Source organism: Rhodococcus sp. 66b (assembly GCF_002076325.1).
In the GTDB taxonomy this organism is placed as follows: Bacteria; Actinomycetota; Actinomycetes; order Mycobacteriales; family Mycobacteriaceae; genus Rhodococcus_F; species Rhodococcus_F erythropolis.
In genome coordinates, this window is the sequence record NZ_MUZB01000013.1 from 171806 (window position 1) to 229476 (window position 57671).

At 62.9% G+C, this 57671-nt stretch carries 55 protein-coding genes, 1 tRNA gene and 1 pseudogene (2 of these 57 running past the window's edge); 30 read left to right on the forward strand and 27 right to left on the reverse strand.

Annotated elements, in window-relative coordinates; all coding sequences use genetic code 11:
• Both B0E55_RS23840 and B0E55_RS23845 read right to left on the reverse strand, forming a co-directional pair.
• On the reverse strand, nt 1-528 hold the 5' portion of the coding sequence (locus B0E55_RS23840) for a sensor histidine kinase (protein WP_080910585.1). The gene continues 852 nt to the left of window position 1, outside the view; 528 of the gene's 1380 nt are visible here — the first part of the coding sequence; its start codon is at nt 526-528; its stop codon lies beyond the left edge, outside the window.
• Nucleotides 525-1229 (reverse strand): response regulator transcription factor, encoded by a 705-nt coding sequence (locus B0E55_RS23845; protein ID WP_003943475.1) that lies wholly within the window; start codon nt 1227-1229, stop codon nt 525-527. Before B0E55_RS23845 ends, B0E55_RS23840 begins: the two co-directional genes overlap by 4 nt.
• Before the next feature lie 167 nt (nt 1230-1396).
• Between B0E55_RS23845 and B0E55_RS23850 the strand changes: the two genes are divergently transcribed.
• The 3 genes from B0E55_RS23850 (at nt 1397) to B0E55_RS23860 (ending at nt 4748) form a co-directional block, all read left to right on the forward strand.
• On the forward strand, nt 1397-1861 hold the full coding sequence (locus B0E55_RS23850) for a hypothetical protein (protein ID WP_029254320.1): 465 nt from the start codon (nt 1397-1399) through the stop codon (nt 1859-1861).
• A 220-nt stretch (nt 1862-2081) separates the two neighbouring features.
• Nucleotides 2082-2885, forward strand: a complete 804-nt coding sequence (locus B0E55_RS23855; protein WP_007732353.1) for a metal-dependent hydrolase — start codon at nt 2082-2084, stop codon at nt 2883-2885.
• A 96-nt stretch (nt 2886-2981) separates the two neighbouring features.
• A complete protein-coding gene (locus B0E55_RS23860; protein WP_019746596.1) occupies nt 2982-4748 on the forward strand; it encodes a cholesterol oxidase substrate-binding domain-containing protein in 1767 nt (588 codons plus the stop codon).
• A 5-nt stretch (nt 4749-4753) separates the two neighbouring features.
• Here the strand turns inward: B0E55_RS23860 and B0E55_RS23865 are convergent, their stop codons facing one another.
• Together B0E55_RS23865 and B0E55_RS23870 are read right to left on the reverse strand one after the other, a co-directional pair.
• On the reverse strand, nt 4754-5422 hold the full coding sequence (locus B0E55_RS23865) for a DUF6891 domain-containing protein (RefSeq protein ID WP_060939230.1): 669 nt from the start codon (nt 5420-5422) through the stop codon (nt 4754-4756).
• 113 nt (nt 5423-5535) lie between these two features.
• Complete coding sequence (locus tag B0E55_RS23870) at nt 5536-7149, reverse strand: DHA2 family efflux MFS transporter permease subunit (RefSeq protein WP_029254323.1); 1614 nt, start codon at nt 7147-7149, stop codon at nt 5536-5538.
• 119 nt (nt 7150-7268) lie between these two features.
• Between B0E55_RS23870 and B0E55_RS23875 the strand changes: the two genes are divergently transcribed.
• Entirely contained in the window at nt 7269-7745 is a 477-nt protein-coding gene (locus tag B0E55_RS23875; RefSeq protein ID WP_020968249.1) for a MarR family winged helix-turn-helix transcriptional regulator, read from the forward strand.
• A 55-nt stretch (nt 7746-7800) separates the two neighbouring features.
• Here B0E55_RS23875 and B0E55_RS23880 read toward each other — a convergent pair whose 3' ends face one another.
• The gene (locus B0E55_RS23880; protein WP_080910586.1) at nt 7801-8832 is read right to left on the reverse strand and encodes an ABC transporter substrate-binding protein; all 1032 of its coding nucleotides are present in this window, start codon (nt 8830-8832) and stop codon (nt 7801-7803) included.
• Nucleotides 8833-9021: 189 nt separating this feature from the next.
• Here B0E55_RS23880 and B0E55_RS23885 point away from each other — a divergent pair, with 189 nt between their 5' ends.
• The gene (locus tag B0E55_RS23885; protein WP_080910606.1) at nt 9022-10578 is read left to right on the forward strand and encodes an acyl-CoA synthetase; all 1557 of its coding nucleotides are present in this window, start codon (nt 9022-9024) and stop codon (nt 10576-10578) included.
• A 417-nt stretch (nt 10579-10995) separates the two neighbouring features.
• Nucleotides 10996-11838, forward strand: a pseudogene (locus tag B0E55_RS32250) (SIR2 family protein); the annotation flags it as partial.
• Nucleotides 11839-12225: 387 nt separating this feature from the next.
• Here the strand turns inward: B0E55_RS32250 and B0E55_RS32255 are convergent.
• From B0E55_RS32255 to B0E55_RS23900, 3 genes are all read right to left on the reverse strand, one after another.
• Nucleotides 12226-12549, reverse strand: a complete 324-nt coding sequence (locus tag B0E55_RS32255) for a hypothetical protein (RefSeq protein ID WP_019746603.1) — start codon at nt 12547-12549, stop codon at nt 12226-12228.
• 74 nt (nt 12550-12623) lie between these two features.
• Nucleotides 12624-12697: transfer RNA gene (locus B0E55_RS23895), tRNA-Pro, on the reverse strand.
• Between the two features lie 54 nt (nt 12698-12751).
• Nucleotides 12752-13720, reverse strand: coding sequence for a metallophosphoesterase (locus tag B0E55_RS23900; RefSeq protein WP_003943461.1), 969 nt, complete (start codon nt 13718-13720; stop codon nt 12752-12754).
• Nucleotides 13721-13852: 132 nt separating this feature from the next.
• Here B0E55_RS23900 and B0E55_RS23905 point away from each other — a divergent pair, with 132 nt between their 5' ends.
• The gene (locus B0E55_RS23905) at nt 13853-14329 is read left to right on the forward strand and encodes a GatB/YqeY domain-containing protein (protein ID WP_003943491.1); all 477 of its coding nucleotides are present in this window, start codon (nt 13853-13855) and stop codon (nt 14327-14329) included.
• Between the two features lie 94 nt (nt 14330-14423).
• Here the strand turns inward: B0E55_RS23905 and B0E55_RS23910 are convergent, their stop codons facing one another.
• On the reverse strand, nt 14424-16793 hold the full coding sequence (locus B0E55_RS23910) for a penicillin-binding protein (protein WP_003943525.1): 2370 nt from the start codon (nt 16791-16793) through the stop codon (nt 14424-14426).
• Between the two features lie 293 nt (nt 16794-17086).
• Between B0E55_RS23910 and B0E55_RS23915 the strand changes: the two genes are divergently transcribed.
• Nucleotides 17087-17410, forward strand: a complete 324-nt coding sequence (locus B0E55_RS23915) for a WhiB family transcriptional regulator (protein ID WP_019746605.1) — start codon at nt 17087-17089, stop codon at nt 17408-17410.
• 19 nt (nt 17411-17429) lie between these two features.
• Here B0E55_RS23915 and B0E55_RS23920 read toward each other — a convergent pair whose 3' ends face one another.
• Nucleotides 17430-18608, reverse strand: a complete 1179-nt coding sequence (locus B0E55_RS23920) for an ArsA family ATPase (RefSeq protein ID WP_029254327.1) — start codon at nt 18606-18608, stop codon at nt 17430-17432.
• Nucleotides 18608-19621 (reverse strand): ArsA family ATPase, encoded by a 1014-nt coding sequence (locus tag B0E55_RS23925; protein ID WP_019746607.1) that lies wholly within the window; start codon nt 19619-19621, stop codon nt 18608-18610. Before B0E55_RS23925 ends, B0E55_RS23920 begins: the two co-directional genes overlap by 1 nt.
• A 53-nt stretch (nt 19622-19674) precedes the next feature.
• On the opposite strand from B0E55_RS23925, the gene B0E55_RS31955 reads away from it, so the two are divergent.
• The 9 genes from B0E55_RS31955 (at nt 19675) to B0E55_RS23965 (ending at nt 27027) form a co-directional block, all read left to right on the forward strand.
• Nucleotides 19675-19839, forward strand: coding sequence for a hypothetical protein (locus B0E55_RS31955; RefSeq protein ID WP_003943454.1), 165 nt, complete (start codon nt 19675-19677; stop codon nt 19837-19839).
• 5 nt (nt 19840-19844) lie between these two features.
• On the forward strand, nt 19845-20315 hold the full coding sequence (locus B0E55_RS23930) for a RidA family protein (protein WP_019746608.1): 471 nt from the start codon (nt 19845-19847) through the stop codon (nt 20313-20315).
• The gene (locus B0E55_RS23935) at nt 20315-21100 is read left to right on the forward strand and encodes an MBL fold metallo-hydrolase (RefSeq protein ID WP_046377838.1); all 786 of its coding nucleotides are present in this window, start codon (nt 20315-20317) and stop codon (nt 21098-21100) included. Before B0E55_RS23930 ends, B0E55_RS23935 begins: the two co-directional genes overlap by 1 nt.
• Before the next feature lie 126 nt (nt 21101-21226).
• Nucleotides 21227-22702 carry a 2-hydroxymuconic semialdehyde dehydrogenase gene (locus tag B0E55_RS23940; RefSeq protein ID WP_080910588.1) on the forward strand — a complete coding sequence of 492 codons (1476 nt, stop codon included), beginning with the start codon at nt 21227-21229 and terminating at the stop codon, nt 22700-22702.
• Between the two features lie 42 nt (nt 22703-22744).
• Entirely contained in the window at nt 22745-23518 is a 774-nt protein-coding gene (locus tag B0E55_RS23945) for a 2-keto-4-pentenoate hydratase (protein WP_019746611.1), read from the forward strand.
• Nucleotides 23515-23967, forward strand: a complete 453-nt coding sequence (locus B0E55_RS23950) for a RidA family protein (protein WP_019746612.1) — start codon at nt 23515-23517, stop codon at nt 23965-23967. Before B0E55_RS23945 ends, B0E55_RS23950 begins: the two co-directional genes overlap by 4 nt.
• Entirely contained in the window at nt 23964-24485 is a 522-nt protein-coding gene (locus B0E55_RS23955; protein WP_003943511.1) for a 3-hydroxyanthranilate 3,4-dioxygenase, read from the forward strand. Before B0E55_RS23950 ends, B0E55_RS23955 begins: the two co-directional genes overlap by 4 nt.
• Nucleotides 24486-24488: 3 nt before the next feature.
• A complete protein-coding gene (locus B0E55_RS23960) occupies nt 24489-25484 on the forward strand; it encodes an amidohydrolase family protein (RefSeq protein WP_020968257.1) in 996 nt (331 codons plus the stop codon).
• A gap of 184 nt (nt 25485-25668) precedes the next feature.
• Nucleotides 25669-27027 (forward strand): MFS transporter, encoded by a 1359-nt coding sequence (locus tag B0E55_RS23965; protein ID WP_019746615.1) that lies wholly within the window; start codon nt 25669-25671, stop codon nt 27025-27027.
• A gap of 61 nt (nt 27028-27088) precedes the next feature.
• Here B0E55_RS23965 and B0E55_RS23970 read toward each other — a convergent pair whose 3' ends face one another.
• The 6 genes from B0E55_RS23970 to B0E55_RS23995 form a co-directional block, all read right to left on the reverse strand.
• A complete protein-coding gene (locus B0E55_RS23970; protein WP_042950497.1) occupies nt 27089-28015 on the reverse strand; it encodes a LysR substrate-binding domain-containing protein in 927 nt (308 codons plus the stop codon).
• A gap of 50 nt (nt 28016-28065) precedes the next feature.
• Entirely contained in the window at nt 28066-29358 is a 1293-nt protein-coding gene (locus tag B0E55_RS23975; RefSeq protein WP_080910589.1) for a carboxylesterase family protein, read from the reverse strand.
• 85 nt (nt 29359-29443) lie between these two features.
• A complete protein-coding gene (locus tag B0E55_RS23980) occupies nt 29444-30004 on the reverse strand; it encodes a TetR/AcrR family transcriptional regulator (protein WP_080910590.1) in 561 nt (186 codons plus the stop codon).
• Nucleotides 30005-30019: 15 nt separating this feature from the next.
• Nucleotides 30020-30490, reverse strand: a complete 471-nt coding sequence (locus tag B0E55_RS23985; RefSeq protein ID WP_080910591.1) for a nuclear transport factor 2 family protein — start codon at nt 30488-30490, stop codon at nt 30020-30022.
• Between the two features lie 130 nt (nt 30491-30620).
• Entirely contained in the window at nt 30621-31295 is a 675-nt protein-coding gene (locus B0E55_RS23990; protein WP_003943506.1) for a Crp/Fnr family transcriptional regulator, read from the reverse strand.
• A gap of 255 nt (nt 31296-31550) precedes the next feature.
• A complete protein-coding gene (locus tag B0E55_RS23995) occupies nt 31551-31823 on the reverse strand; it encodes a hypothetical protein (protein ID WP_019746620.1) in 273 nt (90 codons plus the stop codon).
• An 80-nt stretch (nt 31824-31903) separates the two neighbouring features.
• Here B0E55_RS23995 and nth point away from each other — a divergent pair, with 80 nt between their 5' ends.
• The 4 genes from nth to B0E55_RS24015 are packed head-to-tail and all read left to right on the forward strand — an operon-like array spanning nt 31904 to nt 35252.
• Complete coding sequence (gene nth, locus B0E55_RS24000; RefSeq protein ID WP_003943471.1) at nt 31904-32689, forward strand: endonuclease III; 786 nt, start codon at nt 31904-31906, stop codon at nt 32687-32689.
• A gap of 6 nt (nt 32690-32695) precedes the next feature.
• Nucleotides 32696-33349 (forward strand): TlpA family protein disulfide reductase, encoded by a 654-nt coding sequence (locus B0E55_RS24005; protein WP_020905971.1) that lies wholly within the window; start codon nt 32696-32698, stop codon nt 33347-33349.
• Nucleotides 33346-34065 (forward strand): NUDIX hydrolase, encoded by a 720-nt coding sequence (locus B0E55_RS24010; RefSeq protein WP_019746622.1) that lies wholly within the window; start codon nt 33346-33348, stop codon nt 34063-34065. The genes B0E55_RS24005 and B0E55_RS24010 overlap by 4 nt, the downstream gene beginning before the upstream one ends.
• Nucleotides 34062-35252 carry a MarP family serine protease gene (locus B0E55_RS24015; RefSeq protein WP_019746623.1) on the forward strand — a complete coding sequence of 397 codons (1191 nt, stop codon included), beginning with the start codon at nt 34062-34064 and terminating at the stop codon, nt 35250-35252. The genes B0E55_RS24010 and B0E55_RS24015 overlap by 4 nt, the downstream gene beginning before the upstream one ends.
• A gap of 3 nt (nt 35253-35255) precedes the next feature.
• On the opposite strand, the gene B0E55_RS24020 is transcribed toward B0E55_RS24015, so the two are convergent.
• Genes B0E55_RS24020 through nhaA form a run of 3 tightly spaced genes read right to left on the reverse strand, consistent with a single transcriptional unit; the run spans nt 35256 to nt 38047 of the window.
• Nucleotides 35256-36191 carry an alpha/beta fold hydrolase gene (locus tag B0E55_RS24020; protein ID WP_019746624.1) on the reverse strand — a complete coding sequence of 312 codons (936 nt, stop codon included), beginning with the start codon at nt 36189-36191 and terminating at the stop codon, nt 35256-35258.
• A 15-nt stretch (nt 36192-36206) separates the two neighbouring features.
• Nucleotides 36207-36716, reverse strand: coding sequence for a phage holin family protein (locus tag B0E55_RS24025; protein WP_019746625.1), 510 nt, complete (start codon nt 36714-36716; stop codon nt 36207-36209).
• On the reverse strand, nt 36713-38047 hold the full coding sequence (gene nhaA, locus B0E55_RS24030) for a Na+/H+ antiporter NhaA (protein ID WP_019746626.1): 1335 nt from the start codon (nt 38045-38047) through the stop codon (nt 36713-36715). Before nhaA ends, B0E55_RS24025 begins: the two co-directional genes overlap by 4 nt.
• A 173-nt stretch (nt 38048-38220) precedes the next feature.
• Here nhaA and B0E55_RS24035 point away from each other — a divergent pair, with 173 nt between their 5' ends.
• Complete coding sequence (locus B0E55_RS24035) at nt 38221-39612, forward strand: MFS transporter (RefSeq protein ID WP_080910592.1); 1392 nt, start codon at nt 38221-38223, stop codon at nt 39610-39612.
• A gap of 55 nt (nt 39613-39667) precedes the next feature.
• Here the strand turns inward: B0E55_RS24035 and B0E55_RS24040 are convergent, their stop codons facing one another.
• The 5 genes from B0E55_RS24040 to B0E55_RS24060 form a co-directional block, all read right to left on the reverse strand.
• A complete protein-coding gene (locus tag B0E55_RS24040) occupies nt 39668-41353 on the reverse strand; it encodes a purine-cytosine permease family protein (RefSeq protein ID WP_019746628.1) in 1686 nt (561 codons plus the stop codon).
• A gap of 135 nt (nt 41354-41488) precedes the next feature.
• Nucleotides 41489-42544, reverse strand: a complete 1056-nt coding sequence (locus B0E55_RS24045) for an AAA family ATPase (RefSeq protein WP_080910593.1) — start codon at nt 42542-42544, stop codon at nt 41489-41491.
• Between the two features lie 10 nt (nt 42545-42554).
• Entirely contained in the window at nt 42555-43592 is a 1038-nt protein-coding gene (locus B0E55_RS24050; RefSeq protein WP_019746630.1) for an aliphatic amidase, read from the reverse strand.
• A 26-nt stretch (nt 43593-43618) separates the two neighbouring features.
• Nucleotides 43619-44239, reverse strand: coding sequence for an AmiS/UreI family transporter (locus B0E55_RS24055; protein ID WP_019746631.1), 621 nt, complete (start codon nt 44237-44239; stop codon nt 43619-43621).
• A gap of 110 nt (nt 44240-44349) precedes the next feature.
• Nucleotides 44350-45429, reverse strand: coding sequence for a substrate-binding domain-containing protein (locus tag B0E55_RS24060; RefSeq protein WP_080910594.1), 1080 nt, complete (start codon nt 45427-45429; stop codon nt 44350-44352).
• 107 nt (nt 45430-45536) lie between these two features.
• Between B0E55_RS24060 and B0E55_RS24065 the strand changes: the two genes are divergently transcribed.
• Nucleotides 45537-45962 (forward strand): MarR family transcriptional regulator, encoded by a 426-nt coding sequence (locus B0E55_RS24065; protein ID WP_060939272.1) that lies wholly within the window; start codon nt 45537-45539, stop codon nt 45960-45962.
• A gap of 37 nt (nt 45963-45999) precedes the next feature.
• Here B0E55_RS24065 and acs read toward each other — a convergent pair whose 3' ends face one another.
• Entirely contained in the window at nt 46000-47931 is a 1932-nt protein-coding gene (acs, locus tag B0E55_RS24070) for an acetate--CoA ligase (RefSeq protein ID WP_019746634.1), read from the reverse strand.
• Nucleotides 47932-48295: 364 nt separating this feature from the next.
• Here acs and B0E55_RS24075 point away from each other — a divergent pair, with 364 nt between their 5' ends.
• From B0E55_RS24075 to B0E55_RS24095, 5 genes are all read left to right on the forward strand, one after another.
• Complete coding sequence (locus tag B0E55_RS24075) at nt 48296-49912, forward strand: peptide ABC transporter substrate-binding protein (protein ID WP_020968269.1); 1617 nt, start codon at nt 48296-48298, stop codon at nt 49910-49912.
• A gap of 125 nt (nt 49913-50037) precedes the next feature.
• On the forward strand, nt 50038-50964 hold the full coding sequence (locus B0E55_RS24080; protein WP_019746637.1) for an ABC transporter permease: 927 nt from the start codon (nt 50038-50040) through the stop codon (nt 50962-50964).
• Entirely contained in the window at nt 50957-51913 is a 957-nt protein-coding gene (locus B0E55_RS24085; protein WP_019746638.1) for an ABC transporter permease, read from the forward strand. The genes B0E55_RS24080 and B0E55_RS24085 overlap by 8 nt, the downstream gene beginning before the upstream one ends.
• A 5-nt stretch (nt 51914-51918) precedes the next feature.
• Nucleotides 51919-53643, forward strand: a complete 1725-nt coding sequence (locus tag B0E55_RS24090) for a dipeptide ABC transporter ATP-binding protein (protein WP_108912731.1) — start codon at nt 51919-51921, stop codon at nt 53641-53643.
• 56 nt (nt 53644-53699) lie between these two features.
• Nucleotides 53700-54449 (forward strand): hypothetical protein, encoded by a 750-nt coding sequence (locus B0E55_RS24095; RefSeq protein WP_020905979.1) that lies wholly within the window; start codon nt 53700-53702, stop codon nt 54447-54449.
• Nucleotides 54450-54839: 390 nt separating this feature from the next.
• On the opposite strand, the gene B0E55_RS24100 is transcribed toward B0E55_RS24095, so the two are convergent.
• Complete coding sequence (locus B0E55_RS24100; protein ID WP_080910596.1) at nt 54840-55658, reverse strand: HAD-IB family hydrolase; 819 nt, start codon at nt 55656-55658, stop codon at nt 54840-54842.
• Between the two features lie 312 nt (nt 55659-55970).
• Between B0E55_RS24100 and ssd the strand changes: the two genes are divergently transcribed.
• On the forward strand, nt 55971-57065 hold the full coding sequence (ssd, locus tag B0E55_RS24105; protein ID WP_020905980.1) for a septum site-determining protein Ssd: 1095 nt from the start codon (nt 55971-55973) through the stop codon (nt 57063-57065).
• On the forward strand, nt 57062-57671 hold the 5' portion of the coding sequence (locus B0E55_RS24110; protein ID WP_080910597.1) for a TadA family conjugal transfer-associated ATPase. The gene runs 572 nt beyond the window's last position; the window shows 610 of its 1182 coding nt (coding positions 1-610); the start codon lies at nt 57062-57064; its stop codon lies beyond the right edge, outside the window. Before ssd ends, B0E55_RS24110 begins: the two co-directional genes overlap by 4 nt.

The window sequence follows — 57671 nt, forward strand, 5'->3', positions numbered from 1 at the left end:
TGCCCGGCGCGAGAGTCCTTCGACGTCGAGGTTGTTGCCGATCGAACTGGTGGTCTCGGTCAATTGCTGCAGAGGCCGGACGGCTCGGCCTGTGAGGAACCAGCCGAGCCCGGCCGCGGCAAGGATGGCGACCACTGCCGCAGCGGCCACCTGGAACTGCTGCTCACGGATTGCCTGGGTCAGTGGGTCTTCGGGGATGCTGACGGCCAGTGCGGCGCCGCTGTCGCCGGGCACGAGAACATCCCGACTGCGAACATCGGTGGTAGCCAAGGCACTCACGGTTGTGGCATTGAATCCAGGGCTGACCACGAATGGTTCTGTGGTTGCAGTTGGTGTTTCGATGAATAGCGGGCTCGGCGCACTCGCTGCGACGCCCAGGGTGACGGAATCGAGAGTGCGTTCGAGTTGTTCGGATCCGTTGACGCGCAAGAAGACCGCGAACGCAATTCCGATCGCGGCAATCACGATTCCGGCGGCCAGGCCCGACGCGATGGCTACCCGGCTCTGAAGTGACAGCGGCCGCTTCATCGTTCGGCCCTCAGGACGAAGCCCACTCCGCGCACTGTGTGGATCACGCGGGGCGCGCCGTCGACTTCGAGTTTCTTGCGTAGGTAGGTGACGAAGACGTCGACGACATTGGTGTCGGCAGCGAAGTCGTAACCCCAGACGAGTCGCAGGAGTTGTGCGCGACTGAGTACGACACCGGCATGCTCGGCGAGTACCGACAACAGGTCGAATTCTCTTTTGGTGAGTTCGATTCGCCTACCGTCGATGTGCGCTCGATGGCCACGGAGATCGACCGTCAGCGGTCCCACCGTGATCGGATGGTCGACCGACGGAGTGGCTCGCGTCGTGCGTCGTAGCAATGCGCGCAGTCTGGCGACGAGCTCGGCCAATTCGAAGGGCTTGGTGAGGTAGTCGTCGGCGCCCGCCTCCAGCCCCGCGATGCGGTCACCCACGGAACTTCGGGCGCTGAGTACGCAGATCGGCACTTCGTTGCCGATTGCGCGCAGGGCGGTTACCACCCCGACGCCGTCGAGGCCGGGCATGTTGACGTCGAGAACGAGTGCGGCCGGGCATTGCTTGTTCACCGATGACAAGGCCGATCGTCCGTCGACGGCAGTTGCCGTGTCGAAGCCCGACAATCGGAGTCCACGTTCGAGCGAATTCAGAACCTTCGCGTCGTCGTCAACGATCAGGATGCGCTCGCGTGTACTCACTCCAGCCATGGTGCCACCGGATTGCGACCTGGGGCCTCGCTCGGAGCGAGGGCCGCCGCATTCTCATCAACTCCTAAGAAACCGACAACAGATCTGCAGTGTTGGCTTCATAACCTCGGGTTTCTCGGATGCGACCGCGCCGAGAATTCGAGAACGTTCGATCAAGGAGAACAACGATGACGCGATTGAAAGTGAACGGCAAGCGGGCCAGCCGGACCGGTGTGGTGGTGGCGTCGGTGGCGGTCCTCGGTATGGCCGTGGCGCCGGGAATCGCCTGGGCTTCCAACCCGATTTCCGAAGGGTCGCCGGTGGCGGTGCGATCGATCGCGACCGCTCCGTCAGAGGCGGGTGTGGCACCGGAAGTAGCGTGTGGTGCCGCGACGCCGATTTCCGACGAGGAACTGCAGAAGCTCATCGACGAGGGCAAGGTTGTGCGCGCCGAGGAGGCGGGTACAGCCGCAATCACGATCGAAGTCCCTGGCGACGCCGCGACATTCATTGCGCGTGAAGGGGTGCCGGCGTTGCCGACCGTCGAATGGGCTCCGGCGATCGAGGGTGTTCCGGCAGAGGTGCTCAACATGGCAGGCGTCGCTCCGCTGGAGGAAGGCGTTGCCCTGTCATGCGCGGTTGCTGCGGGCTGACGAGCGAAAAAAGCTCCGCATGAACCGCTTTGACCTGGAACGGTACGGCCGTACTCAACTGGGGCCGGAGGTTGGTCAACCCTGTCGGTAGCACTTGCTACGTTCGGGGCGGTCTCGGCGAGCATGCCGAGACCGTCGCCGACGGCGTCATGTGTGTGGTGTCTTGCAGAGGGTGCGGTACGGCCTGATGCGGGGCGCGTTTCGAAAGGTGTTGTGTTTCATGGTCATGGGCCCCACCCACGCGATGTCCGGTGCTGCTGTGGGGTTGGTGGTTGCAGAGTTGTTGCCTCTCGATTGGGGAGGGCCCACATCCACCGCTGAAACCTTGACCTTTGCCGGTGTGTGCGCGGGAGCCGCCTTGCTTCCCGACCTCGATACCGGTCAGTCGACGGTTTCCCGATCATTCGGTCCGCTCAGCAAAGCGCTGGCCAAAGGTATCGACGCAATTTCGGTGACCTTCTACCGCATCACCAAAGGCAAGAAGGACGGCAAGCGTCGTGGTGGGCATCGGACGCTCACGCACACCGCACTGTTTGCCGCCGGTCTTGGTGCCGGGGTCTCGGCGCTGGTTGTTCAGTTCGGGAAGCCCGCCATCATCATCACGCTGTTCTTCTGCCTCGGGTTGGCGATCCGAGGATTGGCGGGTGAATTGGCCAAGGAGAAGGGTTGGCTCGCCGTCTCCGCCGTTGCGTTGGTGCTCTCGGCCCTCACCTGGCAGTGGTATCCGAGTGAGGCCGGATCCACCGGGCTAGGTGTTGCAGTGGCACTGGGCTGCGCCACACACTGTCTCGGCGATGCGATCACCAAGGAAGGGGTGCCGTTTCTCGCGCCCCTGATTCCGCTCGGCGGCAAGCGGTGGTGGGAACAACGGCTGCCGTCATTTCTGTCCATCCGCGCAGGTGGGAACCTCGAGAAGATTCTAATCGGGCCGGCGCTGACGGTCCTGACTGCCTGGTTGATCATCAGTGCTTTCGACGGCGCCCCGGAAGCGATCTACGCCGTCTTCGCTCCGATGGTGCAGTGAGCATCTAAATCTTTTATTACGGAACCACTGGCATCGTAATCATATTTGTTCTACGTTCGTCCCTGACATGAACCGAGTCGGCTGACGGAGTGAGCAGTGGTGCATCAAGCAGAGCGCAAGGCGGAGCACAGCTCGAGAGAAGACGGTGTGAGCCGGCGCGGATTTCTCGCAGCGAGTGTCGGCGCAGCTGCTCTCGCGGGTATTTCCTGGGCACCGGCGGGAGCTGTTCCCTGGGGCTCGGCATCGACCATCGCGCCACCGCCCGGATTTCCGTCGGACATTCCGTTGTCGCAGCAGGCATACGCGAACTGGTCGCGAGAAATCATGCTCGAGAGTGTGTGGACGGCGACGGCACGTCATAGCGACGACGTCGTCACCCTCGCCAACTGGGCGTTCGACAACGGGTACACAGTGCGTGCGAAGGGAACGATGCACGGGTGGAGTCCGTTGACGGTGGTGCCCGGCGCGCCTTCGGATCGAGTTCTGCTGGTCGATACGATGGCGAACTTGAATTCGGTTGTGGTGCAGCACGGCACGCCCGCAACAGTCACGGCGGGCGCCGGCGCCAGTATCGAAGCGATTCTGACAGCGCTCGAGCGCGAGGGGCTCGGCTGGGCCAACGCTCCGGCGATCGGTGAGCTGTCCATCGCCGGCGCGCTGGCGATCGGAGCTCACGGGGCAACCTATCCGGCGGTGGGGGAGACGATCACCCCTGGTCAATCGTATGGTTCGCTGAGCAATCTGATCACCGAGATCACGGTGGTGGCGTGGGACGAAGGCCGCAATCGATACGGGCTGAAGACTTTTCACCGATCAGATGACGAGATCACGGCTTTCCTGACTCACCTGGGCCGAACCTTCGTCACCTCCGTGACGCTGCAAGCCGGGGAGAATTATCGGCTGCGGTGCCGGAGTTTCACCGACATTCCGTGGCAAGAACTCTTTGCTGCTCCCGGTTCGCCAGGGCGTACCTACGAGAGTTTTGTCGAGAAATCCGGACGGGTGGAGGCGATCTGGTTCCCGTTCACGCAAACACCGTGGCTCAAGATATGGACGCCGACCCCGGTCAAACCACCGGAGTCCCGAGAGGTGAGCGGGCCGTACAACTACTTCTTCTCCGACGCGATTCCCGAAGAAGTCACCACCCCGTTGGGGATGGTGGCGCAGGGCCTTCAAGCTGCGACACCGCTGTTCGGCGCCTCTCAGTTCGGAGCTGTAGCAGCAGGATTGGCGCTGACCGACACCGACGATCTGTGGGGCTGGTCAAAAGATGTTCTGTTCTACCTGCGGCACACGACGTTGCGCGTAGTAGCGGGCGGCGGCGCGGTGATCACCAAGCGGTCCAACATCGGCCGAGTCGTCCACGAGATGACGAGTTGGTTGAACGAGCGAATGACGCACTACGCGTCGCTGGGGCAGTATCCCGTCAACATGCCGTTCGAAGTGCGTCTCTGTGGTGTCGATGACAGTGGCGAAGTCCTTGTCGACAGCGCCGGCGTGCCGGATCTGTCAGCGGTGCGGCCCCGGGCGGATCGTCAGGACTGGGATACGGCGATCTGGATGAACGTGGTCTCGATTCCCGGCACCGCGGGATTGCCCGCGTTCCTTCGCGAGATGGAACGGTGGATGGTCGCGAACTACTCCGGCGATTACGCGACTTTCCGTCCGGAGTGGTCCAAGGGATGGGCATTCACCGAGCAGGCGGCGTACCAGGACGACGAATTCCTCACCAGCACAGTGCCTGCCACCTTCCGTGCCGGTGGCGACGGGAACTGGGACTTCGCTCTCGCCACTCTGGACGAACACGACCCGCACCGCGTCTTCAGCAATACGTTCATCGACCGCGTCTTGCCACCCAGCTGAATCTCCTACTGCGGTAGTGGTTTGCGCCAGCGCACGTCGGAGATGCGGATGCGCTGATTGTTGTCACCGTTCCAGTCGACGCTCAGTCCCTGGGCTCGGAGTGCGTCGGCTACCTGGCGCCCGACGGTCTGATCGGTGTGCGCGATCATCTGTGCCTTGGCGGTTTCGTCGCCGCCGAACGCGGCGGAGACCAGCGCGGGATCGAGATCGTGGGCCGGACGAAACGCACTGTAGGACAGGTAGAGATCGGACGGCTCGTCGCCGAGACGCTCCGCATCTTGCATGTGGAAGAACGTGTACGCCCACTGAGCAAAGGGATACCCGTTCTCGTCCGGTTCGGACGGCGTGCGTTCGTCGTCGATTTCGGTAGTGCCGCACTGCATGCAGCAGGTGAAGTTCATGCGGGCCACGATGCCGCTGCGCTCGAGTTCTGCGAAGGCGGCGGATACGCGCTCGAAGTCGCCGGGACCCGTCCACTGGGTCTGCTCCCCGAGCCTTCGGTCCCAGACCTCACGCACTACTGCGTCGATCTGTCTGCCGAGTTCATCGTTCTCGAAACCGCCCTCGACACAGTCTCGGGCGGCTTCGCAGATTGCGTCGAACGTCGCGAACCCGGGGACTACCAATTCGCGTGCTTGCTCACGGACGGCCACGATGTCGGCCGCGCTGAGCACCGTTGCAGGCTGACGTGACCGTGCTGACCGACGTGACCGTGCTGACCGACGTGACTGTGCTGACCGTGACCAGGGCAATCGCATACCGGCACCGTACTGCACCGATCCGGCCGTCAGGCGTCGGCTGCTGCCTTTGTTTCCTCCTCGGTCGACGGGGCAGGCTTGTTCGGGATGAGCGCGGTGGCGATCAGGCCGACCACGACAAATCCGGCCGCAAGGTATCCGCCGAGTGTGATCCCGTGAGTCATTGCAGACTGTGCAGCGTCGGCGACGAAAGCGGTGCTCGGTGACCCGGCCAGCGAGTCGATGGCGGCGCCCGCGCTGTCGGTGACAGCACGCGTCAACTGATCAGCCTGAGCTTGGTCGACACCGGATTCGGTGAGGTCGTTGTTCAGCGTGGAATTGAGAGTGCTGAAGAAGACCGTGGTGAGGACAGCGATGCCCAGTGCGGATCCGAGTTGGCGGAACGCACTCTGAATGCCGGAGCCTTGACCGGCGCTCTGCTCGGGAATCTCCTCGAGCACGACGTTGGTCACCTGCGCAGTCGCAAAACCGACACCGATGCCGTAGAAGAAGAGCACTGCGGCGATAGTCCACCAGGGGCTGTCTGTCGCCGCGATGAATCCGAGACCGGCGAGACCGAGCGCTTCGAGGGCCAAACCGATACGGACCAAGCCCAACGGCGAGACCTTCGACGCCATTCCGAAGCTCGCACCACTGGCGACGAAGCTGCCGATGGCAATGGGAACCAGCGCGAGCCCTGCCTGGAGTGCGCTGTACCCGAGCGTGAACTGAAGCCAGAGAGGAAGCACCGCAACGATTCCGAACTCACCGAGTCCGATGATCAGCGTCGCGATGTTGCCGTTGCGGAACGACGAGATGGAGAACAGTCGTACGTCCATCAGCGCCCGCGACGGATCGTCGCTGCGGGTGAGCATGGTTTGGCGGTAGGCGAACGCACCGAGCGACAGAACGGCGAGAACCAATGCCACCAGAACCGGCGACGGTCCGCTGGACCATGACAGGCCGAACAGATCGAAGGGTTCCTTCGTCGTCAGCCACCCATACGTACGTCCCTCGACGAGGCCGAAGGCGAGCAGGCCCAGGCCGGCGATGGACAGTGCCGCTCCGGTGGCGTCGATGCGTCCAGCGGTGCGGGGTGAGGGCGCGATGAACAGCACTGCGCCGATCAGAATGAGCGCAGCAAGCGGAATATTGATGCCGAATGCCCAACGCCATGAGGCATGTTCGGCAAGCCAGCCGCCGAGCAATGGGCCGAGAGCGGAGGCTGCACCGATGGTGGAACCCCAGACTGCGAAGGCCTGGCCGCGGGCTTTGCCGGTGAACATCGCGTTCAGAAGTGACAGTGAGGTGGGCAGGATCATGGCCGCGCCGGCGCCCTGCAGGAATCGCGCCAGGATGAGCAGGCCGCCGTTCGGTGCCAGTCCGGCCAGTAGGCTCGTTGCGCCGAACACGACGACACCGGCGATGAAGATGCGACGGGCGCCGACCAGGTCCGCAACTCTGCCGACCAATAGCAGGAGCGCCGCGAACACGATTGCGTAGGACTCTTGGATCCATTGAGCCTGAACGGAGTTGATCCCGAGATCTTCGATGATCGAGGGAACTATGACGTTGACGATAGTGGTGTCGACGACGATCAGTGCCACGCCGAGTGCGATGGCGATCAGGCCCAACCACTTGCGAGTGGTGGGTGAGATGTTCACGAATAAACCTCCATTGTGAAGTAACTTCACAGTGAAGGTATATTTGAGGCGGTAAGTTGTCAACGTGCGCGCTGGGCTCGACCGGCCGCCGTCTGGCACAGGAAAGGTGGGATCACGGGGTGGAAGCACCGCGCGACATCTCCGTGGAGCGGGAGCGGCTGATGGACGAATTCCGCGCGTACGGTGGGACGTTCACCGAATTCAGTCATCGATTCGCGTCGTGGCTCGGCCTGCATTCCACCGACGCGACTGCCTTGATGGAAATCACAGCTGCCGAGGAGAAGGGGACGCCGCTCTCGCCCGCCCGCCTCGGAGAGCGGATCTCGCTGACGTCGGGCGCAACCACCGCGTTGCTCAACCGCCTGGAGAAGGCGGGACATATCGTCCGGACCCGTGAGAATGCAGACCGTCGCGTGGTCACGCTGCACAGCAGTGCGCATGTGCAGGACCTCGCGGACGAGTTCTTCGGTCCACTTGCCGTGCGACTCGACGCCATGATGGAGAAATACCCGCCCGAACTGCTCAGTCGATTCGAGGAATTTCTCGTCGACCTGCACTCGACGATGAACGAACACCTCGAGCAAGACAACCGCTGAACAAAAAAGCCGCCCGACTCCGGAGAGTCGGGCGGCTTTTTTGTGTCGGTGACGGCTACTTGCCGAGCTTGGCCTGCAGGTCGTCGAGAACCAGGCCTGCGCCTGTCGGGCCGAGGCCCAGGAACCAGGTCTCGTCACTCACCTCGGTGGCGCGGCCTTCCTTGACTGCGTCCATGCTTGCCCACAGCGGACCGGCGACAACGGTGGTCTGACCGGTGTCTGCGGGATTTCCGTAGCTGGAGTAGAAGATTCGGTCACCCTCTGCCTCGGTGATCGTTTCCGGGCTGACCTCGACGGCCAACTCGTTGATGCCCTGGATCGCCGGGCGTGGCAGGCCGACATCCTTCAAGATGACGCCGATGAACGACAGGTTGCCGTACAGGCGCAGCTTCCCGGACATGAAGCGAACCAGCGAGATAGTCGGCGAACCGTCGATCGACTCACGGACCTGATCCGCGTGCGCCTGGTAGTCGTTGAGAACCTGCTCGGCCTTGGTCTCCTCGCCGAGTGCGTCACCGGCAAGGAGGAAGTTCTCCTTCCACGGGAAGCCGGGGCGGATGCTGAAGACCGTCGGCGCGATTGCCGCGAGCTGCGGGTAAAGCTTGTCCTGGCGCAACTTGCTGCCGAGGATCAGATCTGGCTGCAGTGCGGTGATCGCCTCGAGGTTGAGGTTGTTGGTCGTGCCGACATCGGGGACGCCGACCAATTTGTCAGCCAGGTACGACGGCTGACCGGCGGCACTTTCCGGGCTGGCGATGCCGACCGGGGTGATCCCGAGCGAGAGGACCTCGTCGAGTTCGCCGCTGTCGAGGACGACGACACGGGTCGGCTTGGCCTCGAGGGTGGTCTCGCCCAGAGCATGAGTGATGGTGCGTGGGAACTCGCCGGGCGCAGCATCGCTGCCGAGCTTCGCGGTTTCCGTGTCGGCGGTGCTGAACAGCTTGCCGCCGGTTGCGACATCGGTGTTGCCGTTTGCGTTGCCGCCGGCGTCGGAAGAACCGCAGGCCGTAGCGGCAAAAACAGTCGCCAGGGCAACCATGGCGACCCGGACCGACGTGCGGCTCCGGAGAGTGGTGCGTGAATGCATTAGGCTACCCTACCTTCCGGCTATCGGGCTTGGTCAGAGAGGTATCCGCACCGTTGATGTCAGGTGAGCAGCGCGTCAGGTCTCGCTCAGCGGGACCGCTACGCAATTCGGACTACAGGGTGCGACCAACGTGTTAGCTTCGCGAAAGACCTGTACTGGTAAGAGAAGACGCGTGTAGTGAGGATTTCGATGACCCTGAACATTGCCGATCTGTTCGAGGCCGTTGCCGATGCGATCCCCGATCGAGTTCCCTTGATTCTGGAAGATTCGCGGTTGAGCTATGCCGAACTCGAACTGCGATCGAACCGACTCGCACATCATCTGCAGTCGGTGGGCGTCGAGCCTGGGCAGCACGTCGGTATTCACATGCGGAACTGCGTCGAGTATGTCGAAGCGCTCCTGGCTTGCTTGAAGATCAGAGCGGTACCGATCAACGTCAACTTCCGCTATACCGATGCAGAACTCCTGTACATCTACACCAACTCTCAAATGGTGGCACTACTCGTCGAAGAGGAATTCGCGCCGACGGCATTGGCCGTGGTTCCGCAGTGTCCGGAGATCTCCCACGTGCTGATCGTCGGCGACGACTATGAGAACGCCCTTGCCGCGCAGACTGCTACTCGCGACTTCGGCCCGCGAAGCAACGACGACCATTTCATCATTTACACCGGCGGCACGACCGGAATGCCCAAGGGCGTGGTGTGGCGGCACGAGGACTTCTTCTTCGCCGCGCTGTCCGGAGCGAACCTCAGCGGGCCGCCGCGTCGGAGCCTCGAAGAGGTTGTGGATGCGGCCGTGACGAACACCAATCCAACTGTGCTGCTACTCATCCCGCCGCTCATGCATGGAGCCGCGATCTATTCACTGCTCACGGCTTTCCTCATGGGAGCGCCCCGAGTACTGACCCGCAGCTTCGATCCGATGGAAGTGTTGAGACTGGTCGAGGCCGAGAAGATCACCGGAATCACGGTCGTCGGCGATGCGATTGCTCGGCCGATCGCCGACGCCATCGCCGCAAGCGAAGGCCGCTACGACCTTTCGACTCTCAAGCTGATCGGGTCGGGTGGCGCATTGTTCTCCCCGAACCTGAAGGCAGAACTGACAACCCGATTACCGGGACTGGTGATCAAGGATGCCTTCGGTGCTTCGGAATCCGGCAACGACGGCGTCGTCGAATTCGGTGAGGACGGTTCAAAGCGAATTCGATCCAACCCCAACATGATTCTTGTCGACGACGAATTTCGTCGCATCGAACCAGGCTCGGGCACAACCGGGTTCATCGCCAGGGCCGGCCATGTCCCCGTGGCCTACTTCGACGACCCCGCCAAGACTGCTGCAACTTTTCCTGTCGTCGACGGGGTGCGGCTGGCGGTACTCGGGGACATGGGCACGATGGAAGCCGACGGAACCATCGTGCTGCTCGGGCGCGGTTCGATGTGCATCAACTCCGGCGGCGAGAAGGTCTACCCCGAAGAAGTGGAGCAGGCGCTCAAAACTCACCCGGCAGTTTTCGACGCTTTGGTAGCGGGCGCGCCCGACGCACGATTCGGTGAGAAGGTTGCCGCTGTCGTGCAGGTTCGACCGGGGTTCGAAGATGTTGCGACGGAATCATTGTCGGAGCACTGCCGCACCCACGTGGCTGGGTACAAGATCCCGCGGTCGATCGTGCTGGTGCCCAGCATCCTCCGCTCACCCAGTGGGAAGGCCGACTACCGTTGGGCTCGCGAAACCGTAGCGGGAGTGTGAGCTGTATTGTCCCGGAACCTGTATTGGCACTAGTGGGGAGTATGTGTGACTGGGAATGACGCAGGTGCTGGTCATGTTTTTGTCGTCCGTGGACGTCTCGAATCAGTGGACTGGGATGCGGCGGTCGTGTCGACGAGCGGCAACTTCGTGCCTCGTGAGCACTGGTGGCCGGTGCTCGGCCTCACGAGTCCAGTGGAAAGCGCACCGGCAGGGGGCAACAGGGTGCGCTCATTTCCGAAGGAAGGGCGGCCGGTATGGCTGCTGAACGTCGCTTCGCGGGGATCGGTGCACCGGCTGGTGGACGGCGTTCGCGAGGTCCTCGACACGATTGCATCTGCTGATATCGAGCCTGGAGGTCGTCGAGTAAAACCACTCATTGCATTGCCGACCTTTGGGGTGGGACTGGGTGGGCAGGGGATGGTTCGTGGCCTTGTTATCAAGGCGTTGATCGAGGCCGCAGTGGAATGTGCTGACAAATACGACTTCGACATCGCATTTGTAGTTGCCAATGCTGCCGATTATGCCGCGTATCAATCGATTCGGCGGGGGCATCTGTTGAGTGCTGGCATCCCTCCGCAGGTCCAGCAATTGGCAGATAGGCTCCAAGCTGGTGAAGCCTCCTTGTTGTTGGGTGCGGGAGTAAGCATTCCCGCCGGATTGCCGTCGTGGGACAGTCTGCTTGAGGCAATTCGGCAGAAGGAACTTCCGGGTGTGAGCAGCGCGGAATTCGCTGAGCTCAATGTCCTCGACCGTGCGCAACTTCTGTCGAAGGAGTTGAAAACGGAGGACGACGGATCGAACGAACTCGGCGAACGCGTTGTTCAGCTGACTGGTCTCGATATCAAACCAACGCTGTCGCATTGTCTTCTGGCGTCTCTGCGAGTCACAAAAGTGGTTACGACCAACTACGATGCGTTGTACGAAAGCGCATTTGAATCAGCGCACGGCGAAAACTCGGTCGCTGTACTTCCGAGAGAAGAAGCCCGCGCGGGAGTTCCGTGGGTACTGAAATTGCACGGCGATGTGGCTGACGCGGCCAGCATCGTCTTGAGTCGCCGAGACTTCGTCAGATACGACGCAGAACGACGTCCGTTGGGCTCGATCGTTCAGTCGCTCATGGCAACCGGACATCTCATAGTTGTCGGAGCATCGATGACCGATGACAATGTGCTCCGGCTTGCACATGAAGTATTGGCGCTCGATGCACGGAACAAGCGCCCACGAACTTTGGGCACCGTAATCACACTGCAGCGGGACGAGATTCGAACTGCCTTGTGGAAGAACGACTTCGACTACGTTGCCGTTTCGGATTCCCTGGATCAGCAAGTGGCTGCACGTGACCTCGAGATATTCCTGGACAAGCTCGCGATCTTGACGAGCGTCGACGCTCCATACTTGTTGGATACAAGATACAAGGGGTTGCTCGAAGGAGGAGAAATCGATTTGGCAGAAAATTTGCGGGCGGCCGCCGAAGTCATCAGATCCTTGCCGCACGAGCACCGAGAGCGATGGAGCAGCCTGGAAGCAGTGTTCGACGAACTGGGCGCCACTCCGCGGCCGCCATCTACAGAGGAGGATCAGCGGGTTTCCCGATCGCGGTCTCAACGACGTCGAATTCGGCTGTCACAGCTGCGCTCAATTCGGCTGTCACAGCCAGGGCTCGATCGGCTTCTTCACCCACATGATCTTCTCGTCCGGATGCTCACGCCGAGCTTCGGGACGGTCAGGGTTAGCGGCTGCCCACACGGCTTTCTCGTCGAGCAGTCCGGCCGCGATGGTCCAGGTCTCCCGCGTGCTCGGCGGATTGGCGCCGGCCGCACGTGCGAGTTTGCGCAGTCGATCGTCGGGCATCTCGAGCAACTCTGCGCTACTGATATCGCGATCCCAGGCGAACTTGGCCAGGCCGACGGCTTTCTCGCGTCGGCTACGGCTCGCCATGTCGTTGTGCGCAAAGTCTGGTTGGGATGCCACGGCTTCACCTTATCGTCAACGCAATCGAGGCCCTCCCGCGTGAGCGGAAGGGCCTCGATTGCTGTTCTTCACTGTCGGGGTGGCGGGATTTGAACCCACGACCTCTTCGTCCCGAACGAAGCGCGCTACCAAGCTGCGCCACACCCCGTGTCGAACCTCGGTTAGCTTACATTACCGAGTCGACTGACATTAAATCCGCAGGTCAGTTGCGTAGAACTGACGCTGGAGACTCTGCGGAACTGTGTGCGGAGACGTGCTCCGGTTCGCGCCTGGTGGCCGGAACCAGAGTCAACAGAGTTGCCTCGGGGCGGCAGCAGAAGCGTGCCGGAGCCCACGGCGAAGTGCCGATGCCCGCGGAGACGTGCAGCTGGGTGTGCGCGCCCCACTTCGACGGCCCCTTGACCCGGGATCGATCGATCTGGCAGTTGGTGACCAACGCGCCGTAGAACGGAAGGCACAGCTGACCACCGTGCGTGTGGCCGGCGAGCACAAGGTCGTAACCGTCGTCGGCGAACCGATCGAGAACTCGAGGTTCGGGCGAGTGCGTCAGACCGAGCTTGAGCTGGGCGACGGGATTGGGTGTTCCGGCGACGGTGTCGTAGCGATCACGCTTCAGGTGCGGATCGTCGACGCCGGCGGCTGCGATGCGAATACCGGCCACTTCGAGCTCGCGGCGCACGTGGGTCATGTCCAGCCATCCACGTTCGGTGAACGCGGCCCGCAGATCGCCCCAGGGGAGGGGATCCCCGGTGATGCGCTTGTCCTTGTTGAAGATGTAGCTCAGTGGGTTCTTCGGTTTCGGAGCGAAGTAGTCGTTGCTGCCGAAGACGAACAGACCCGGCCGAGCCAACAGATCACCGAGCGCCTGGACCACTGCCGGGACGCTGCGCTGATGCGACAAGTTGTCGCCGGTGTTGACCACGAGGTCGGGGTCGAGGCCTTCGAGCTCACGCAACCAATTCTGTTTCAACCGTTGGTTCGGCATCATGTGCAGGTCGCTGAGATGGAGGACCCGCAGCGACGACGAACCGGGCGCCAGGACTGGCATCGTCACCTCACGCAGTGCAAATGCATTGCGTTCGATGCCGGATGCGTACCCGATCCCTAGTGCAGCGGCGCCCGCGGCACCAAGTGCGGTGCGGGTCAGATTGGTGCGGAACTGGGAAGACACCTCTCAAGGATACGGGTGTGGCGTTCTTCTGCGTCGCTCTCGCCGCCTTTTACAGCTATTCCACAGAGAATTGTGTCCGGGCGGAGGTAACTATCGGCACGCTCGAAACGCCGAGCGCGTAACGTTTCCACCATGTCCGACACGACACCATCGCTCAAAGCCACCCTCCGAACCGACATGGTTGCATCCATGAAGGCGAAGGATCCGCTACGTACAGCCACCCTTCGGATGCTCATGGCAGCCATCCAGACCGAAGAGGTAGCCGGTAAGGAAGCGCGCGTCCTCACCGACGAAGAAATCATCAAAGTCCTTGCAAAGGAATCGAAGAAGCGCGGCGAATCGGCCGAGATCTACACCGAGAACGGCCGCGGTGAGCTTGCCGCGAAAGAGCGCGCCGAAGCTCAGATCATCGACGAGTACCTGCCGACGCCGTTGACCGACGCCGAGCTTGTCGACGTCGTCGACACCGCCCTCGCTCAGGTGTCCGAGGAGCTCGGTGAGCGTCCGGGGATGCGCCAGATGGGCCAGGTCATCAAGGCCGCCAGCGCGCTGGCCAAGGGCAAGGCCGATGGCGCCCGTATCTCTGCAGCAGTGAAGTCCCGCCTGTAGAAGCGCGCCACCAGAATCGAAAACGGCCGCGATCTCCGAGTCACTCGGAGATCGCGGCCGTTCTTGTTTTCAGAGCCGTCAGTTTTCAGGGCCGTCAGTTCGGCGGGGTCCCCGCAGGCGGTGCGGGTTCACCTCCGGGCGGAGTCGCATCCGGGGGAGTCGCGCCCGGTGCCGGAGCTGCTGGAGCTGCCGGGGATGCGGGTGCTGCCGGAGCCCTCACGGAACCGTCACTGATGTAGATCGTGACGGTCGAACCCGGGATCGCGGACCCGGACGGCGAAACTCCGGTGACCGTTCCCGCGCGTGCTCCGGACGCCGTGGTCACGGAATTGACCGTGAAGCCGGACGCCTGCAACCTCGACGTCGCCGCCGACTGGCTCAGGCCGACAACCTCGGGAACCTGGCCGTTCTGCGATCCCCGTGCGTACTTCTCGTCGATCGGAGGCAGCGAGGTGGGCCCGAAGTTGTTGGCGACCGGGTTCATTGCCGCGAACCAGGATCTCGCCGGTTCGGTACCGCCGTACAGGTTGCCGCTGTAGCAGGGGCGCAGCGGGCTAGAGCAGATCTCTCCCGGCGTCGGGGAGTCGCCGAAGATGTAGACAGCGGCAGCGAGGTTGTTGGTGAAGCCGAGGAACGCCGAGGACTTGTGGGTCTCGGTGGTACCCGTCTTGCCCGACATCGGCAGGCTCCATCCGGCGCTGCTTGCAGCTCCGGCAGACGTACCGGCGCCGACGTCGTCACGGCTCATGGCGTTGGCGAGTGTGTCTGCCAAGCCGGGCTCGACAACCTGCTCACAGCCCTGCTCGGTGACGGCCACAGGCTTGCCGTAGCGGTCGAAGACCGAATCGATGGGACTCGGCGGGCACCACTTGCCGTGCGAGGCGAGAGTGGCCGCGACGTTGGAGAGTTCGAGTGGGTTGATCCAGGTGGGACCGAGGGTGAACGAACCGAGGTTCTGTTCCTTCTGGAAGTCGGCCATGCTGCGCTCGTCGAAGCCCGAGGTGTTGGGATCAGCGTACGAGCGCATGCCGAGACGGACGGCCATGTCGACGGTCGGCGTGACGCCGGTTGCCTCGATGAGCTTGACGAAAGCGGTGTTGGGGGACTGTGCCAGCGCGTCGGTCACGGACAGCGTCGGCGGGTAGTTGCCGGCGTTCTCCACGCAGTAAGTCGACACCGGGCAACCGGCCGCACCACCGCTACCCATGCCCTTGGCTTCGAATCGCTTGGGCACGTCGAGCGTCGCGTTGATACCGAGGCCCTTCTCCATCGCCGCAGCCGTCGTGAAGATCTTGAAGACGGAACCCGCACCGTCACCGGCAAGGGAGTACGGCTGTGCCTGGACGGTTTCGTCGGCGTCGGCATTGAGACCGTACGTGCGACTGCTGGCCATCGCGATGACCTTGTGTGAATCCTGGCCCGGCCTGATCACGTTCATCACGTTCGCGATGCCGTCGAGGTTGGCGCTCGCGTTCGCGTTCAGTCCGGCCTTGGTGGACGCCTGGACCTGCGGATCGAGAGTGGTCTTGATGAGATAACCACCCTCGTTGATCTGGTCGCGCGTGATTCCGGCGTCCGAGAGGTACTTCAGTGCGTAGTCACAGAAGAATCCGCGATCGCCTGCAGCGATGCAGCCGCGCGGCAAGTTGTTGGGGGTTTCCAGGACGCCGAGGGGCTCTTCCTTGGCGGCGCGGAACTCGTCGGCACGATCCGGAATGTTCGTGATCATGGTGTCGAGCACGGTGTTACGACGCTCGGTCACGCCCTCGACGTTCGTGTACGGGTTCAGTGCGGAGCTGGACTGAACCATGCCGGCAAGCATCGCCGACTGGGGAACGGTCAGATCTGCGGCATCGACGCCGAAGTAGGTCTGAGCGGCGTCCTGGATGCCGAAGGATCCGTTGCCGAACGGTACGAGGTTGAGGTACCGGGTGAGGATCTCGTCTTTCGTGAGTTCCTTGTCCAGCGTCAGGGCCATCCGGATCTCGCGGATCTTTCGGGCCGGGGTGGTCTCGATGGCAGCGCGGCGCTCGGCATCCGTCTTGGCCACGACCAACAGTTGGTAGTTCTTCACATACTGCTGATCGAGTGTCGACGCGCCCTGCTGCACTTCACCGGTCGTCGTGTTGGTGAGGAAGGCACGCAGCGTTCCCTGCCAGTCGACGCCCTTGTGGTCGGGGAACCGGCGGTCCTCGATGGAGACGATCGCCAACTTCATGTTGTTGGAGATCTTCTCGCTCGGGACTTCGAAGCGTCGTTGGTCGTAGAGCCAGGCAATGGGATTGCCTGCCGCATCGACCATGGTGGACACCGCGGGGACCGTGCCTTCGACCAGTTCGGCCGAGACGTTGTCGACGGTATCGGCGGCGCGGTTGGACGCGAATCCGAATCCGCCCGCCACTGGGAACATCACCCCTGCGACCAGGACACCCGCCAATGCGGAGCTTCCGGCGAGCTTCGCCACTGTTTTTGCAATCGACACGATCTACAGAGTACGTGTGCCCACCCATTGGAACCGGTTTCAGTGTTTTGGGGGTGTTCAAAACCTTCTGAACACGCGCTTTGTACTGCCGTACCAAAAAATGCTCCCGAGCGTCTTGCGTTAGGGCCGTTCTTTACCTAAATTGTGATCAGTGTGATCGACGTAACACTCGATCACGAATGTGTCTCAGCTTTCACCGTGCTACCGCGGGGACGGCTGAGATGGTGCGCTGCTCGCCCTATGGCGACGGTCAGACTTTGTAGAGGGGACCCAGAATGTACACAGCCACCCCGAGTAGCCGTTTGGACATCGAGCAGGCCGAGGCACGAATTGCCTGGGTAACTAAGGCACGATGCCGCGAGGTCGACCCCGACCAACTTTTTGTTCGTGGCGCCGCGCAGCGCAAGGCGGCCACCATCTGCCGTCACTGCCCGGTCCTCATGCAGTGCGGAGCAGATGCTCTCGACAATCGTGTCGAGTTCGGTGTGTGGGGCGGAATGACCGAGCGTCAGCGCCGTGCACTGCTCAAGCAGCACCCCGACGTCGACTCCTGGTCCGAGTTCTTCGAAGACCAGCGCCAGCATCACTCAGCAGTCTGATCCAGGCCGATCGGGGGGATCAGCCCTTACGAGTGAGCTGATCTCCCACCGCGCGCAGCGCCTCGAGGTCCGAGACCTCGAACGGTAGCGACGGAACACCGATCAGCGGCACCCTCGGGTGAGCTGCGGTGAATCGACTCAGCAAGGCGATCTCCCGCTTCGCGATCACTGCCCGATGGGCATGGATGCGGAGAACGGCTGCGGTGAGGGCTTCGGCCTCGGTCGCACTTTCCTTCGCTTCCAGTTTGTCGGCGGCGGTCACCGCATGATCGGCAGGCAGAGCCGTCAATGTCGGGTGCGTGCGGTTGAGAACCAGACCGGCCAACGGCATCGAGTCGCCCGCAAGGCGATCGACGAAGAACGCCGCCTCGCGAAGAGCGTCGGGTTCGGCCGCTGCGATCACCAGGAAATGAGTCCCCGGCTGACGTAGCAACTCGTAGGTCTTCGTTGCGCGTTCACGGAAACCGCCGAACATCGAGTCGAGCGATTGCACGAATGCCGATGCATCCGAAAGCATTTGGCTTCCCACGATGGTCGAGACACCCTTCAGTGCCAAGCCCATCGCGCCGGCCACGAGCCTGGTCAGGCCACGGCCGGGTGCAGAGAGCAGCCGGATCATCCGTCCGTCGAGGAATGTGCCGAGCCTCTGCGGGGCGTCGAGGAAGTCGAGCGCATTGCGCGACGGCGGGGTATCGACGATCACCAGATCCCACGCGTCGTTCGACGCAAGCTGCCCCAACTTCTCCATCGCCATGTACTCCTGCGTTCCGGAGAACGATGTGGCAACGGTTTGATAGAAGGGATTCGCCAGGATCTGCTCGGCCTTCTCAGGGCTCGAATGCTCGATGACCATCTCGTCGAAAGTCCGACGCATGTTCAGCATCATTGCGTGCAGTTCGCCCGTGGCCTCGGGACCCAGCTTCACCGGCTGCGGAGTGTTGTCGAGTTCGGCCACACCCAGGGCCTGTGCGAGGCGGCGGGCCGGATCGATGGTGAGGACGACTACGCGTCGGCCCTCTTCGGCTGCACGCAACGCCAGGGACGCGGCCGTCGTGGTCTTGCCGACGCCACCTGCGCCGCAACACACCACGATCCGGGCCGTCGGGTCCTTGATGATCGCCGAAATATCGAGGGCAGGAGCTGCGCGTCGGCCGGTCCTGGAACTGCCGACCGTCACGTTCTCGGTGGTCTCGGTCATCACACGCCCTGTTCCGTGAGGTATTCGGCAAGCTCGTACAGCCCACCGAGATCGACGCCGTCGGCGAGTGCGGGAAGTTGCACCCGAGCCCCGTCGATCTCGCGGAGCTTCTCGGCGCTGGATTCTTGAGCTTCGAGCACCGAGGCATGCTCGATCGTCTCGGTGAGCAGGCCTGCGAAGTCGTCGTCGGACAGATCGATGCCGACGTCCGAGAGTGTCGACCGGATCGAAGCCGCGTCGATATCGCCGGCAGCGGCACCGGAGAGTTGGTCTTCGGGCAAGAACCTCGGGCTGGCGCGGTTGACGATGATGGCACCGAGGTTGAGGTCGTCGCGCGCCAGTTCTGCGGCGGCGTCGGCAGTTTCCTGAACGGGCAGCGCTTCGAGAAGTGCAACAAGATGTACGACGGTCTCCGGCGAGTGCAGCAGCCGAACGACGCCTTCACTCTGGGAGTGCACCGGGCCGCCCTTGGCGAGATCGGCCATCGCCTTGGTGACGTCGAGGAAGCTGCCGATTCGTCCGGTCGGGGGAGCGTCGACGACAACGGCGTCGTACACGCGTTTGCCGGTTCGATCGGTGCGGATGACGCACTCCTTGATCTTGCCGGTGAGCAGAACGTCGCGAAGGCCGGGAGCGATGGTGGTGGCGAATTCGATGGCGCCGAACTTACGCATCGCCCGGCCGGCGAAGCCGAGGTTGTAGAACATTTCGAGGTATTCGAGGAACGCGGTCTCGATGTCGACGGCCAGAGCCATCACTTCACCGCCACCTTCGGCGGCCGCGACCTTGGTCTCCTGCGGTGGAAGCGGCGGTACGTCGAAGAGCTGCGCGATTCCCTGGCGGCCCTCGACTTCCACGAGGAGAACGCGCTTGCCGCCTTCGGCCAACGCGAGCGCCAACGCGGCGGCAACCGTGGACTTACCGGTTCCGCCTTTACCCGACACAAAGTGCAGGCGGGCCTTCGTCGCAGACTCGGGCCAGGTCCTGCTCAGCTCATCTTGGGATGCAACCACACCGCGAGCCTATAAGTCTGGGGCCGAAGATGTACGCGGGATAGGCTCACCGCATGAGCGAAATAACTTCCTGGGAATACACCGTGACTCCGTTGCTGGTCCACAATCCGAAGGCAATTCTCGACAACTGGGGTGTCGACGGCTGGGAACTCGTGGCAGTCCTGCCGAGCGCGTCGGGCGAGCAGCACGTCGCGTACATGAAGCGTCCGAAGGGCTGAATCACATGGCAGAGGCAACACAGACCTGGTCGGAGCGTCTCGCCGAACTGGGCATTGCACTTCCCGCCGTCGCGGCACCCGTTGCTGCGTACGTTCCCGCGGTTCGCAGCGGCAACCACGTGTACACGTCGGGTCAGCTCCCGTTCGTCGACGGAAAACTGGCGCTGACCGGCAAGCTCGGTGCGGGCGTGTCGGATGACGACGCCAAGGCTGCGGCTCGCACCTGCGCGCTCAACGCTCTCGCTGCCATCGACGCCCTGGTCGGCATCGACAACGTCGTTCGCGTTGTCAAGGTTGTCGGCTTCGTGGCATCCGCCGAAGGATTCACCGGTCAGCCCGGCGTGATCAACGGCGCTTCCGAATTCCTCGGTGAGGTGCTCGGCGACGCCGGTATCCATGCTCGTTCGGCAGTCGGCGTGGCAGAGCTTCCCCTCGGCTCTCCGGTCGAGGTGGAACTGATCGTCGAAGTTCGCTGATGTCGACGGTCCATCCCGCCTACGCGCAGCTTCGCCGCGTCACCGACATCGCTTCGGTCTTGCTCGAAAACAATCCGGGCATGATGACGCTGGACGGTACGAACACCTGGATTCTGCATGCTCCCGGCAGCGTCGAGTGTGTTGTCGTCGATCCGGGCGACAACGACGAGGAACACCTGCAACGTGTCGCTGGTATCGGTCCGGTTGCGCTGACCTTGATCACGCACCGGCACTACGACCACACCGGCGGGGTGGACCGTTTCCATGAATTGACCTCGGCTCCGGTGCGTTCCGTCGACCCCACTTTTCTACGCGGGGGTGCTTCGGCGCTTGTCGACGGTGAAGTGATCGAGGTGGCGGGTCTGAAGCTGCGGATCCTCGCGACTCCGGGACACACCGCTGACTCGGTGTCGATAGTCATCGAGAACGATGCGAGCGTGCTGACGGGCGACACCATTCTCGGCCGCGGCACCGCAGTTCTGGACGACTCCGACGGCGATCTGGGGGATTACCTCACATCACTGCGGTCGTTGGCCGCACTCGGCGAAGGACTGACGGTTCTTCCCGGGCACGGTCCGGACCTGCCCGATCTGCAGGCGATTTCGCAGCAGTACCTTGCTCACCGCGAGGAGCGTCTAGCCCAGGTGCGGGACGCTCTGACGACGTTGGGGGAGTCGGCATCGGTGCGCGAGGTTGTCGAGCACGTCTACTCCGACGTGGACCCGAAGCTGTGGCCGGTGGCGGAGAAATCCGTCAACGTGCAGTTGGCGTATCTGCGCCGCTGAGGCGCTCGGCGCCGACATGATGAGCTGAGTTGTGTAGCCGAACTGCCGCCATCTATGCCGATCGAGGTATAGCTGGCGGCAGTTTTTGCATTTGTTTGATATGGGTCACGGGCCAATAGTTAGTCCATGACCTCACAATGCGACGGATGGATCCGCAATTACGTGGACGGCTCCTATGTCGAACCCGACGAGTCGTCGAGCTTCGATCAGGTCGACCCAGCAACGGGCCGTGTTCTCGCCCGGGTCCACGAGGCCGACAAGGCCCTGGTCGATCGGGCCGTGACCTCTGCCAGACGTGCTCTGGACAACGGTTGGGCCGATACGCCGGTCCGTGAGCGGACGGCTCTGCTGCGACGCGCCGCCGACCGGATCGAGGAGCGATTCGAAGAGTTCGTCGCCGCAGAAATGGCGGACACCGGCAAGCCGATCACACAGGCACGCGAACTCGACGTCGCGCGCGCCCTGACGAACTTCCGCACTTTCGCCGACATCGTCGCCGCGGCCGGACAGGAATCGTTTGTCACGGATCTCGCGGGTGGCAAGCAGGCGTTGAACTACGCGATCCGCAAGCCGCTCGGCGTCGTCGCCGTCATCGTTCCCTGGAACCTGCCGCTGCTTCTCCTGACCTGGAAGGTAGCGCCCGCGCTCGCGTGCGGGAACTCCGTGGTGGTCAAGCCCTCCGAGGAAACCCCAGCGACGGCGTCGTTGCTTGCCGAGGTACTCGAAGAAGTCGGCCTGCCTGCCGGTGTCTACAACGTCGTCCACGGGTTCGGAGCGAACTCCGCCGGCGAGTTCCTCACCACGCACCCCGGCATCGACGGTGTCACCTTCACCGGATCTTCGGCAACCGGTTCCCATGTCATGAAAACCGTTGCGCCGCGAGTCCGTCCGGTCTCGTTCGAACTCGGTGGCAAGAACGCCGCGATCGTCTTCGACGACGTCGACATCGACGAAGCGTTGACGGGTCTGACCAAGTCGGTGTTCACCAACACCGGCCAGGTCTGCCTGTGCACCGAACGGGTGTACGTGCACCGCAGTATTTTCGACGACATCGCCGGTGGACTCGTCGAGCGGGCAGCAGGATTGCGTCTGGGCGACCCGACGCTCGATGCAACGACGACTGGACCGCTCATTTCGCAGGCGCACCGGAAGAAGGTTCTCGGCTACTTCGAGATCGCCGAGCAGGAAGGCGCGAAAGTGCTGACCGGCGGCGGTATTCCGGACCTCGGACAGGAACTGTCGGGCGGATCGTGGATCGAACCCACCCTGTGGACTGGCTTGACCAACAAGGATCGCGTCGTGCGCGAGGAGATCTTCGGACCCGTTGCAGCACTCATTCCGTTCGAGACCGAAGCCGAGGCGATCGCCTTGGCAAACGACACCGAGTACGGCCTCGCTGCCTCTGTGTGGACCAACGACCTGCGCCGTGGACACCGCGTCGCGCAGAAGATGAACGTCGGAATCTCCTGGGTCAACACGTGGTTCACCCGCGAACTGCGATCTCCCTTCGGCGGTATGGGCCTGTCCGGTATCGGACGTGAGGGTGGCGAGTCCTCGCTGCACTTCTACACCGAACCGACGAATGTATGTGTGCAACTGTGAACATCGAAACCGCAAAAGTTTTCCAGAAATGAGCGAGGCGTGATGACAGCCCCCGAAGACACCGTATCCGCGCTCGCGCGTCGCCTCGACGACGCTGCGCAGACTCGCACCGACACCCCGAGCCTCGCCGACGAATACACCATCGACATCGACGAGGCCTACCGGATCCAGAACGAACTCCTCGAACGACGAACCAGCCGTGGCGAATCGATTGTGGGTATCAAGCTCGGCTTCACAAGCCAGGCGAAGATGGCGCAGATGGGCGTCTCCGAAGTGATCGTCGGTCAGTTGACCGACGCGATGTGCGTGAGCAACGGCGGCGAAGTCGACCTGAGGAAGTTCATTCATCCCAAGATCGAACCCGAAGTGGCATACCGTCTGTCGAAGGACGTCGATCTCGACGATCCGAACGTCGACATCGAAACCTGCGTCGATGCACTGGCTCCCGCAATGGAGATCATCGACTCGCGCTATCGCGACTTCCGCTTCACCTACACCGACGTCGTCGCTGACAACACCAGCGCTGCCGGGTATGTGATCGGGCGGTGGCTGCCGCTACAGAACGTCGAAGACCGTTCCGTACGTATGGAGGTCGGCGGCGAGACGGTAGTCGGTTCCACGTCGGCCATTCTCGGCGATCCGGCGCGCGCTTTGCATGCACTGCTCGACATCGCCCGCCGACGCCGAATTCCGTTGCGCGCCGGTCAGGTAATTCTGGCCGGTGCCGCCACAGCAGCTGTGCGACTCGACGAGGGCGTCGCACAGTGCACGATCGACGGACTCGGAACCGTCACGGTGAAAGGTGTGAAGCGATGAGTGGGGCGCAGGTCATCGAGAAGCTGGCGAAGCCGCGCGGAAAGTTCCCCCACGTCAAGGTGGTCGGCGATTTCGTCTATGTCTCCGGGACCAGTTCGCGTCGACCCGACAACACGTTTGTCGGCGTCGAGGTCGACGAGATGGGGACGACGGCGCTCGACATTCGGGCGCAGACGCGTGCCGTCATCGAAAACATCGCGGCAATCCTCGCCGAAGTGGGTGGAGAACTCAGTGATCTGGTTCAGGTCACCTCCTACCTGGTGTCCATGAACGACTTCGGTGGATACAACGAGGTGTACGCCGAACTGTTCGACGAAAACGGTCCGACGAGAACGACTGTGGCTGTTCACCAACTGCCCCACCCGCATCTGCTCATCGAAATTTCCGGCGTGGCGTACGTGCCCGCCTCCAAGCGCTCAGCGTCCGAAGATACGGAGAATGCATCATGACCACGATTCCTCCCGTCATCGACTTCAAGAAGTGGATCGACGACAACCGCCACCTGCTGCAGCCGCCTGTCAACAATCAGACGATGGCGCTCGGAGACGACTTCATCGTGCAGGTCGTCGGCGGACCGAACCAGCGGACCGACTACCACCTCGATCCGTACGAGGAGTGGTTCTACCAGCTCGAAGGCGACATCCACGTCAACGTCATGACCGAGGACGGTCCTCAGCGTGTCGACATTCGTGAGGGCGAAACCTGGTTGCTGCCGGGAGACATTCCGCATTCGCCGCAGCGTCCCACGGCGGGCTCCATCGGCCTGGTCATCGAACGCGTCCGCAAGGAAGGCACGCTCGAGAAGTTCCAGTGGTACTGCCTCGAATGCGATCACAAGATTCACGAGGTCGAACTTCAGGTGCGCGACATCGTGGCCGACCTTCCGCCGGTGTTCGTCAAGTTCTACGAGAGCGAAGAAGCCCGCACGTGTGACAAGTGCGGCACCCTCCATCCCGGCAAGGGCTGAGTGATGAGCAACCTGATCGACATCCACACCCACTACGTGCCCAACGGGTGGCCGGATCTGACCGAAGACGCGGGGCCGCAAGCGCCGTGGCTGAAGGTCGAGTCGGAGACCGAAGCCATGATCATGATGGGCACCAAGGAGTTCCGCCGCATCCAGTCCGATGCCTGGGACGCCGAGGTGCGGCTTCGGGACATGGATGCCGACGGCGTGCACACGCAGGTCGTCTCGCCGACGCCGGCATTCTTCAATTACGGCCGAAGCGGCGAGCAGGCAAGTCGCATCGCACGGATCTTCAACGACCTCGCGCTCGAGATCGTGGAGCCGGCGAAGGATCGGTTGATTCCGTTCTGCCAGGTGCCTCTGCAAGACACCGACGCAGCGTGCCGTGAGCTCGAGCGGTGCATCGCGAACGGGCACCGCGGTGTCGAGATCGGCAATCATGTGGGCGATCTGGACCTCGACAGCGAGGGCGTGGTGACGTTTCTCCAGCACTGTGCGTCGCTTGACGTGCCGGTATTCGTGCACCCGTGGGACATGGCCAACTCTCCGCGCCTCGATCGCTGGATGGCGCAGTGGCTCACCGCGATGCCGGCCGAAACGCATCTGTCGATACTCGCGCTGATTCTCGGTGGGGTGTTCGACAAGATCGACGATCGTCTCAAGATCGGATTTGCGCACGGTGGTGGATCTTTCGCGTTCTGGTTGGGCCGGATGGAAAACGCCTGGCACGGCCGCAACGACATCATCGGTACGTCGGAGTTCCCGCCTTCGCATTACCTGGGTAGGTTCTACGTGGATTCCGTCGTCTTCGACGAGCGCGCACTGCGACTGCTGGTGGACACGGTGGGGGTGGACCGTGTGATGGTGGGTAGTGATTACCCGTACCCCTTGGGGGAGCGTCCGGTCGGTGAGGTGGTTCGCAAGAGTGAGTTCTTGGACGATACTGCGCGCCAACTGATTTCGCGGGGGAATGCCGAACGCTTCCTGGGTCTCGTCTGAGACCCCGGCTATACCCTTTCCGGTATGGCGGACGGTGATTTCGGCATTTGTGAGTCATGTCTCGAGCGAGCACAATTCCAGACACAACGATCGACGACGCTCGTGATGCCGACAATCCCGAAGACGGGGTCGGTGACTACAGATTTCATCGTCCGCCTGCCCCATCCAATCGATAGGTTCCGCGATGTCAGACAAGATATCCAACAGCACAACGAGTGACGGAAAGCCGTTGCCGGAGAAAGCTGCCCGTAGCCGAGTTGCCATGGCAACTCTGGCCGGCACAACTCTCGAATGGTACGACTTCTTCCTCTACGGCACAGCCGCCGCGCTGATCTTCAACAAACAATTCTTTCCGAGCCTGAGCCCCACGGCCGGCACGCTGGCTGCCTTCAGCACCTTCGCCGTCGGATTCATCGCACGGCCGGTAGGTGGGCTCGTGTTCGGGCACTTCGGTGACCGGATCGGGCGCAAGGCCACACTCGTGGTCTCCCTGGTGATGATGGGCGTCGGGTCCACACTCATCGGCCTCATCCCGAACTACGATTCCATCGGATTCTGGGCGCCCGTCCTCCTGGTGGCCATGCGCGTCGTTCAGGGCATCGGTCTGGGCGGTGAAGGCGCCGGTGCGACACTCATGTCGATGGAGCACGCGCCGGCAGGGCAGAAGAATCGTTATGCAGGTTTCCCGCAGATGGGCACACCCGCCGGACTGGTTCTCGCCAACGGCATCTTCCTGACGACCAACGCCGTGATGTCGGACTCGGCATTCGCTTCGTGGGGTTGGCGAATCCCGTTCCTGCTCAGCTTCGTTCTGGTGGCGATCGGTCTGGTGATTCGCCTGCGCGTCACCGAGTCGCCGTCATTCGCCGGGATCATGGAGAAGGGCGAAATAGTCCGCTTCCCGCTGCGTGAGTCGCTCAAGGTCGGCTTCCCCCGTTTGTCTCTCACGCTTGCCGCGTGCTTGGCGAACTCCGCCGTGGCGTACGCCTTCATGGTGTTCACCCTGTCGTACGGAACTCAACATCTGGGCTACGACAAGCAATTCCTGGTGCTCAGCGTGACCGCGGCCGCAGTCCTGTGGTTCCTTTCCATCCCGTTCTGGACCAAGATCGCTGACAAGTACGGGCGTCGACACATGTTCATCGGCGGATCTGCCGCAATCCTGTTGTGGTGCATCGTGTTCTTCCCGCTACTGAACACCGAGAACAAAGTGGTCGCTGTCATCGCGTTCCTGGGTATGGGTCTGATCGTGCCGGTCACCCACTGCGTTCAGGGCAGCATCATCGCCGATACCTTCCCGGCCAAGGTCCGCTACTCCGGTTCGTCTCTGATCCTTCAGAGTGGTGCGATTCTCGGCGGTGGACTGGCGCCGATGATCGCCACCGCACTGCTGGACGCCACCGGGTCTTCGGTAGGCGTCACCTGGTACCTCGCCTCGATATGCACAATCAGCCTGGTCGGCGCCATCGCACTGTTCAAGATTGTCCCCGATTCGTCGCGGGGCTTGGAACACGAGGAGATTCGCGTCTCCGAAAACGCCTGAGTACTGGATTGATCCGACATCGGCCCGTTCCCCCGCGCGGGGGAACGGGCCGATCGGCGTTTCACGGTCGCATGAGCTCAGCTGCAAAGGACTCCAGCGTCGCGATCAGGGCCTGCGCGGACGGGCTCGACGTGCGAGTCGCCGACGAGGTGATGCCGACGCTGTGCCCGATCGGATCGAGTGTGATGGACAGGGTGGTCAAGCGCGCGTCGTCGCGGGGGATGAGGCTCGGTAGGACCGCGATCATGTCGGTCTCGACCAGCAGCTGGCGCACGGTGAGGAAAGAGGTTGCCTCGACGCGGTTTTCGGGCAACGGCAGGCCGTTGCGGGCGAAGAACTCCTCGAGCTCGCGGCGGAGCACTGTCTCGACCCCGGGAAGGATCCAGGGGAAGCCGCGTAGTTCTTCGAGTTGGACGTCCTCGCGGTGAGCGAGCGGGTGATCCACACGGGTGACGAGTTCGACGGACTCCGCGTAGAGGTTCCGTCTTGTCGCGGTGTCATCGGTAGGTGAGGTGAGCCGGCCGACGATCAGGTCGATTCGGCCCGCTTCCAGATCGGTGAGCAACTGTTCGGGCGTACCTTCGCGCACGATGACGGTGAGCAGCGGGTGGTGAACCTTCAGGCGTGCGATAGCGCCGGGAAGCAGCACGTTGGATCCGGCGAGATGTGTTCCCACGATGACGGTTCCGCGATTGGCGTCGGCAAGTTCGACGACGTGCCGCCCGGCTTCGGTCAGCTGCGCGATCACGGCCCGCGCATGAGTTGTGAAGGCCTCGCCGAAAATGGTCGGGGTGATTCCGCGTGGCCCGCGGTCGAAGAGCGAGACACCGAGAATGGACTCGATGTCGTGCAGACTGCGGGTCGCGACGGGTTGTGTGATGTGAAGTGCGGCAGCGGCGCCGACCACGCTGCCCTGACGGCTCAATGCGTCGACGAGCAGGAGATGGCGGAGTTTTAGTCGCCCGTCGAGGAGCTTGGGCATGTCCATGGAGCAATCCTAGACGGGATTGCCGCGAGTGGGTAGGCGCCCGAAGTTGCTCAGAAGAAGGTGATTCCGATCGGTTGGGCCGAGGTGTACTTCTCCCAGGTTTCGCTGCTGTCCGGACTTCCCGTGTGCGCAAACGACGTCCAGTGCCGGCGTATCCGACGGCCCAGTGCGTCGATGCTCTGCCAGTCGCTGCTGCCCAGCATCGGTGAGCTCTTCCAGGACTGCTCGGTTCCCAACATGAAGGGTAGTTCGATGCAGTGAGTGGCTCCGAAGACGTCGTCCGTCGGTGCCCAGTCGAAGCGATACGTGTACACCGACGCGCCGGCCGCTGTGAAGGCGTCGGCCAGCTCCATCGCCGGTTCGGCAAACATGTTCTGTGTCAGTGCCTTTTCGGCGACGCGTTCGGGATCGGGTACTCCCGCCACGTCGCGCACGAAAGCGGATCCCTCGTCGCGGGTGTATCCCACGATGACGTCCGGCGCTGTTTCGAAAGTTCGGATCACCGGATCCAGTTCGGAAATCGGTGCGAAGGGCGGTTGCACGACGTTAGGGGACCGCCGGCTGAACTCGATTGCGGTGCTGCGGAATGCGTCGAGAATGCGGGAGAGTGGCGCGGTCCGAGGATCTCCGTCGAGCAGTCGGGTAAATGTTTCACCGTTCTCGATCGCGGCAGCCTGCGTGAAGTTGAGGTCCGGCCGTGGGGTGCTCTGCAGAATTGCTCGATGGAACAGAGTTCGAGAGTTGTTACTGCTCAACAGATTTACGATCGAATGAGCGCCGGCCGACTGCCCGAACACGGTGACCGAGTCTGGGTCGCCGCCGAATGCCTCGATGTTCTCGCGCACCCACTCGAGCGCTGCGATCTGATCGTGGACCCCGAGATTGCCTTCGCTCACGCCGTCGAGGAGGAGATATCCGAGCACGCCGACGCGGTAGTTGACCGACACCACGACGACGTCGCCCTCGGCTGACAAAGCGCCGCCGTCGTACCAGGGGAGGGAGCCGCCGCCACTGGAGTAACCGCCACCGTGAAGCCAGACCATCACCGGGCGATGACCGGTCAGCGACGGGGTTGTGACGGTGACGGTGAAGCTGTCCTCGCTCTGCTCCGGTTCGGGGAGCGGTGGCCCCATGATGCGCTCGAGCCGTGAAGGTGGTTGGGGGAAGACCGTTCCAAGCGCTGTGGCGTCGAAGACGTCGGAGAACGGTCCCGCCGGCCGCGGCTTCTCGAAGCGCGGTGCGCGGGCGTAGGGGATCGCACCGAAGTAGTAGGAACCGTCACGCTTTAGACCGCGGATCTTCCCCGAAGCTGTGGATGCGATCACCGTCTCGGACGAGGGCATGGGTTCCTTTCCTCTTGTGCATACCTTTTCGAGCATGCCAGGTGCATGCCGCGGCACAAATGCCTTTGTGGTCGTGCGGTATGCGTTACGGCTGGAGTGCCTGTACCAGTCGATCTTCGAGTCGCGTCGTCACTCGGCTGTATAAGGCACCGTCGTCCAGGGCTCGGGACATCACTATTGCGCCTTGGATTCCGGCCACGGCTTCTTCGGCGAGTCCGGTGGAATCTTCGGCTCCCACGAGTGCCGCCTCGAGCGCCGCGGTCCATTCGTCGAAGTAGGTTCGCACCTTGGCGCCGAAGCGGTTTCGCTCTTCACCGAGTGCAAATGCGCCGAACAGGCAAATGCGTTGCCCTGACCGAAAGTAGTCGGCGACGGTAGCGAACATGCTCTGGATGCGCTGCCGCGGTGGAACCGACTCTGCTCGAAGCGGTTCGAAGACTTCGGTGCGAAACCATCCGTCGACCTCGTCGAGTACGGCCTCGGCCATCTCTTCCTTCCCGCGTGGGAAGAAGTTGTAGAGACTGCCTTTGCCCAAACCGGTGTGTTCGGTGATGACCGCCAGGCTTGCTCCGTCGAACCCGTAGGTTCGAAACACGTTCGCGAGGGCGGGGATCGTGTCCGAGCGTTCAGCTACCTGTCTGGCCATGGATTCATCCTTTCATCACAGACCCAACTCGCTCAGGCCTGGATGATCTTGCGGGCGTGGTCCGGTCGAATCCCAGAAGAACTTTCGTTCGGACTCCGCGATGGGGACGTCGTTGATGCTGGCATGACGGTGGTGCATGAGGCCGTCCGCGTCGAATTCCCAGTTCTCGTTGCCGTAGGAGCGGAACCACTGCCCGTCGTGATCGTGCCACTCGTACGCGAATCGCACGGCGATGCGGTCGTCGCCGTGTGCCCACAACTCTTTGATCAGCCGGTAGTCCAGCTCGCGGGTCCACTTCTCGGTCAGAAGTTCGACGATTTCGGATCGGCCGGTGACGAACGTCGACCGATTGCGCCACCAACTGTCCGGCGTGTAGGCCAGCGACACCTTGTGCGGATCGCGTGAGTTCCATCCGTCCTCGGCGAGGCGGACCTTCTGGACGGCGGTTTCGTGGGTGAAGGGCGGAATCGGTGCTCGGACGGTCATTGCGTGGCCTCTCGATCGGATGTGTACCTATCGGTACATACTGTACCGATAGGTACAACAAGAGTCCAGGGAATGACTTCGGCCGCCCCCAACGAAGTGGGAGCGGCCGAAAGAGTCGAGAAGGAAGAAACTAGCGGGCGCGACGAGCCAGACGCTCGGAATCCGAGATCAGAACGCTCTTGCCTTCGAGGCGCAGCCATCCGCGGTGTGCGAAATCGGCGAGCGCCTTGTTGACGGTCTCGCGGGAAGCGCCGACGAGCTGGGCGATCTCTTCCTGCGTGAGGTCGTGAGTGACGCGCAGGGCGCCACCTTCCTGAGTGCCGAAGCGCTGCGCGAGCTGCAGGAGCGCCTTGGCCACACGGCCGGGAACGTCCGTGAAGATCAGGTCGGCCAGGGTGTTGTTGGTACGACGCAGTCGGCGGGCGAGAACGCGCAGCAGCTGCTCGGCGATCTCGGGGCGCTGCTGGATCCATGCCTTGAGAGCGTCGCGGTCCATGCTCACGGCGCGAACCTCGGTGACGGTCGTAGCCGTCGAGGTGCGGGGGCCGGGGTCGAAGATGGACAGTTCGCCGAACATGTCGGACGGGCCCATGATCGTCAGTAGGTTCTCGCGACCGTCGGGTGAGCGTCGACCGATCTTCACCTTGCCGGACACGATGATGTACAGGCGGTCACCGGGTTCACCTTCGTTGAAGATGACATGTCCACGGGGGAAGTCGACGGGCTGCAGCTGCTTTGTCAGCGCCGCTACCGCTGAGGGCTCGACTCCTTGGAAGATGCCGGCTCTTGCCAGGACGTCGTCCACGTGCGCTCCTTGTTGGGATTTGTTCGTTTGTGGTGTCATTTTTGCGCTAACTATCTTTGTACCCGCGCTGCGCACAAACCGTCGTACACAGGCTCAGCCCTCATGAGTGAGACACTGTGTCCAATGCAATCTGTGTTCAATGCAACAGGTACGGCATCGAAGTCTACGTCCCGATAGCTCGCGACGAGTGATTGATGCCACGTAAGAGCCGAAAATTCTTCCGGAATCCGCTGCGGTGACTACTTTGTATGGCCGTCAACTTGCCCGTTGTGTCCGGATTTCGCCCAGGCTGGCGCTCTCGGGAGCCTCCGACTGACGGCCCTTCCGCTTCCGGTGGAAGCGAGCGAACGCATGGGGAAACCCATCGCTTGCCAGGCGGGCGACGTCGTCGTGACTTGCCTGATCGAGGAAGTCTTCTACTTCGTGCTCTTGAACCGAGAGCCGACGCAATCGCCCTTCGACTCGTTCCATCGCCAGGGCAAAGAGCATCAGCAGTAGCGGAAAGAGAATTACTGCGAGTCCTTGCATAGGGGGAAGTAAACACGTCGAAGGTCTCAGAATCGACACGACGGAGTCTCCACTCATGTCGTATCCGTACAGTTGTCTGAGTGCAGACCACCCCGACAGGCAGTTCAGAGCAGCGGAAGAAACCGCGTTCGGGGGGTGCGCGGAAGGAAGAATCACACCTCGGATTGGTACGCCGGGCGCGTCGGATGAATCGCGAGCTCGCTGTGGCTTTCCCGCACGTGTATTGCGAACTCGACTTCACGACTCCGTTGGAACTGGCAGTGGCGACAATCCTGTCGGCGCAATGCACTGACGTCCGCGTCAACATGGTCACGCCGGCGCTCTTCGCCCGCTATCCCGACGCGAAGGCATACGCGGAAGCCGATCGGACCGAACTCGAGGAGTACATCCGCTCCACCGGCTTCTACCGGAACAAGACGACGTCGTTGATCGGACTCGGTCAGGCGCTACTCGAACGCCACGACGGTCAGGTCCCGAACAAGCTCGAAGATCTGGTGAAACTCCCAGGCATCGGACGCAAGACCGCGAACGTCGTGCTGGGCAATGCCTTCGACATCCCGGGAATCACCGTCGACACCCACTTCGGTCGGCTCGTGCGCCGGTGGAAGTGGACCGAGGAAGAAGATGCCGTCAAGGTGGAACACGCCGTCGGGGCACTGATCGAACGTAAGGAATGGACACTGCTCTCGCACCGCGTGATCTTTCACGGCCGACGGGTCTGCCACGCGCGCAAGCCCGCGTGCGGGGTGTGCGTTCTCGCCAAGGACTGCCCGTCGTACGGACTCGGCCCGACCGACAAAACCGAGGCCGCGGCCCTGGTGAAAGGCCCCGAGACCGACCATCTGCTCGCCCTGGCAGGGTTGTGATCGCCGATGACAAGTGCTGGAAGATGGTCTCTCGCTGCGCTCGTGGTCGTCGCGGCTCTCGTCGTGGCGATCTGGCCGCGCGGGGGAGACGACACGACGCCCACGTCCACGGGTCCGTCGTCGTCCGCGTATCAGCCGCCGACGTTCACTCCGTCGTCGGAATCGCTCGATCAACTCCGTAGCCAGGCCTCACTGGCTCCCTGTCCGACTCCGACGGGCGAAGCTCCGGCCGGCTCGGCGCTGGCCGGAATCACCCTCGACTGCGTGTCAGACGGTCGGCCCGTCGACCTTGCCGCAGCGGTCGGCGGAAAACCGACTCTGCTCAACTTGTGGGCGTACTGGTGCGCGCCATGCGCCGAAGAGCTTCCGTACCTTCAGGAATTCGCGGAGCGCGCCGAGGGCAGCATCAATGTTCTGACGGTGCATTCGGATCCGAATCAGGAGAACGCTTTGACGCGACTCATCGACTACTCGGTGCGTTTGCCTGGCGTCCAGGACGGTGACGGCAAGGTACGGATCGCAGTGGGCGCACCGCCGGTGCTGCCGGTGTCGGTGCTCGTGCGCGCGGATGGAACAGTCGCCAAGGTCTTGCCTCAACCTTTCCGCAGTGCGGACGAAATCGCCGCCGCTGCGGCGCAATATCTGGGAGTCGTCGTATGAGCACACCGGTTCCCGAGTGGTTGCGAGCTGTCGCCAGCACCGAGCCCACCGATCCACACCGGATCAACCCCGTCCTCGAGCGTCGCGCGCCGCGCGGGACCGTGACGCGTCCGGCCGCGGTGCTCGTGCTCTTCGGCGGACCGCGTGAGGCAGACCCTCTCGCCGTCGGCGGCTTGCCGGAGGGCGCAGACGTGTTGCTGACCCAACGCGCGTCGACGATGCGTCAGCACAGCGGACAGGTCGCATTCCCGGGCGGCGCCGCCGATCCGGGCGACGACGGCCCCATCGGCACCGCGCTGCGTGAAGCGCAGGAGGAGACCGGGCTCGATCCGAGCGGAGTTCAGCCGCTCACCGTGCTGCCGGAGATCTTCATCCCGCCGTCGGGTTTCGACGTGACGCCGGTGCTCGGCTACTGGGAGCAGCCGACGACGGTGGGGATTCAGGACGAGGGCGAGGTCGGACGGGTGGCCAGGGTGCCGCTGCGCACGTTGCTCGACCCCGACAACCGGTTTCAGGTTCGCCATCCCCTCGGATACCAGGGCCCGGCGTTCCGCGCCGACGGCATGCTGGTCTGGGGGTTCACAGCAGGAATCCTCGCGGCGCTGTTCACGGTGTCGGGCTGGGAGATTCCGTGGAACTACGAGGACGTGAGAGACCTGGACACAGCGCTGTCCGAGTTCGGTGAAGGTGTCGAGGATTCGGCGGTGCCGCGATGACAGGATCTCGTTGGGTGGACATCGCCATCGTTCTGGTCGCCCTCATCGCGGCCACGTCCGGATGGCGTCAGGGTGCGGTGGCGTCGGCGTTGGCGTTCGTCGGCGTGATCCTCGGTGCCGTCGCCGGAATTCTGTTGGCGCCACACCTGCTCGTGCACGTCACCGAAGGCAAGCTGCGCATCCTCGCGGGCATCTCGCTGATCGTGGTGTTGGTCATCATTGGCGAAGTCGCCGGCATGGTGCTCGGACGCGCGGCGCGCAGCGGAATGCACAGTCCGACGGCGCGATCCGTCGACAGTGTCATCGGTGCGGGTCTACAGGCGGTGGCCGTCGTGGTCGCGGCGTGGTTGCTCGCGATTCCGCTCACTTCTTCGTCGCAGCCGAATATTGCCGCCGCTGTTCGTGGTTCGGATGTTCTCGCCAGCGTGGACGAACTGGCGCCGCAGTGGCTGCGCCGCATCCCGACGGAGTTTTCGGCGTTGCTCGACACCTCCGGCCTGCCGGACGTCATCGGCCCGTTCGGGCGCACGCCCATCACCGAGGTCGAAGCACCCGACGCGAGCGTTCTGGCCAGTCCGTTGGCGGCGCAGTTGCGTCCGAGTGTTCTACGCATCAACGGCGTCGCACCGAGTTGCCAGCGCGCGCTCGAGGGATCCGGATTCATCGTCGCTCCCGAACGCGTCATGACCAACGCACACGTGGTTGCCGGAACCGAGAGCATCACGGTGGACACCATGGAGGGCGCGCTGCCCGCGCAGGTGGTTCTCTTCGACTCCGCCGTCGACATCGCGATTCTGGCGGTTCCCGGACTGGACGCACCGGTGCTGCCGTTTGCTCCGGAGCAGGCTCAGACCGGCGACAACGCGTTGGTGCTCGGTTACCCCGGCGGCGGTCCGTACACGGCCAGCGCAGCCCGCGTTCGTGAGGTCCTGAACCTGAACGGACCGGACATCTACAAGGCCGGAACCACTCAACGTGAGGTCTACACCGTCCGCGGATCCATCAGGCAGGGCAACTCTGGTGGGCCGATGGTCGACGATCAGGGGCGCGTCCTCGGCGTAGTGTTCGGTGCTGCCGTCGACGACAGCGACACCGGATTCGTCCTCACCGCCCAGGAAGTATCGCGCCAGTTGAACGCGGCTGCCTCGGCGTCGACGCCGGTGCCGACAGGCGCCTGCATTCTGTAGCGGTCACTTCTCCGTAAGGAGGAAGTCCTCGAGTTCGCGGTTGACGCGCTCGGGGGCTTCCTGGTGCGCGTAGTGACCAACTCCGGCAATGGTGCGCAGTTTCTCGCCGGGAGCCCAATGCTTGTCGCGCCGCACGGTACGGGTGAGCACGTACGGGTCGAGTTCGCCGTGAATCTGGACGATCGGAATGCGAAGAACCTGATCCATCAAACGCATGAAACGACGACCCTCCGGCCGGAGCTGGCTGCGGAAGGCCCAGCGCTGGTACTCCAGCGTGGAATGCGCGACGCCCGGGATTCGGATCGCAGCCCGCATCTTGGTCATCACGTCCGCGAACTCGGGTTGCTGCGGCCAGGTGGGGCCGGACCGCGAGCGAACCAGACGCTCCACCTCGGCGCCGTTGTCGGCCGTCAACCGACGTTCCGGGCGCAGCGGTACCTGATAGGCCAGGAACGAGGGCAAAAGCGCGCGGCGCTGATATGGGTCGCGCACGACTGCTTTCTTGAGTGCCATCGGGTGTGGCGACGAGATCAACGCGATCGACCGCACCAGGCGTGGATGCAGGAGCGCGGTCGCCCAGCACACCAACCCGCCGTCGGCATGACCGATCAGCGTGGCCTTGCCGTAACCCATCGCACGAATGAGACCGGCTACGTCACCGGCGAGCGTCCAACCGTCGTAGCCGCGAGGGGGCTTGTCGGAATCGCCGTACCCACGAAGATCCATGGCGACGACGCGGAATCCCTGCTCCGACAGTGCCGTCAACTGATGGCGCCAGGACCACCAGAAATCGGCGAATCCGTGCAACAGGACCACCAACGGAGCATCCGGCTCCGCGTCGCCTACCTCGACGACGTGAAACCGGATGCCGTTGGCGTGAATGTCCCGGTGAATCCAGGGGCCGTCGAACCTGACGGTGGATGGATCTGGGGCTGCCACTTTCGATCAGACTCGCTACCGGCGCGCGTTGAAATCGACAGACGGCTTTGCGTCGTCATGGCTGCCGGGAAGGACGTTCTTGGCCTGCTTGAGCGATTCGATCGTCTTCTCCGGAGCCCTCAGCTTGCGCACACGCAGATAACCGAGCAGCGCCAGAATCGCGGTGGTCACCACCATGATCAGGAAGACGATGAGGAACGCCAGCCAGCGCGGCACCCAGGTATCGAGCATCTCGGCCAGGAAGAAAAAGAAGAAGAACGAGCTGAACAGCAGAACCGTGAAGGCCAGGATGAAGAAGACACTGCCCTGCAGACCCTTCTTGACCTCGCCCGTGACCTCGGCCTTGGCAAGTTCAACCTCGGCGCGCACGAGGGTGGAGACCTGTGCGGTCGCGTCCTTGACGAGGGCCCCGATGGTGGCCTCACCCGGCGTGCGGGCGTCCACATCGGTGAGAGGGATGGACGAGACCGTGTTCGGTACTCCATCTCCGGTGAAGCGCTGGCTCTCTCCGTTGGTCAAGCTCACTTGTCGACCTCTCCAGGTAGTTCTCTCGCGTCCGTGGCAATGGCGGTGGAAGCGTCGTCTCGAGCCGCATGAACTCGTCCACGTCGCCACAGCAGCGCTGATCCGATCAGCGATGCCACCAACGATGTCACGAGAACTGCGGCCTTCGCTATCTCGGCCTCGCTGCCATCGCCGACCCCGTCCAATGCGAGGTCTGCTACAAGCAGGCTAACGGTGAACCCGATGCCACCGAGAACTGAGAGGGCAAACATGTCTCTCAATTCCAGTGTCTTGGGCTTGGTGGCTATGCCCAATTTGATCGCGAGCAGGGAAATTCCGAAGATTCCGACGGTCTTTCCGACCAGAAGGCCGACGACAACCGATTGCCCGACGGGGTCGGTGAAAATGTCGCCGAGTACCGCGGCGTTGATCGGAACACCGGAGGCGAACAGTGCGAAGACGGGGACGCAGAAGCCTGCGGAGTACGGCTGAATGCGGTGCTCGAGGCGGCTGCCCGGCGCGTACTCCTCGTCCGGATCGCGCCTGACACGGGTGAGTAGGCCGAGCGCGACGCCCGCGAGTGTGGCGTGTATCCCCGCTTCGTGCATCGCGTACCAGGTCAGTAGTGCCAGCGGGACGTAGAGGAACGGCGTCGTGATGCGCTTGTGCTGGGCGTAGGCGTAGACAGCGAGGGCTGCGGCCGCGGTCAGCAGCCACAACATCGCGAGGGAGCCGGTGAACAGTACGGCGATGAGGATGATGGCGAGCAGATCGTCGACGACGGCCAGGCTGAGCAGGAAGACTCGGGCGCTTGCGGGGATCTTCGATCCGGTGAGAGCGAGCACGCCGAGGGCAAAAGCGATGTCCGTCGCGACGGGAATGGCCCAGCCCTTGTCCATACCTGGAGTGCCGAAGCCGATGGACGCCGCGATGATCGCGGGGACCAGGACGCCGCCGCACGCCGCGATGATCGGGAGCATCGCGGCTTTGCGGTCCGCGAGCTCGCCGACCACCAGTTCGCGTTTGAGTTCGAGGCCGGCGACGAAGAAGAAGACGGCAAGCAGTCCGTCTTGCGCCCAGGTGCCAAGGCTGAGGTCCAGATGGAGTGCAGACGGGCCGATCTGGAAGTCGCGCAGTGCGATGTAGCTCTCACCGAAAGGTGAGTTCACCCAGATCAGAGCGACGGCAGCGGCGATGAGCAGTATCGATCCGCCCACCGTTTCGGTGCGGAGATAGCGGGACAGTTCGGAACGCAAAGTGGAGATCACGCGTGGGGACGACCTTTGTTCGTGCACCCGAGTTCGGATGCAACAGACATGAACGTGATCGACGTTGTAAAGCATCGAATGCACGTGCCGACCAGACTTCCCGGCTCACCTTTACGGGATTTTATCGCGGATTGCTCGCTGAGCCGAATTAGCGAACCGAATTTGCGCCGGAAAACCCCGCGGGTGTTCAATTCCTACTGATTGGGACACTATCCCACCAATTGGACAATTTTCGTATAACGGCGCAGGAGCATGTTTTGAGCACGTCAGTCAGTGAGAACCCACCCAAGCCGGAGGGCGGCGACGCAGATGCCGTCGCCGGAGTGCCGCGCAGCCGAATCGTGGTTGCCAGCATGGTGGGTACGTCCATCGAGTTCTACGACTTCTACATCTATGCAACAGCGGCAGTATCGGTGTTCCCGCACCTGTTCTTCCCGAAGGGCAACGACACCACCGCGCTTCTCGCGTCGTTGGCGACGTTCGGACTCGCGTTTGTCGCCCGTCCCCTCGGCTCGATTCTCTTCGGGCACTTCGGTGACCGCGTCGGACGCAAGGCAACTCTGGTCGGCTCGCTGCTGACGATGGGCATCGCGACCTTCCTCATCGGACTGCTGCCCACTTATCACCAGATCGGTCTGCTGGCCCCGGCGTTGTTGGCGCTCATGCGTTTCTGCCAGGGCCTCGGGCTCGGCGGCGAATGGTCGGGCGCGGCTCTGCTCGCGACCGAGACGGCCAAGGAAGGCAAGCGGGCGTGGGCGGCGATGTGGCCGCAGCTCGGTGCACCCATCGGCTTCTTCATGGCCAACGGACTGTTCCTGATCATCACGCTGTTCATGAACCATGACAATTCCAGCCCGGACCTCGAAGGGGCCTTCCTGAGCTGGGGATGGCGAATTCCGTTCCTGCTCAGCGCAATCATGGTGATGATCGGCCTGTACGTCAGGCTCAAGCTCGAAGAGACTCCGGTGTTCGCGCGTGCAGTCGAGCGCGGCGAGAAGGTCAAGACCCCGGTCGCCGAGGTATTCAAGACCAGCTGGCGTCAGCTGATCATCGGTACGTTCGTGATGCTCGCGACGTACACGCTTTTCTACATCATGACCACCTGGGTGCTCAGCCACGGAACCGGCAAGACGGCGGCCGACGGCGGAACCGGCGCCGGCTTCAAGTACACCGATTTCCTTGTCCTGCAGCTCATCGCAGTCGTGTTCTTCGCTGCCGCCGTGCCGGTCTCGGGTTGGCTCGCCGACCGCTACGGGCGTCGTATCACACTGCTGATCATCACCGGCCTGATCATGGTGTTCGGCTTGACCTTCGGCGTGTTCCTCGAACCGGACGGAATGAACGACGGTCGTATGTTGGCGTTCCTCATCGTGGGCATGCTGCTCATGGGCCTGACCTTTGGGCCGATGAGTGCCGTTCTCCCGGAACTCTTCCCGACCAACGTCCGCTACACGGGCTCGGGAATCGCGTACAACACCGCCAGCATTCTGGGCGCTGCGGTGGCGCCGTTCATCGCCGTCTACCTCGCGAAGAACTACGGCGTCGGCTGGGTCGGCATCTACCTCCTCGTGGCGGCGACGCTGACTTTTGTTGCGCTGCTGGTCATGCGCGAGACAAAGGGTGAGTCGCTAGACGATGTAGGGGCATGACCCTGCTGTGCGCCTTTATTAACCCCCGGCGGTTAATAAAGGCGCACAGCAGTTGTCAGGGAAGCTGAGCAGGCAGGACGTGCTCACCGGTCTTGTCGGTGCTCAAGGCCAAGGAACTGATGTACTGCTTCTCGCCGTTGGGGCCGGGAACGTTCGACGCGAGCATGTCGGGTCGCTCGAACTCGATGCCGCTGACGCAGCACAGAAGCGTTTCACCCGAGGGGTTCCCGTACTCGTCGAACATCGGCAGATCGATGCCGTCGTCGGTGCGCCGCAGGTAGTACTTGCCCTTGGTGGCGACGGCGAGGACCGGCGGCATCACCAGTGCGATGACGATCGCGACGATCGGGGAGAACGGCTTGATCGCCGAACCGAATGCGCCGAAGAACACCAGGATCGAAATGCCCGCGGCCAGCAGCATCGACACGAAGCCGACAGGGTTGACGTCGTAGAGCATCCCGCGTCGGAACTCGGGGACCTTCGGGGAGAGCTTCAACCAGTACTTGTTGATCGCGATGTCGGAGGCGACGACCACGACCCAGGCGATACCGCAGTTGGCGTAGAAGCCCAGGATCGTGTTGAGGAAGTCGAACATGTTGGCTTCCATCAAGATCAGTGCGATCGCCAGGTTGACCAGAACGAAGATCATGCGTCCCGGGTAGGTCTTGGTGACGCGGGTGTACGAGTTGGTCCAGGCCAGTGAGCCGGAGTACGCGTTGGTGACGTTGATCTTGATCTGGCTGATGACCACGAGGATCACGGCAAGGGTCATGGCCAGCCAGTGCGGCATCATGTCCTGGTAGATCTCGAGAAACTGGTGCACGGGCTGGTTGGCGATCGAAGATCCGTCGACGACGTTCGCGATGATGTACACCGCGAGGAACAGTCCGACGATCTGCTTGAACGCGCCGAAGATGACCCAGCCGGGCCCCGCGAGAATTACTGCAGCCCACCAACGACGGGTGTTCTCCGGCGTCTTGGGCGGCATGAAGCGTAGGTAGTCGATCTGCTCGGCGATCTGTGCGATCAGCGACAGGCAGACACCCGCGGCCAGCATCACCGATCCGAAGTTGACGCCCTTGCCGTTTGCGCCGTCCTCACCGCCGAAGGCGAAGAACGCGCTCACCGAATCTGGGTGCTTGAACAGCAGATACAGGAACGGCAGCACCATCATGACGAGCCACAGAGGCGTCGTCCACACTTGGAGCTTTGCCAGAGCTTTCATTCCGTAGATGACCAGTGGAATGACCATCAGGGTCGAGACCGCGTAGCCGATCGAGAGTGGGATCCCGAGCCCCAGTTTCAAACCCTGGGCCATGATGGAACCTTCGAGCGCGAAGAAGATGAAGGTGAACGTCGCGAAGATGACGTTGGTGACCACGGAGCCGTAGTAGCCGAAACCGCTTCCGCGCGTGATCAAATCGAGGTCGATGTTGTATCGCGCGGCGTAGTAGGCGAGTGGGAAGCCGGTGGCCATGATGACGACGGCAAACACGGCGATGCCCAGCAATGCGTTACCGGTGCCGTACGAGATGCCGATGTTGGCGCCGATCGAGAAGTCTGCGAGATACGCGATTCCGCCGAGCGCGGAGGTCGCGACGACGCCGGTTCCCCATTTGCGGTAGCTGCGTGGCGCAAATCGGAGGGTGTAGTCCTCCAGAGTCTCCTTCAGTGCGGCGTTCTCACCGAGATCTGCCCTGTCCGGTGCGCCGGCGGACACCTGCTCGTTCACTGCTGTCATGACGTCACTTCCCCTGGGTGCCTGTGCATGTGCACTTTGTGGTGCAGGCACCCAACCTAGGGAGGTGGCGTTACGCGGACATGTTTGAAATGTGTCGCCCACGTTGCGGATTCGATCCGCAACGTGAGCGAGCACTCATGGGACTTTCTTTACCTGTATCTGATCACCAACTGCCCGCGCCTGCAAGGCGAGTGGCTGCGTCCCGACCGGTCGCAGGTCGAGAACGGCGGCGGCCACCGGGTCGGCCAAGACGTTTCGGATGGTCCGGCGCAGGCCACGTGCTCCGTACACCGGATCGAATCCGCGCCGTTGCAACAGAGCGACGGCGCTGTCGTCCACGTCGACATCGACGCCTCTCCTGGCCAACCGAGTCGTGATCAGTTCGATCTCGAGCCGGGTCACTTGTTCTGCGGTCTGTTCGTCGAACTCGTCGAGGATCACGGTTTCGTCGATGCGGTTGAAGAACTCGGGGTCGAAGAACTTCTCGAGAGCGCGCTGCACCAAGTGGTGACCATGGTGTGGTCGATCGATCCGGACGCGATCGGCGAGCTGCCGCACCCGGGACCGTCGACGTTCCGCCACCGCAGCAGAACCGAGATTCGAGGTCAGGAACACGTAGCTGTTGCGGAACGAGATCTTCTGCTGACCGTTCGCCAACCGGAGTTCGCCGTTGTCGAGGACCTGCAGGAGCGCACGTAGAACGGTGGGGTCGGCCTTCTCCACTTCGTCGAACAGGACGATTCCGGGGGTGTACGGATCGCCCTCGACGGTGTTCTTGTCGAACAGTGTGAAGGACTCCTTGCTGCCGGCGTACCCAGGCGGAGCCCCGGAGAACGACGCCGCATAATGCTCTTGAGCAAGAGCATTCATGTCGATGCGGCACAGATCGTCGGGCCCGGACCGGAGTTCCGCGGCCACGCGCCGCACCAACTCCGTCTTGCCGACGCCGGTGGGGCCGACCAGAAGGATGTTGGCGAGCGGACGCGTCGGATCCGTGGCACCGACATGCGCGATCGAAATCGCCCGAACCACTGCGTCGACGGCGGCCTGTTGTCCGACGATCTTGGAACTGAGGGCTTTCGAGAGATTGCGAGCGTCGAAGGCCCCGACCGGTACGGGTTCGGATCGTTCCTCGGCCGGTGGTGGTGCTGCACTGTTCCGGTCATGGAGCATGTCGGTGATATACGGCACAGCGAGATCCTTAAACTTCGATTGTCTTCTCGACCGGCAGGTTTCCGACGCGGCAGTCCGCTACGCCCACTGTGTCTCGGGTGATGGCCTCGACGCGTTCCTGAGCCTTCTGGGCATCGGTGACCCACAGCTTGTAGAACTCGAACGGGCAGTCCGCGACGCCCTTGTCTCCGTCACCTGCTGCGTGGACACCGGAGTATCCGCGGTGGAGGAGCTTGAAGATGTGGTTCTGGGACTGATCGTTCTCGCGTGCGTCGCGAATGGCTGAGACGGACAACTGCGCGTACTGGATTCCGTATTCCTCCTCGCCGGTCTCACCCAGCGTCCGACCGTCGAATCCGATGATCGCGGAGTGTCCGAAGTAGGAGTAGACGCCGTCGAATCCGGCTGCATTGGCAACTGCCACATAACAATTGTTGGCCCAGGCCATTGCCTTGGACATCATCACCTGCTGGTCCTTGGCGGGGTACATGTAGCCCTGGCAGCGGACGATGAGCTCTGCACCCTTCATCGCGCAGTCACGCCAGATCTCCGGGTAGTTGCCGTCGTCGCAGATGATGAGTGAGATCTTCAGGCCCTTGGGACCCTCGGATACGTACGTGGTGTCGCCGGGGTACCAACCTTCGATGGGGCACCAGGGCAGGATCTTTCGGTACTTCTGAACGATTTCGCCCTTGTTGTCGATGAGAATCAACGTGTTGTACGGCGGCTTGTTCGGGTGGTCTTCGTGCTGTTCACCGGTGATGGAGAAGATTCCCCAGGTATCGGCCTCGCGGCAAGCGGCGGAAAAGATTGCGGTCTCGTCACCGGGGATGGTTGCCGCTGTCGCATACATCTCCTCTTCGTTGTACATGATTCCCTGCGTGGAGTATTCGGGGAATACCACCAGATCCATTCCGGGGAGTCCGGTCTTCATGCCGATCATCATGTCGGCGATCTTGCGCGCGTTCTCGAGAACTCCGGCGCGATCGTGCAGGCGGGGCATCTTGTAGTTGACTACTGCTACGCCGACCGTGTCGTTGCTCGAGGAGATGTCACCGTGTCGCATTGTCTTTCACTCCTTGGTTGTGTGGATCAGTTGAAGACTGGATGAGTCTGGGGAACTGCGGCTTTGGGTGCGGCGAGGATCTTGGCCAGACCGAGGAGAACCAGAAGCGCTCCGGCCCAGCCGGCGGCTACCGCGGGTGTGGTGTGGAAGTTGTCGGTCAGGATCAGAAAGGCGGGAACTGTGCAGGTGGGCTGGCTCAGCAGGACTGCTGCCCAGCCGGTGAAGCGGCTGAGGTTCTCACGGCCGAGGCCGAGTACCAGGAAGAACAGCGTCCACAGTGCTGCCCATGCGAGCCAGATGACCCCGAAGACGGGGTCGTTGCTCACCGTGAACGAGAGGAAGGAGTACACGAGCGCGGCGCACGCGACGAACAGTGAGAACCACCCGATTCCTTCCGGTTCGAAGCCGGCGAGATTGCTGATTCCCACGTAGAGGTAGGTGAATCCGAACAGGTAGAGGCCTGAGGCCGCCAGGACGGCGCTCGAATCTCCCTGTGCCTGAATCAACAAAACGGTGGGGACGACGCATTGAAGTGCGCCGACGAAGAGATTGAGGACCGAGGCGGATCGAACGGGAACTGTGCCGAGCAGCATCAGTCCGTTGACGAAGAGGACGGCTCCCACGTAAAGCAAACCAACACTGCCCATCGGGCACCTCCGGTTACTTTCGGGACGGGTTACTTTCAAATGAAATGATTCCAAATGAAACTAAGTGATGCGCGCCACAGAAGTCAAGAGGTGGATCTCAGGGGAAGGTTTCAGAGGGTGGCGATGATCGAGAAGTCGAGTCCGTCCGCGACGGCCAGCTGAATCTTCTGTCGTGCAACGCGATCGCGAAACTCGACGGTTCCGCGAGGCCCGTCGTACGCGGCGCCTTCGACGACGGCGTCCAGGGCGTGCGGGTGGGTGCTGTCGGCGCGTCGAACCAGGGCCGAAAGGGTATGTATCCCTTCGTAACACGACTCGGCAGCGTTGTTCAGTGCCGGGGCGTGCGCGCCGTGCAGTGCGATGTAGCGCCCAAGCAGGTCCATGGAGTTACCGTCGACCATCGAGCGGAAGTACGCTGCCGAGGCAAACAGGTTCCGGGTTGCGCGGGGGCCGCTTGCGAGCAGCATGTTTTCTTCCATCAACGGGCTGAACCGGATCATCGACTCGTCGAGGCCTCGGCGGCCGAAGGCTCGGTTGAAGTCGACGGCGTCCTGTCCGACGAGGAGCATGATCACGCCGTCGCAACCGGAGTTCGAGACGGTCTCGACCAACTGCTTCATGTTGCCGCGCCCCAGATCGACAAACGAACCGCCGACCAGGGTGAGGTCGAGTTCGGTGGCGAATTGCCTCACGGCCCCGAGCGAGCTGTGAGGCCAGATGTAGTCGTCGCCGACGACGAACCACTTGCGCGCTCCGACGTTGTCGCGCAGCCACTTCAGTGCCGGCGCGATCTGCTGTCGTGGTGTTTCGCCTGAACAGTAGATTCCTGGTCTGACCTCGCCGCCCTCGTAGAGCGAGGTGTACGAGTACGGAATACGGCCTGCGACCACCGGTGCGAGTGCGTGGCGGACCGAGGAGATGTGCCAACCGCTCACGGCGTCGATGTCACCTGCGTCGAGTAGCTGTTGCACGCGGGCTGCGACGACGCCCGGCGAAGCGCCGCCGTCGATCACTTCGATCTGGACTTCGCGTCCCAGTACGCCGCCGGAGTTGTTGAGATCGCGGGCGGCCAATTCGCTGATCGCCTCACACGACGGACCGAACAGTCCGGCCGGCCCTTGGAGGGGAAGCACCATGCCCAGGCGCCACACGGCGCTGCGCGCGCGTTCGAGCGCGCCGGTAGCGCTCATGCGTCGCCGCCGGAATCGGAAGTCAGCGGCCTGGCCTGGGTTACTATCATTTCATTTGAAAGTATTGCCCGAGAAGTGTGAAGTACGCAACAGCGGGGGAGCGATCAGTGGGAAAAAGTGACTCCGGAATTCTTGATGCTTCGCTGACGACCACGCTGGTCCGAGCGGCTCGAATGGCCGCGGCAGCGGCGGAGAAAGCGCTGGCGGCTGAGAATCTCACTCTCGATCACTGGATGACGCTCGAAGCCCTGGCGTCGACCGAGGGGCTGACGATGGCTGAGCTGCGCGATCGAACGGGAACACCGGCTCCGACGCTGACGCGAGTTGCGGACAAGTTGGTCTCGCTTGCGCTGATCTATCGGGAGGTCGGTGAGGACGATCGCCGGAAGGTACGCGTGTTTCTCTCCTCGCGCGGAAAATCTCTGCACAAGCGGGTTGCCGCAGACATTCGCGTGGCCGAGGAGTCCTGGCTGACGTCGAAAGAGGAAGTGAAGTTGCGAGAGGGGCTCCGCCCCTGTGCGCCTTTCCGGTAGTGGGGACTACCAGAAAGGCGCACGGGGGCCGAAGGCCTTACTTGCCGCGGATTGCGTCGAATACCTTGGGGTCGACCAGGGTTGAGGTGTCTCCGAGGTCGCGGCCTTCGGCGACGTCGCGCAGGAGGCGGCGCATGATCTTGCCGGATCGGGTTTTTGGCAGTTCCGGCACGATCGTGATCTGACGCGGCTTGGCGATGGGGCTGATGTCGGTGGAGACCTGCGCCTTGAGCTCGGCGATCAGAACGTCGCCGGTGTTCTCGACGCCTTCGCGCAGGATGACGAACGCGACGATGCCCTGTCCGGTGGTCTCGTCCGCGGCACCGACGACGGCAGCTTCGGCGACTCCGTGATGGTTGACCAGTGCTGACTCCACCTCGGAGGTGGAGATGCGGTGACCGGAGACGTTCATGACGTCGTCGACGCGGCCGAGGACCCAGAGGGCGCCGTCGTCGTCGTACTTGGCGCCGTCACCGGCGAAGTACCAGCCTTCTTCGGCGTAGCGGGACCAGTAGGTGTCGCGGTAGCGGTCCATGTCGCCCCAGATGCCGCGGAGCATCGCCGGCCACGGCTCGTCGAGGACGAGGTAACCGTTGCCGCCGGGGCCGAGGGGCTTGGCGTCGTCGTCGACGATCTTCGCGGAAATGCCCGGCAGTGGTGCCATCGCGGATCCGGGCTTGGTGGCGGTGATACCGGGCAGCGGGGAGATCATGATCGCGCCGGTCTCGGTCTGCCACCAGGTGTCGACGATGGGGGCCTTGTTGCCGCCGATGACGTCGCGGAACCAGCGCCACGCTTCGGGGTTGATGGGCTCACCCACAGATCCGAGCAAACGGATCGAGGACAGGTCGTGGGCGTCGGGAATTTCCCGGCCCCACTTCATGAACGTGCGCACGAGGGTGGGTGCGGTGTAGTAGATGGAGACGCCGTACTTCTCGATGATGTCGAAGTGGCGGTGCTCGTTCGGGGAGTTGGGGGTGCCTTCGTAGACGACCTGGGTGACGCCGTTGGAGAGGGGGCCGTAGACGATGTAGGAGTGTCCGGTGACCCAGCCGATGTCGGCGGTGCACCAGTAGACGTCTTGTCCCGCTTTGTGATCGAAGACGTTGTGGTGGGTGTACGACGCCTGGGTGAGATAGCCGCCGGAGGTGTGGATGATGCCCTTGGGCTTACCGGTGGTGCCGGAGGTGTAGAGGATGAACAGGGGATGTTCGGCGTCGAAGGCCTGCGCTTCGTGCTCGGGCGAGGCCTGCGCGACGGTCTCGTGCCACCACAGGTCGCGGCCGTCGGTCCACTCGACGTCGATGCCGGTCCGGTTGACCACCAACACGTTCTGGACGGAGTCGGCTCCGGCGACGGATTCGTCGACCGCTGTTTTGATGGGTGCTGCGGCGCCGCGTCGCCACTGGCCGTCGACGGTGACGACGAGCTTGGCTTGGGCGTCGTCGATGCGTGAGCGTAGGGCGGTGGCGGAGAATCCGGCGAAGACGACCGAGTGGGTCAGTCCGAGGCGGGCGCAGGCGAGCATGGTGACGATCGCTTCGGGGATCATCGGCATGTAGATCGCGACGCGGTCACCGGCGACGAGGCCGAGGTCGGTGAAAGTGTTTGCGGCGCGGCTGACTTCGGCGAGGAGGTCGTTGTAGGTCAGATTCCGGGAATCGCCTGGTTCGCCTTCGAATGCAATGGCGACGCGGTCGCCGTTGCCGGCGAGGACGTGGCGGTCGACGCAGTTGTAGGCGACGTTGAGTTTGCCGCCGACGAACCACTTGGCGACGGGGGCGTCGGTCCAGTCGAGGACGTCGGTCCATTTCTCGTGCCAGTGAAGGCGCTCAGCCTGATTCGCCCAGAAAGCGAGGCGGTCGGTATCTGCGGCAGCCTGCAACTCCGGTCCCGCGTTGGCGGCCGCAGCGAACTCTGCGCTCGGCGGATATGCCTGGGGGACGTCTGTTTCGGCTGCGCTTGTCATGGCTGACGGCCTTCTTTCCACATTGATCGACACTTTTCTGACTCCGTGTGAGGGTAGTCACAAGCTCGCTCAAACGCACCGTTGCATCACGTTGCAACCCGTTGTCCTGCGACGATCGGTCGAATCGATGCGACGGGTGGTCACTTCCGCCGACGAATGAATGTGTCCGAATTCAATTACCCCCAATTTTCCAACAATGGGTGCGGTGCGCGCTTCGGGTTCGATGTGTCTATTGTCAAACCATTATTCGACCGCAACTCGAAGTCACGTTCACTTTCAGTTGTAGGCGACACGACGCCGGCAGTTACGGCTGTCGGCAGGCCGCGAGCATGCTCGGGGTCACTTAGATGTGGAAGGAATTCCTTTGCGTATCTCACGCATAGCGACCGGCGCGGTCGCGCTCGGAATGACGGCAGTGCTGATCACGGCATGTTCGTCCGGCGATTCGTCGGGCGGATCGTCCAGTGGCGTCGTCAACGCCTGGGCGGGCGAGCCTCAGAACCCGTTGATCCCCACGAACACGAGTGAGAACATGGGCGGCCGCGTCCTCGACTCACTGTTCTCCGGTCTCGTTTCGTACACCGCAGACGGCGGTACGGAGAACGAGGTTGCCGAGTCCATCGAGAGCACCGACGGTCAGAACTTCACCGTCAAGCTCAAGGACGGCTGGACATTCACGGACGGCACCCCCGTCACCGCGAAGTCGTTCGTCGACGCGTGGAACTACGGAGCCCTCTCCACCAACGCTCAGCTTCAGGCATCGTTCTTCGATCCGATCAAGGGCTACGACGAAGTTGCCGCCGAGGTTCCGACGGCACAGACCATGTCGGGTCTGAAGGTTGTGGACGACTCCACCTTCACCATCGAACTCAAGCAGCCCGAGTCGGCGTTCCCCGATCGCCTCGGCTTCACGGCGTACTACCCGCTGCCCGAGGTCGCGTTCAAGGACATGACCGCCTTCGGTGAGAACCCGATCGGCAACGGCCCGTACAAGCTCGACGGAACCGGCGCGTGGCAGCACAACGTCCGCATCGACACCGTCGTGAACCCGGACTACAACGGCAACCGTAAGCCGAAGAACGCCGGCGTCGACTTCATCATGTACAACAGCCTCGACACGGCGTACACCGATCTCCTGGCCAACAACGTCGACGTTCTCGACCAGGTTCCTCCGAGCGCCGTCACGACCTTCGAGTCGGACCTGCCCGGACGCACCGTCAACCAGCCGTCGGCAACCATCGAGACGTTCACGATCCCGGGTCGCCTGCCGCACTTCAGCGGCGAAGAGGGCATGCTCCGCCGTCAGGCGATCTCGATGGCGATCAACCGCGATCAGATCACCCAGCAGATCTTCAACAAGACCAGGACGCCTGCACTCGACTTCACCAGCCCCGCAATCAAGGGCTGGAACGACTCGCTGACCGGTAACAGCAACGTGAAGTTCGATCCCGAGGCGGCCAAGGCTGCTTGGGCCAAGGCCGACGCCATCGCACCGTGGTCCGGCAGCTTCGAGATCGCCTACAACTCCGACGGCGGACACCAGGAATGGGTCGATGCCACGGCGAACAGCATCCGCAACACCCTCGGTATCGACGCGAAGGGCAAGCAGTACGCCACCTTCGCTCAGATCCGCACCGAAGCCACCGACCGCACCATCCAGAGCTCTTTCCGCTCCGGTTGGCAGGGCGACTACCCGCAGCAGTACGGCTTCCTGGCGCAGAACTACCAGACCGGCGGCAGCTCCAACGACGGTGACTACTCCAACCCCGAGTTCGACCGCCTCCTGCGCGAATCGGCCGGCCAGACCGATCAGGCGAAGGCTCAGGAACTGCTCGATCAGGCCCAGGAAGTCCTGCTCAAGGACCTGCCCGCAGTTCCGACGTGGTACCGCAACGCTGCCAGTGGATGGTCGGAGAACGTTTCCAACGTGACCATCAGCTGGAACGGTGTTCCGGTCTACGAAGACATCGAAAAGAACTGACGCGTAGAACGATCCGCATCTGAAACGTGAGTTCGGGGCGGCAGGCGCCCTGCCTGCCGTCCCGAACTCGTGTTCACACCGGACTGTCCGCTGACGTACACGATCATCGACAAGGAGGTGATCCGATGCTCTGGTACATCGGTCGCCGAGTGCTTCAAATGATCCCGGTTTTTCTCGGGGCCACTCTTCTGATCTACGCCATGGTCTTCCTGCTTCCCGGTGATCCGATTGCCGCGTTGGCGGGCGACAAGGCGCTCAGTCCGGCTGTGGCAGCACAGCTTCGGGAGCGCTACCACCTCGATCTCCCCTTCTATCAGCAGTACCTGCTGTACCTGAAGGGCATCTTCACGCTGGACTTCGGCACGTCGTTCTCCGGACGACCTGTCAGTGAAGTTCTGGCACAGGCATTTCCGATCACGATGAAACTTGCCTTCATGGCACTGATCGTCGAGACGGTCTTCGGTGTCGGCTTCGGCCTCATCGCGGGCCTGCGTAAGGGCGGATTCTTCGACAGCACCGTCCTGCTGTTCAGCCTCGTTCTCATCGCCATCCCGATCTTCGTGATCGGCTTCCTGGCTCAGTTCTTCATCGGCGTCAAATGGGGCATCGTCCCGCCGACGGTCGGTGGCAACACCAGCTTCACCAATCTCCTGCTCCCTGCCCTGGTTCTCGGTTCGGTCTCGTTTGCGTACGTACTGCGACTGACCCGAACGTCCGTGGCGGAGAATCTGACTGCCGATTACGTCCGCACCGCTACCGCCAAGGGACTTTCCCGTGGACGAGTGGTTCGCGTGCACGTGTTGCGCAACTCGCTGATCCCCGTGGTCACGTTCCTGGGTGCCGACCTCGCAACGTTGATGGGCGGCGCCATCGTCACCGAGGGCATCTTCAACATCAACGGCGTCGGTGGCACGATCTACCAGGCCGTGACCAGAGGTGAAGCGCCGACGGTGGTTTCGTTCGTCACCATCCTGATCGTGATCTACCTGATCGCGAATCTGCTCGTCGACCTCTTGTACGCCGCGCTCGATCCGAGGATCCGCTATGTCTGAGACCGTGAAGACCGGACGCGCAGTCCGGCAAAGTCATTTCGTGGCACCGCCCGAAGTTGCGGCACCGGGGGAGACGGACGCCGTCAAACTCGATCAGGCGCCGACCAGCATGTGGACCGATGCGTGGCGCGACCTACGCAAGCGCCCCCTGTTCATCATCTCGACGATCATCATCCTCGCGGTCATCGTCATCGCAGCGTTTCCGAGCTTGTTCACGAGCACCGATCCGCGGTTCTGCGACCTGACCTACAGCATGCAGGGGCCGACCTCAGGGCACTGGTTCGGTTTCGACCGCCAGGGCTGTGACGTGTACTCGCGCACCATCTACGGTGCTCGCGCATCCGTACTCGTGGGCGTCGGTGTCACGGCGTCGGTGCTGGTGATCGGCGTGATCTTCGGCGCGCTGTCCGGTTTCTACGGCGGATGGACCGATTCGATCCTCTCCCGTGTCGCCGACATCTTCTTCGGCATCCCGCTGATCCTGGCTGCCATCGTCCTGATGCAGCTGTTCACCGATCGCACCATCTGGACCGTCGTCGGCGTGCTGGCGCTCTTCGGCTGGCCGCAGATGGCAAGAATCGCTCGAGGCGCGGTGATCTCGGCGAAGAACAACGATTACGTCATGGCCTCGGAAGCGTTGGGTGTCTCGAAGCTCAAGACACTGATCCGCCACGTCATCCCGAACTCGTTGGCGCCCATCATCGTGGTCGCCACCATCTCGCTCGGTACGTACATCGTTGCCGAGGCGACGCTGTCCTTCCTCGGTATCGGTCTTCCGTCCACCGAGGTTTCGTGGGGCGGCGACATCAGCAACGCTCAGGTGACGCTGCGTCAGGGTTCGACCATTCTGTTCTACCCGGCAACGGCTTTGGCGATCACCGTTCTCGGATTCATCATGATGGGTGACGCTCTGCGCGACGCCCTCGATCCCAAGTCGCGGAAGCGGTGAGCACGATGACCACCAAGGAAACTCTCACCTCGGAGGAAACTCCGTTGCTCGAGATTCGTGATCTCGAGGTGTCTTTCCAGTCCAATTCCGGTCCGGTTCCGGCAGTTCGAGGCGTCAGCCTGACCGTCTACCCGGGTCAGACTGTCGCGATCGTCGGCGAATCGGGTTCGGGTAAGTCCACTACCGCACACTCGATCATCAATCTGCTTCCCGGCACCGGCAAGGTGACGGCAGGCGAGATCATCTTCGACGGCAAGGACATCTCGAAGGTCTCGGAGAAGGACTTCGTCCACATCCGGGGAAGCCAGATCGGTTTGGTTCCGCAGGACCCGATGTCGAATCTGAATCCCGTGTGGAAAGTGGGCTTCCAGATCGAGGAAGCACTGGCCGCCAACGGGATCGCCAAGGGCAAGGCAGCCAAGGTTCGGGCTGCGGAACTGCTCGAGGAGGCAGGACTCGCGGAGGCCGAGAGCCGGTTGGGGCAGTACCCGCACGAGTTCTCGGGCGGTATGCGTCAGCGCGCACTCATCGCGATCGGGTTGTCCGCTCGTCCGAAGCTCCTGATCGCGGACGAGCCGACGTCGGCGCTCGACGTCACGGTCCAGCGTCAGATCCTCGATCACCTAGACGGTCTGACAACGGAACTCGGCACCGCCGTTCTGCTCATCACTCACGATCTGGGCTTGGCCGCCGAGCGCGCCGAGCATCTGATCGTGATGAGCAGGGGTCGTATCGTCGAATCCGGTCCGGCGCTGGAGATTCTGAAGCGCCCGCAGCATCCGTACACGCAGAAGCTGGTCGCTGCTGCGCCGTCGTTGGCGTCGAAGCGGCTCAGCTCATCAGTGGCACGCGCCGAGATTCGCGAACAGGCGGAAGAGGTCGCCGAAGCGGTGAAGGCCGAGGAAAGTGCGGCAGAGTCCTTCGGCAAGGCGACCGACGACGTTCTTGTCGTCGATCATCTGACCAAGGTGTTCAAGCTGCGCAAGGGTTTCCGCAAGACCACCGACTTCACAGCCGTGAACGACGTGTCCTTCAAGGTCCGCCGCGGAACCACGACTGCAATCGTCGGCGAATCGGGTTCCGGTAAGTCGACGGTCGCGCAGATGGTTCTCGGCTTGCTCGAGCCCACCGCAGGCAACGTGGTCTTCGACGGTCAGGACGTGTCCAAACTCGGAGCGAAGGAAACCTTTGCGTTCCGTCGTCGAGTGCAGCCGATCTTCCAGAACCCTTACGGCACGCTCGACCCGATGTACTCGATCTACCGCACGATCGAAGAGCCGCTGCGTACCCACAAGGTCGGGACCAAAGCAGAACGGGAGGCTCGCGTCCGCGAACTTCTCGACAAGGTCGGTCTGCCCCAGTCGGTCATGCGACGGTTCCCGAACGAGCTCTCCGGCGGACAGCGTCAGCGCGTCGCAATTGCGCGAGCGTTGGCACTGCAACCGGAGGTCGTGATCTGCGACGAGGCGGTCTCCGCTCTCGACGTGCTCGTGCAGGATCAGATCTTGACCCTGCTCAACGACCTGCAGGCAGAGTTCGGGTTGACGTACCTCTTCATCACGCACGACCTGGCCGTGGTTCGTCAGATCGCGGACAACGTGTTGGTGATGTCGCGTGGCTCGATCGTCGAATCGGCACCGATCGACGACGTGTTCGGCAATCCGCAACAGGACTACACCCGCAAGTTGCTCGACGCGATTCCCGGCGGGTCCATCACGCTGGGAAGCTGACGCAACAGGTAGGTAGGCAAGTCCGCAGAGGGGCTGCAAGGGTACCGTCGTTGATCGTGACGGACCCCTTGCAGCCCCTCGTCGATCTTCCAGGCGTACGCGCCGCCGCCGATCATGCGCGCGACGCTCTGGGTGAGGTTCATCGGCACAAGACCAACCGTCGCGGTTGGCCCACCACTGCCGCCGAAGCCGCGGTTCGCGCTGCGCGAGCTTCCGCATCGCTGGCCGGTGGCACCACCGAATTGCCGGCCGAGGGCATGGCCGGTGATCCGATTCTCGCGGGTGCTCTGCGCGTGGCTCAGGCTCTGGACGGCGACAGTCTTCCCCTCATGGAGTCGACGTGGAAGCGCGCCCCGCTGCAGGCTTTGGCCCGGCTGCACCTGCTGGCCGCGGCAGACCTCGTCGAGGACGCGGATCAACTGGGGCGGCCACGTTCGGATCGCGGAGTGGGGGAGCGGTTGGACGCTCTCGCGCAACTCGTTACCGGCGGAACCAGTGCACCGGCGCCGGTTCTGGCGGCCGTCGTGCACGGAGAACTCTTGGCGCTGAGCCCGTTCGGCACCGCTGACGGCATTGTTGCACGTGCGGCTTCGCGTCTGGTTGCGGTCTCGTCCGGGTTGGATCCGCACAATCTGGGAGTCCCCGAGGTCAGTTGGCTTCGGCGGCCGCAGGCGTACACGGACGGCGCGGCTGGATTCGCTTCGGGAAATCCAGCGGGTGTCGGCAGTTGGGTGATCTTGTGCTGCGGAGCTCTCGAAGCCGGTGCGCGAGAAGCGACTTCGATCGCCGACGCGGCGACTGGATAGTCTGCAACAGGGCGGGGCCGGCACATAACGAACGGGCGGCGCTGCCGATAAATCGACTTCGCCGCCCGTCAGCACGGACTACTCGTTACCAAGCGTGCTCGGTGGGTTGTGTGGGTGGCCTCGGCGAGGGATCGCACTTTCTGAGGTCGTCCCCGCAACCGGTGCGGGGTCCTCGCTCAAATTGAACGAATCTCGCAGGCCCACAACGCTTCTGCCCTTATAGTGGCTTGTGCTCCGCGTGGGTGCCCTAGTGCCCGTGCTAGGAATTTCGGTTGGGGAAACGGTCCTTCTCTTCCGAGCCGTTCCTGGCCTTCCGTTCTTCCGTAACTCCTTTGTACCCTGTGTCCGGGCTCACAGCAAGTACCAATTTTTGTTTGTGGGCATTGGATTTCAGCGTTTCCGACGCAGTAGCCCGAAGGTCATGGCGCCGGCCACCAGAGCTGCGATTCCCACCGCTGCAGTTGTGGCGACCGTCGTCGTGGACTGGGCCGACAATCGCGCGCGAAGCGAGACCGGGTTCGAGAAAGTCAGTATGGGCCAACCGTTTACGGCCGCTTCCTTGCGTAATGCACGATCGGGGTTGACTGCGGTGGGATGTCCGACCGCCTCGAGCATGGGCAAATCGGTCACCGAGTCGGAGTAGGCGTAACTGGCGGCGAGGTCGTAGCCGTATTCCGCGGCGAGTTTTTCCATCGCTTCGACCTTGCCCGGACCGTAGCAGTAGAAGTCGACCTCGCCGGTGTAGTGGCCGTATTCTTCCCTCATCGACGTCGCGACGGAATGGGTGGCGCCGAGGGCGCGGGCGATCGGCGCGACGATCTCCTCGCCCGACGCCGACACCACGATGACGTCGTGTCCACGCAGCTTGTGATCTGCGATCAGATCGGCCGCCTCGGCAAAGACGAGTGGGTCGACGATGTCGTGCAGAGTCTCCGCGACGATGGCCTTCACCTGTTCCACGTCCCAGCCCGCGCACATCGCAGTCAGGTGCTCGCGCATGCGCTCCATCTGATCGTGATCGGCGCCGGACAGAAGAAACAGGAATTGCGCATAGCTGCTCTTGAGAACCGAGCGTCGATTGATCAGACCCTGGGCGAAGAATGGCTTGCTGAACGCCAGGGTGCTCGACTTCGCGATGATCGTTTTGTCCAAATCGAAGAAAGCGGCTGTCCGCCCGGTATTCAGTCCGTTCGCAGGCTTGTCGGTCACAGGAATGAGGATAGTCCGACAGGCGGTTCGTGTGCTCCTCGGCAAGCGTCCTCTTTCGGCGAAAAACAGCAGTTCAGTGCAGCTCAGGCTTGCATTTCTCGCCAATGGCGGGTGTAAGATCGTTGCTGTTCGATTCGTTCGAACTAGTTCAGCCCGACCCCCCGGGGCTGAACTCAGACGGCCCCCGCCTCCTCCCCCCATTGGCGGGGGTCGTCCTCTGTCTCAGGCCTGTTTCTCCACAACTTCCCAGTTGTCCACAGGCTCTCTCGACCCACTGTTTTCGGTGCCGGTGCTCGTTCAGGCTCTGCAGTCATGAACACGACGATCAACTCTCGGGAAACCGGGGCTCCCATTCTGGTTCTCGTCGACGACGCGAAGGTCCTCGCGAGCGTGCGCCGCGTCGCTGCCGCGGTGGATCGCTGTCTGGACGAGGCCGAGCATCCCGTTTCCCGGCAACAGTGGAACCGGGCCTCGGCGGTCGTGTTGGACGCGTCGGCTGCGCGGGATGCTCTGACTCGTTCCCCTAAACGAACGCGAGTGTTCCTCGTGTGCGACGGCACACCGACCGTCGACGACTGGAAGAGCGCCACCGCGATCGGAGCCGACAGCGTTCTGTCCTTGCCGGAAGAGGAGAACGCACTGGTCGCAGTTCTGGCCGACCACGTAGACGTGAGTGGTGACGGCACCGTCGTGAGCGTGGTGGGTGGTTGTGGTGGCGGCGGAGCCTCGGCAACAGCTGCGGCTGTCGCGTTGACGTCGGCGGCACGTCACGTCCCGACGTTACTGGTGGACGTCGACGCACTCGGCTCCGGCGCTGATGTGCTGTTGGGCATCGAGACGACCCCCGGATTGCGTTGGGGTGCACTGACCGTCGAGGGCGGGCGGCTGGCCCCGGATGCGCTGCGCGATGCCCTGCCGGCAAAGGGAAAGTTCCTGAGGGTTCTGGCGAGCAGTCGCCGCGAGATCGACGGTCCGACAGTGACCGCCGTTCGCGCCGTGCTGGACGCAGGTCGCAGTTCCGGCGGACTCGTGGTCTGCGACGTGCCACGTCATCCCAGCGAGGTAGGTCAGGCCGCGTTGGAGATGTCGGATTTGGTTCTCGTGGTGGTTCCGGCCACCGTGGCTGCGTGCGTCGCTGCCGAGAAGGTCGGAGCCTGGGTGGTGCGACACAACTCCAATGTCGGGCTCGTCGTGCGTGGGCCGGCGCCGGGAGGCCTACGCGGCGCCGATGTGGCAGACATGCTCGGCCTGCCGCTGACGGCCGTGATGCGCGGCCACCGCTCGCTGGCGCCGATGCTCGAGCGCGGTGGCCTCGAATTGACCCGAGGCTGTCCGCTGAGTGCGGTGGCAACAGCGGTACTCGACGCCGTCGAATCCGGCGCACGCCCGCGCAGGGCTGCGGCATGAGCGCGTTGGTCACGACAGAACTGCTCGACCGAGTTCGCGAGCGGCTGACGGCGTCGTCGGTCGCCGAGCCGACGGCGGCCACCGTTGCCGACGCCGTGCGAGCCGAGTCCTCTGGCGTTCTGGCGGACACGGATCTGTTGGAGGTCGTCAGGGTGCTCCAGACGGAACTGACAGGCGCAGGGCCGCTCGAACCACTGCTGCACGAACCCGGTGTCGCCGATGTACTGGTGACCGCGCCGGATCAGGTCTGGGTGGACCGCGGGGTCGGCCTCGAAAGGTCCGGGGTCCGGTTCACCGACGAGGCAGCCGTGCGTCGACTGGCGCAGCGGTTGGCACTGTCGGCAGGTCGACGCCTCGACGACGCCCAACCGTGGGTCGACGGCCGTCCGCGGGGCGTCGGCGACGGGCACTTCGGGGTACGACTTCATGCCGTACTCGCACCGGTGGCCCAGGGCGGAACCTGCGTGTCACTGCGAGTGCTGCGGCCCGCAACACAGGGTCTCGACGCGCTGTGTGCTCACGGCGCCGTGGAACCGGACGCGCGCGAACTCCTCGATCGCACCATCTCTTCTCGCTTGGCCTTCCTGGTGATCGGCGGGACCGGCG

Excerpts from the sequence above, each read along its gene's own strand:
- B0E55_RS23960 (WP_020968257.1), top strand. The coding sequence starts at position 24,489 with ATGAGCAACCTGATCGACATCCACACCCACTACGTGCCCAACGGGTGG.
- B0E55_RS24090 (WP_108912731.1), top strand. The coding sequence starts at position 51,919 with ATGACCACCAAGGAAACTCTCACCTCGGAGGAAACTCCGTTGCTCGAG.
- B0E55_RS23975 (WP_080910589.1), bottom strand. The coding sequence starts at position 29,358 with ATGCCCTCGTCCGAGACGGTGATCGCATCCACAGCTTCGGGGAAGATC.
- B0E55_RS23930 (WP_019746608.1), top strand. The coding sequence starts at position 19,845 with ATGGCAGAGGCAACACAGACCTGGTCGGAGCGTCTCGCCGAACTGGGC.
- B0E55_RS24010 (WP_019746622.1), top strand. The coding sequence starts at position 33,346 with ATGAGCACACCGGTTCCCGAGTGGTTGCGAGCTGTCGCCAGCACCGAG.
- B0E55_RS23955 (WP_003943511.1), top strand. The coding sequence starts at position 23,964 with ATGACCACGATTCCTCCCGTCATCGACTTCAAGAAGTGGATCGACGAC.
- B0E55_RS24080 (WP_019746637.1), top strand. The coding sequence starts at position 50,038 with ATGCTCTGGTACATCGGTCGCCGAGTGCTTCAAATGATCCCGGTTTTT.
- B0E55_RS24040 (WP_019746628.1), bottom strand. The coding sequence starts at position 41,353 with ATGACAGCAGTGAACGAGCAGGTGTCCGCCGGCGCACCGGACAGGGCA.
- B0E55_RS24015 (WP_019746623.1), top strand. The coding sequence starts at position 34,062 with ATGACAGGATCTCGTTGGGTGGACATCGCCATCGTTCTGGTCGCCCTC.
- B0E55_RS23845 (WP_003943475.1), bottom strand. The coding sequence starts at position 1,229 with ATGGCTGGAGTGAGTACACGCGAGCGCATCCTGATCGTTGACGACGAC.
- B0E55_RS24005 (WP_020905971.1), top strand. The coding sequence starts at position 32,696 with ATGACAAGTGCTGGAAGATGGTCTCTCGCTGCGCTCGTGGTCGTCGCG.
- B0E55_RS23995 (WP_019746620.1), bottom strand. The coding sequence starts at position 31,823 with ATGCAAGGACTCGCAGTAATTCTCTTTCCGCTACTGCTGATGCTCTTT.
- B0E55_RS31955 (WP_003943454.1), top strand. The coding sequence starts at position 19,675 with ATGAGCGAAATAACTTCCTGGGAATACACCGTGACTCCGTTGCTGGTC.
- B0E55_RS23985 (WP_080910591.1), bottom strand. The coding sequence starts at position 30,490 with ATGACCGTCCGAGCACCGATTCCGCCCTTCACCCACGAAACCGCCGTC.
- B0E55_RS23880 (WP_080910586.1), bottom strand. The coding sequence starts at position 8,832 with ATGCATTCACGCACCACTCTCCGGAGCCGCACGTCGGTCCGGGTCGCC.
- B0E55_RS23855 (WP_007732353.1), top strand. The coding sequence starts at position 2,082 with ATGGTCATGGGCCCCACCCACGCGATGTCCGGTGCTGCTGTGGGGTTG.
- B0E55_RS23915 (WP_019746605.1), top strand. The coding sequence starts at position 17,087 with ATGTACACAGCCACCCCGAGTAGCCGTTTGGACATCGAGCAGGCCGAG.
- ssd (WP_020905980.1), top strand. The coding sequence starts at position 55,971 with ATGAACACGACGATCAACTCTCGGGAAACCGGGGCTCCCATTCTGGTT.
- B0E55_RS23940 (WP_080910588.1), top strand. The coding sequence starts at position 21,227 with ATGACCTCACAATGCGACGGATGGATCCGCAATTACGTGGACGGCTCC.
- B0E55_RS23980 (WP_080910590.1), bottom strand. The coding sequence starts at position 30,004 with ATGGCCAGACAGGTAGCTGAACGCTCGGACACGATCCCCGCCCTCGCG.
- B0E55_RS23935 (WP_046377838.1), top strand. The coding sequence starts at position 20,315 with ATGTCGACGGTCCATCCCGCCTACGCGCAGCTTCGCCGCGTCACCGAC.
- B0E55_RS23945 (WP_019746611.1), top strand. The coding sequence starts at position 22,745 with ATGACAGCCCCCGAAGACACCGTATCCGCGCTCGCGCGTCGCCTCGAC.
- B0E55_RS23920 (WP_029254327.1), bottom strand. The coding sequence starts at position 18,608 with ATGACCGAGACCACCGAGAACGTGACGGTCGGCAGTTCCAGGACCGGC.
- B0E55_RS24055 (WP_019746631.1), bottom strand. The coding sequence starts at position 44,239 with ATGGGCAGTGTTGGTTTGCTTTACGTGGGAGCCGTCCTCTTCGTCAAC.
- B0E55_RS24060 (WP_080910594.1), bottom strand. The coding sequence starts at position 45,429 with ATGAGCGCTACCGGCGCGCTCGAACGCGCGCGCAGCGCCGTGTGGCGC.
- B0E55_RS23950 (WP_019746612.1), top strand. The coding sequence starts at position 23,515 with ATGAGTGGGGCGCAGGTCATCGAGAAGCTGGCGAAGCCGCGCGGAAAG.
- B0E55_RS23905 (WP_003943491.1), top strand. The coding sequence starts at position 13,853 with ATGTCCGACACGACACCATCGCTCAAAGCCACCCTCCGAACCGACATG.
- B0E55_RS23885 (WP_080910606.1), top strand. The coding sequence starts at position 9,022 with ATGACCCTGAACATTGCCGATCTGTTCGAGGCCGTTGCCGATGCGATC.
- B0E55_RS23850 (WP_029254320.1), top strand. The coding sequence starts at position 1,397 with ATGACGCGATTGAAAGTGAACGGCAAGCGGGCCAGCCGGACCGGTGTG.
- B0E55_RS23965 (WP_019746615.1), top strand. The coding sequence starts at position 25,669 with ATGTCAGACAAGATATCCAACAGCACAACGAGTGACGGAAAGCCGTTG.
- B0E55_RS24085 (WP_019746638.1), top strand. The coding sequence starts at position 50,957 with ATGTCTGAGACCGTGAAGACCGGACGCGCAGTCCGGCAAAGTCATTTC.
- acs (WP_019746634.1), bottom strand. The coding sequence starts at position 47,931 with ATGACAAGCGCAGCCGAAACAGACGTCCCCCAGGCATATCCGCCGAGC.
- B0E55_RS24050 (WP_019746630.1), bottom strand. The coding sequence starts at position 43,592 with ATGCGACACGGTGACATCTCCTCGAGCAACGACACGGTCGGCGTAGCA.
- B0E55_RS23970 (WP_042950497.1), bottom strand. The coding sequence starts at position 28,015 with ATGGACATGCCCAAGCTCCTCGACGGGCGACTAAAACTCCGCCATCTC.